Here is a 54333-nt window from a genome sequence, read left to right on the forward strand (position 1 = left end):
GAGCCCATCAGCGCCCGGTTGGCGTCGTCGTGCTCCAGGAACGGGATCATCGCGGTCGCGACCGAGGTCATCTGGCGCGCCGAGACGTCCATGTAGTCGACCTCGTCGGGCCGGATGGCCTCGATCTCGCCGCCCTTGCGGCGGACGAGCACGCGCTGCTCGGCGAAGGTGCCGTCGGGGCCGATCGGCGTGTTGGCCTGCGCGATGACGTAGCGGTCCTCCACGTCGGCCGTCAGGTAGTCGATCTCGTCGGTCACGCGACCTTCGACGACTTTGCGGTAGGGCGTCTCGATGAAGCCGAACGGGTTGACGCGGGCGTAGGACGACAGGGACCCCATCAGGCCGATGTTCGGGCCTTCGGGCGTCTCGATCGGACACATCCGCCCGTAGTGCGACGGGTGGACGTCACGGACCTCCATGCTCGCCCGCTCACGCGACAGACCGCCCGGACCGAGCGCGTTCAGGCGGCGCTTGTGGGTGAGGCCGGCCAGGGGGTTGGTCTGGTCCATGAACTGCGACAGCTGGCTGGTGCCGAAGAACTCCTTGATGGAGGCCACCACCGGCCGGATGTTGATCAACGTCTGCGGCGTGATCGCCTCGACGTCCTGCGTCGTCATCCGCTCCCGGACCACCCGCTCCATACGGGCCAGCCCCACGCGCACCTGGTTCTGGATCAGCTCCCCCACCGTGCGCAGCCGCCGGTTGCCGAAGTGGTCGATGTCATCGACCTCGATCGGCACCGCCACACTGCCCAGGGTCGCCTCCTCCTCACCCGCGTGAAGACGCACCAGATACTCGATCGTGGCGACGATGTCGTCCTCGGTCAACGTCCCCTGGTTCATGTCCAGGTCCAGACCGAGCTTCTTGTTGATCTTGTAACGGCCGACCTTCGCCACGTCGTACCGCTTGGGATTGAAGTACAGATTCTCCAGCAGCGTCTGCGCCGACTCACGCGTCGGCGGCTCACCCGGACGCAGCTTGCGATAGATGTCCAGCAGCGCGTCATCCTGCCCGGACGTGTGATCCTTCTCCAGCGTCACATTGATCGACTCATACGAGCCGAACCGCTCCCGGATCCGCGCCTCGTCCCACCCCAGCGCCTTCAGCAGCACCGTCACCGGCTGCTTGCGCTTGCGGTCGATGCGCACGCCCACGTTGTCGCGCTTGTCGATCTCGAACTCAAGCCAGGCACCCCGACTCGGGATCACCCGGCACCCGTAGATGTCCTTGTCCGACGCCTTGTCCAGCGCCCGGTCGAAGTACACCCCCGGCGAACGCGTGAGCTGGGACGTCACCACCCGTTCCGTGCCGTTGGCGATGAACGTCCCCTTGGGGCTCATCAGCGGGAAGTCGCCCATGAACACCGTCTGGCTCTTGATCTCACCGGTGGTGTTGTTGATGAACTCCGCCGTGACGAACAACGGGGCGGAGTAGGTCATGTCCTTCTCCTTGCACTCCTCCACGGAGTACTTCGGAGGCTCGAACCGGTGGTCCCGGAACGACAGGGACATGGTCCCGGAGAAGTCCTCGATCGGACTGATCTCCTCGAAGATCTCCTCCAGCCCCGACTGCGTGGGAACGTCCCTGCGCCCGGCCTGGCGAGCCGCCTCGACCCGGGCCTTCCAGCGCTCGTTGCCGACCAGCCAGTCGAACGAGTTGGTCTGCAGGGCAAGGAGGTCCGGAACCTCGAGGGGCTCGTGGATGCGTGAAAAGGAGACGCGGCGGGGACCGGCGGGTACGGCGGAAGCGGTGCGCGAGGCTGCCAACAGGTGTGTCCTTCCGAGGGCTCGCGGCGGACTGGCGGCGCGCACGCCGGACGACTTCACGGCCGATACGGGAGGAGGGGACGTCGAGGCGAGCGCGGAAGGGCAGCATAGAGCAGAATGCAGACAGATGTCCACACCTACTTCAATTGTCAACCTCGATCCCGGGACCAGGATGACACGCTTCCCTCTCCCCCGTCAAGCCGCGCACCCGGAGAAGACCCATGAAAGGAACGTTCGGGTAGTTCGCGGTCAGAAGTACGCCTGCCACGCGGATGAAATTCCCGATGGGAGCCGGTCCGTCCACGGTACGGGCGGGCACCGACTTTGGTCGGTGTCGGCGCGCGGCCCCTGCCGCTAGCCTCGGCCCGTGAGCGAGACGTTCCACCAGGCGGGGCACGGCGCGCGGCGCCTGCTGTGGTCCGCGGCCTGCGTCGCCGCGGCGGCGGGCGCGCTGGGCGCGCTGACGCTGTGGGGCCGTTTCAGCGCGGACGCGACCGGCGCCGTCCTGACCCTCGACATCGCGGTCGCCCTGGCGAGCTGGCTGCTGTCACCGCTTCTGCTCTGGCGGCCGGTGGGCGTCGCCATGGCGCTGACCGTGCTCGCGGCGCTGTCCCCCACCGCCACCCCGGCGGCCAGCATCGGCGTGCTGCAGGTCGCGCAGCGGCGCCCGTTCCGGGTCGCGACGCTGGTCGGCGCGGCGGGAGTCGCGGCGCACGTCGCGCAGGGGCTGTGGCAGCCGAACCGGGGCATCTCCTTCGGCTGGTGGCTGCTCCTCATCGCCCTCGGCTACGGCGCGCTGGTCGGCTGGGGCGCGCTGGCGCGGGCGCGCCGGGAGCTGCTGGTGTCACTGCGCGAGCGGGCCCGGCGCGCCGAGGCCGAGCAGGGCCGGCGGGTCGCCGAGGCGCGCATGGCCGAGCGGACCCGGATCGCCCGGGAGATGCACGACGTGCTCGCCCACCGGCTGTCGCTGCTGGCGACCTACGCGGGCGCGCTGGAGTACCGGCCGGACGCCCCGCCGGAGAAGCTGTCGCACGCGGCCGGGGTGGTCCGCGCCGGGGTGCACCAGGCGCTCGACGAGCTGCGCGAGGTCATCCTGCTGCTGCGCGCCGAGGACGCCGACGAGGAGGACCGGCCCCAGCCCGTCCTGCGGGACGTGCCCCGGCTGGTGGAGGAGTCCCGCGACGCGGGCGGGCGGGTGGAGCTGCGCGACGAGACGGTCGGCGCGTCCGCCCTTCCGGCGGCGGCCGGGCGCACCGCGTACCGGATCGTGCAGGAGGGGCTGACCAACGCCCGCAAGCACGCCGCGGGACGTCCCGTCCGGGTGGTGCTGGAGGGGCGGCCCGGGGCCCGGCTCGTGGTCGACATCCGCAACCCGCTGCCCGAGGACGGCGCGGCGCCGCTCGCGCCCGGCAGCGGGACGGGCCTGGTGGGACTGACCGAGCGGGTGCGCCTGGCGGGCGGGCGGCTCGACCACCAGGCCGCCGAGGGCGAGTTCCGGCTGCGCGCCTGGCTACCATGGCCCGCGTGACCCGTCCCCTGCGCGTCCTGATCGTGGACGACGACGCCCTCGTCCGCGCCGGTCTGTCGATGATGCTGGACGGGACGGGCGGCATCGCCGTGGCGGGCGAGGCCGCCGACGGCGACGAGGTGCCTGCGGCCACCGACGCGCACGCCCCCGACGTCGTGCTGATGGACCTGCGGATGCCGCGCGTGGACGGCATCACCGCGACCCGCAGGCTGCGGGCCCGCCCGAGCCCCCCGGAGGTCATCGTGCTGACGACCTTCGACTCCGACGAGAACATCCTGCACGCGCTGCGCGCGGGCGCCAGCGGGTTCCTGCTGAAGGACACCCCGCCGGACCAGATCGTCCACGCCGTGCGGCAGGTCGCCGCCGGCAACCCGATCCTGTCGCCGCGCGTCACCCGGCGCCTCATGGACCGCGCCGCGGTCGAGGCCGGCGCCTACCAGCGCGCCCGCGCGGCGCTCGCCCGGCTGAGCCCCCGCGAGAACGACGTGGTCCTGGCGATCGCCCGCGGTCGCTCCAACGCCGACATCGCCGCCGAGCTGTTCATGAGCGTGGCCACGGTCAAGGCGCACGTCTCCAGCGTCCTGACCAAGCTCGACCTGGACAACCGCACCCAGATCGCTCTGCTGGCCCACGACGCCGGCCTCGCCTGACCGGCTCGTCCGCTCACCTTCGCACCGTCCCCCTTGCGCGCCGCCGTAGCCGCATGCCAATCTTGGAACGATCATTCCAAGTTGGGGAGGCGGACCGGTGCCGGACGTCAAGCACTTCGATCCCGACGCCGTCCTGGACCGGGCGGTGCGGCTGTTCTGGCGGCGCGGCGCCGCCGCGACGGGCATCGCCGAGGTGGTGGCCGAGACCGGCGTCAACCGGTCGAGCCTGTATGCGACGTTCGGCCGCAAGCGGGACCTGTACGTGGCGGCGCTGCGCCGCTACACCGAGCGGCAGTCGCGCCCGGTGTTCGACCGGCTCGCCGCCGACGGGCGGGGCCTGCCGGGCATCGCCGCGTTCTTCGACGGGCTCGTCGCCGCGCGGTGCTCCGGCGAGCACGCCCGCTGGGGCTGCATGGTCTCCAACGCCCACGCCGCGCAGGACGGGGACGACCCCGACGAGCGGGAGGTGCTCGACGCCCACCATGAGGCACTGTGCACCGCCATGCGCTCCGCCCTTCTCGCAGCCCGCGAGCACGGGCAGCTGCGCGACGACGTGGACGTGGGATCCGCCGCGCAGATGCTGGCGCTGCTGGCCTACGGGGTGAACCTGCGCTCTCGCGCCGGGGCCGGCCCCGGCGAGCTGGCGGACACCGTGGACGCCGCCCTGCGCTCCCTCTCCCCCGCACCTGACCAGCCGTGAAGGAGACGACGATGGCCGAGTTCACCGTCTACGACGAGACCGACGCTCCCGCCGACGCCCGCCCGCAACTGGAGGCCGCCAAGAAGCGGATGGGGTTCGTCACCACGCTCAACGGGGTGATGGCCGAGTCGCCGGAGCTGCTCGCCGGCTACAACGCCCTGTCGGAGCAGTTCATGAAGTCGTCGCTGCCGGGCCACGCCAAGCACACCGTGCTGATCACCGCCAGCGTGCTGAACGGCTGCGAGTACTGCGTGGCCGCGCACTCCACGGTGGCGCTGCGGGCCCGCGTCCCCGCCGAGGTGGTGGAGGCGCTGCGTGCGGGGCGGGCCCTGGACGATCCCGCGCTGGAGGCCGTCCGCCGCCTCACCGGCGCCATGGTCACACGGCGCGGCTGGGTGGACGACGCGGACGTCGAGGCGTTCCTGGCCGCCGGCCACACCCGCCGCCACGTCCTGGACGTCGTCCTCGGCGTCGGCATGAAGACCCTGTCCAACTACACCAACCACATCGCCCACACGCCGCTCGACCCGGCCTGGAAGGAGCAGGAGTGGACGGCTCCCTCCTGACGGAGCCGCTCACACCGCGGCGGTCCGGGCCCCGGCTTCCCCGGACGCCGTCTCCGCGGCCGGCGCGGGCTTCGCGACCGCGCCGCTGCGGGCCGACGCCGCCACGAGCACGGCGAGCACGACGAAGATCGCGGCGGCGATGGCGCCGGTGAGGTGCAGGCCGGCGGTGAACGCGGCGCGGGCGCCGTCCAGCAGCTCCTCGGCCCGCGCGGGCGGCAGGTGGCCGCCGGCGGCGACGGCGCCGGCCAGGGTGCGGGCCGCGGCCCCGCCGACGTGGTCCATCCGGGCCTGGTAGACGGAGGCGCCGATCACGCCGATGACCGCCAGGCCCAGCGATCCGCCGAGGTAGTTGCCGGTCTCCGACATCGACGCCGCCGAGCCCGCGCGTTCGGGCGGGACGGACCCCACCACCAGGCCGGTGCCCAGCGCGAACAGCGGGCCGGTGCCGAGGGCCAGGACGGTGATGCCGGCGACGACGGCCGCGGCCCCGTCCGACACCGTCAGCGGGAGGCAGCCCACCGCCGACACCGCCAGTCCGGAGGCGATCGCGGTGGCCGGGCGGATCCGCCTGGCCAGTGCGGGCGCCGCCATCGTCCCCACCGCGACGCCCAGCCCCATCGGCGCGAACAGCACGGCCGAGGCCAGCGGCGAACGGCCCAGCACGTCCTGCAGGTACTGGGTCACCATCAGGCCCGTCCCCGCCATGGCGACGCCCGCGAGCACCAGCGATACCAGGACGGCGCTGAGCGGGCGGCTGCGCAGCAGCCGCAGGTCCAGCAGGGGGTGTTCGAGCCGGAGCTGGCGCCGGACGAACACGGCGCCGGCGACCGCTCCGCCGGCGAGCGCGGCGGCGGGGACGGCGCCGCGGCCGTCGGCGAGCGTCAGCTGCTTCAACCCGTAGACCATCGGCAGGACGGCGGCCAGGGAGAGCCCGACGCTGAGCGGGTCGACGCGCCGTCCGGCCGACCGGTCCCGGAACTCCGGCAGCAGGAACGGCCCGGCCGCCAGCAGCAGCGCCATGACCGGGACCGCGACCAGGAACACCGATCCCCACCAGAAGCGCTGGAGCAGCAGCCCGGCCAGCACCGGGCCGAAGGCCCCGCCCGCGAACTGGCAGGTGGCCCAGATCGCGATGGCCTTCCCGCGCTCGCGCTCGTCGCGGAAGATGTTGGTGATCAGCGCCAGCGTCGAGGGCATCAGCGTCGCGCCCGCCACGCCCAGCAGCGCCCGGGCGGCGATCAGCGTGCCCGGGCTGGGGGCGTAGGCGGCGACGGCCGACAGGACGGCGAACGCGGCGGCGCCGGCGAACAGCAGGCGGCGGCGTCCGATCCGGTCGCCCAGGGTCCCCATGGTGATGACGAAGCCGGCGACCATGAAGCCGTAGGCGTCGCTGATCCACAGCTGCTCGGTGCCGCCGGCCCCCAGGTCGGTGCTCAGCTGCGGCAGCGCCAGCAGCAGCGCCGTCATGTCCATCGCCATCACCAGGGACGGCAGCGCGAGGACGGCCAGCGCGAGCCACCGGCGCGTCCCGGCGTCCTGCCCGTTGTGCTCCATGTCGTTCTTCCTCTTCGGAGTGGGATCACGTGTCACGGGGTGATCGGAGCGGGCGCGCGGTTCTCGACATCGGTCCGCGGGAAAAACTGGGAAGGTGTGTCGAAGGCGGCTGAACGGCTCCGACGTCTCCCCTGCGAGGCGCCGCCGGGGCGCCGGGGCGGAGGGGAGACCACCGTGAAGTACATGCTCATGCTGTACGCGTCGCAGCGGGCCTACGACGAGATGGCGGGCAACGTGCCCGAGGGCGAGGCCGTCTGGTCCGCCGAGGAACTGGCCGGGATGCACGCGTTCATGGAGAGGTTCAACCAGGACCTGGTCGAGTCCGGGGAGTTCGTGGACGCCCAGGGGCTGGCCGCGCCCGTCCACACCCGCCGCTTCCACATGAAGGACGGGGCGCCGGCCGTGACCGACGGCCCCTACCCCGAGACCGCCGAGGTCCTCGCCGGATACACCGTCATCGAGTGCGACGGTTTCGACCGCGCCTCGCAGATCGCCGCACGGCTCGCGCAGTGCCCCGGCCCGCGGGCGGCACGGGAGCGGGCGTACGTGGACCTGCGGCCGATCGTCGACGGGCGCGCCGACCTGGAGCCGTGACCGCGCCGCCGGAGGAGGCCTGGGACCTGCTGCGCCCGCTGGCGCCGCAGGTCCTCGGCGCGCTGGTGCGCCGGTACGGGCACTTCGACGCCGCCGAGGACGCCGTCCAGGAGGCGCTGGCCGCCGCCGCCTCGCAGTGGCCGGAACAGGGGCTTCCCGTCGACCCGCGCGCCTGGCTGATCACGGTGGCGTCGCGCCGGCTGACCGACCTGCTGCGCGCCGAGCGGGCCCGCCGGCGCCGGGAGGACGCCCTGGCCGCGTGGACGCCGCCGGACGCCTGGCTCGCTCCCGGCGCCGACCGTCCGCCGCAGGACGGCGACGACACCTTGATCCTGCTGTTCATGTGCTGCCATCCGGTACTGGCGCCGGACCTGCAGATCGCGCTCACGCTCCGCTCGGTCGGCGGGCTGACGACGGCCGAGATCGCCCGCGCGTTCTTCGTCCCCGAGGCGACCATGGGGCAGCGCATCAGCCGCGCGAAGCGGCGCGTCCGCGACAGCCGCGTCCCCTTCCGGATGCCCGGCGCGGACGAGCGGCCGGCCCGGGTCGCCGCCGTCCTGCGCGTCCTCTACCTGGTCTTCACCGAGGGGTACGCCAGCACGGCCGGGCCGCACCTGTACCGGGGCGAGCTGGCGACCGAGGCGATCCGGCTGGCCAGGATCGTGCACCGGCTGCTGCCCGGCGACGCCGAGGCGACCGGTCTGCTCGCGCTCATGCTGCTCACCGACGCGCGCCGTCCCGCTCGGACGGGTCCGGGCGGGGTCCTGGTCCCGCTCGCCGAGCAGGACCGGAGCGCGTGGAACGCCGAGTACATCGCCGAGGGGGTGGAGCTGCTGTCGGCGGCGCTGCCGCACGGGCCCGCCGGCCCCTACCAGGTGCAGGCCGCGATCGCCGCGCTCCACGACGAGGCCGCCACCGCGCGGGACACCGACTGGCCGCAGATCGCCGCCCTCTACGGGGTGCTGATGGAGCTGTCGCCCAACCCGATGGCGGCGCTCAACCACGCCGTGGCGGTCGCGATGGCTCGCGGGCCGGCCGCCGGGCTCGCCCTGCTGGAGGGGCTGCGGGACGACGCGCGGATCGCCGGGCACCACCGCCTGCACGCCGTCCGCGCCCACCTGCTGGAGATGTCCGGCGACGCCGCCGCCGCGCGGGCGTGCTACCTGGCGGCGGCCGAGCGCACCCACAGCCTTCCCGAGCAGCGCTACCTCCATGGCCGCGCCGCCCGCCTGGCGCGGACGGCCGCGGCGCCCGAGCGTCCGGCGGGCCGCTAGCCGCGCAGGCGGGTGACCGCCTGCGGGGTCAGGTGCCGCGCGAGCTCTTCGAGCAGGCCGACGATCTCCGCGACCCGGTACGGGTCGTCGGTGTCCAGGGCCGCCGCGAGGGCGGCGTCGACGGTGCTGGACCGGACCTCCTCCACCCTGGCGGAGGGCTTCGGGGCGGGGCGGACGCGGACCCGGCGGCGGTCGTCGGGATCGGGCTCGGTGACGACGGCGCCCGTGTCGCGAAGCCGGGCGACCGCCGCCGACACCGCGCTCTGCGGAAGGCCGGTCCGGTCGGCGATCTCTCCGACGGCGCTGCCGGGGTGCGCGCGCACGTCGCTCACGACGATCAGGACGGTCCGGACGCTGGTGGAGTGCCGGCCGATGCCCTCGGTGGGCAGGGCCTCCTCGCCGATCTTCATCAGGGTCCGTCCCAGCAGGAAAAGCTCGACTCCGTCCATGCCGCCAACTTACATCAGATTTGATGCATCAGACTTGATGTATCAATTTTGATGCTTTACGGTCGTCTCGGAGCCGAACGGCCCCCCGACCGAGAGGACCTTGCGATGGACACCGCCACGACCCCGACGACCGCGGGCATGCTCCGGACCGACGGCGCCGAGCTCTACTACGAGGTGCGCGGCACCGGTCCGATGCTGCTGATCTCCCAGAGCGGCGAGGGGGACGCCGGGCGCAGCACGGACCTGGTCGACCGGCTCGTCGCCGACCACACCGTGGTGACCTACGACCGCCGCGGCCTGTCCCGCAGCGTGCCGGACGACCCCGCCGCCGGGGTGAGCCTGGCCGCCCACGCCGACGACGTCCACCGCCTGCTGGCCGAACTGTCGGACGAGCCGGTGCTCATGCTGGGGTGCAGCCTCGGCGCCTCCATCGGGCTCCACCTGGCCGCCGACCACCCCGGCCAGATCAGCGTGCTCGTCGCCCACGAGCCGGTCACCCCGCGGCTGCTGCCCGCCGACCAGCGCGCCCGCCACGAGCGGGAACTGGCCCACATCCAGCGCGTCCACCGGCGCGACGGGCTCGCCGCCACGTTCGCGGCGATCGCCGGCGTGCTGGGCATCGACCCCGCCAGCCCCGACGTCGAGCCCGGCCTCACCCGGCACCCCATGACGCCCCAGCGAGCGCGCAACTTCGACTTCTTCGTCGAGCACGACTTCACCGCCGTCATCAACGACACCCTCGACGTCGCCGCGCTCACCGGGGCCCCGACCCGGATCGTTCCGGCCTTCGGGCGGACCACCCCGCGCACGGTCTTCGACAGCAGGTGTGCCTTCGCGCTGGCCGACCTCGTCGGCACAGCGCCCCGGGAGTTCCCGGGCGGCCACAACGGCAACACCACCCACCCCCGCGCCTACGCCGCCGCTCTGCGCACCGCCCTCAGCGCCCCTTGATCTCCCGCTTCGGCCCGGCCGCGGTCACGGGCTCGGCGCGGCCGTGAGGGCGCCGGCGCGGGCGGCGGCGTCCGCGGACGCGGCGGCCCGGTCGGCCGTCCGCTCGTCGACCGGCTCTCCGGTGATGAACAGCCGGTAGTAGAGGGGGGCGACGGCGAGCCGGACGACCTCGACCGCGTCCGTGCCCGCGGGGACCTCGCCGCGCTCGACGGCGCGCCGGACGATGACGGCGGACTGCTCATGGCGCCGGGCGAAGAACGCGTGCAGGGATCGGGCGGCGTCGCCGCTCTGGGCCGCGGCCAGCACGAAGGCGCGCGCGACGGGGCCCTCGACGGGATCGGCGAAGCCGGCCGCGACGAGCCGGGCGAGGGCGCGCAGGTCGCCCGCGAGGGTGCCGGTGTCGGGGATCGGCCACGGTTCGGCGGAGGCGATCCCGAGAGCGTCGGCGATGAGGCCGTCGGCGTTCTTCCACCGCCGGTAGACGGTGGTCTTGTGGACCCCGGAGCGGGCCGCCGCCGCTTCGACGGTGAGCCCCTGGTAGCCGTGCTCGGACAGCACGGCGAGGGTCGCCTCCCGGACGGCGTCGCGCACCCGCGCGGTGCGGCCGCCGGGGCGGACGGTCCCGGGCCCGGCGGCGGTCACCGCGCGGTCCTGCGGTTCCTGCTGTTGTCCATGCAATCGATGTTAACGCAACAATGATTGCGTTAACTTTGTCCTCGGGCGGAAACAGCAGTGGAGGGACGAGGGGGGACGAGATCCATGACAGAGGGTTCGCACGCCACGATCGAGGAGTTCAGGGTGTCCGGCCCGGACGCGGGGCCTTACAGCGTCGCCGCCGGGCCGGACGGGGCGTTGTGGTGCACGCTCGTCCACGAGGGCCGGATCGCGCGGCTGGCGCCGGACGGGGGCCTGACCGTGCACGGGCCCGTCCCCGCCGGACCGATGATCATCACGGCGGGCCCGGACGGCGCGCTGTGGTTCACCGCGTTCCACGGCGACGCGATCGGCCGGATCACCCCCGAGGGCGAGGTCGCGCGGTTCGCCCTGCCCGCGGGGTCGGGGCCGTGCGGGATCGCGGCCGGTCCGGACGGCGCGCTGTGGTTCACCCGCATGCACGCCGGCGACGTCGGCCGGATCACCGTGGACGGCCAGGTCAGCGCCTTTCCGGTGCCGGGAGAGGGCGCGATGCCCTCGATGATCGCGGCGGGTCCCGACGAGGCCCTGTGGTTCACCCTCAACCAGGGCAACGCCGTCGGGCGGATCGCGCCGGACGGGGAGGTCGCCGTCCATCCCCTGCCCACCGAGGGCTCCGCGCCGGTCGGCATCACCGCCGGGCCGGACGGCGCGCTGTGGTTCACCGGCATCGGCGCCGGGCACATCGGGCGGATCACCACCGACGGGAAGGTGACCGAGTTCCCGCTGCCCGACCGGGAAGCCCGCCCGCACGCCATCGTCGCCGGGCCCGGCGGGGACCTGTGGTTCACCGAGTGGGCCACCGCCCACGTCGGCCGCATCAGCCCCGACGGCCGCATCGACGAGCACCCGCTGCCGACGCCCGGATGCGAGCCGCACGGCATCGCGGTCGGACCGGACGGCGCCCTGTGGGTGGCGCTGGAGATCGGCGCGCTCGCCCGCGTCGCCGTCGCCTGACCCGCCCCCGCGGGCCGGACGGTTCGATCCCCGCCGAAGCGTCCGGGAGCGACCGTGGGCGGCATGGGTTCCCCAACGCACGCCACCGAGCCCCCCGCCGCCCCGCCGACCGGCCCCGCGTCCCGGCGCGGGGCGGTGCTCGCGATCCTGTGCGCCGGGATGTTCCTAGTGCTGCTGGACGTGACGATCGTCAACGTCGCGCTCCCCGGCATCGGCCGGGCGCTCGGCACCGGCCTGGCCGGCCTGCAGGGCGTCGTGGACGGCTACGCGGTCGCGATCGCGGGGCTGCTGCTGGGCGGTGGCGCCCTCGGCGACCGGGTCGGGCACCGCCGGACGACGCTCACCGGGTTCGCGCTGTTCGGGCTGGCGTCGCTGGCCTGCGGGGCCGCACCCGGCGCCGGCCCGCTCATCGCCGCGCGCGTCGCGCAGGGGGCGGGCGCCGCGCTGCTGCTGCCCGGCGGCCTCGCCCTGATCACCGCCCACTATCCCGGACGGGCCGAGCAGGCGCGGGCCCTCGGGATGTGGGCCGGGATCTCCTCCACGGCGCTGCCGGCCGGGCCGCTGCTGGGCGGGCTGCTGGTCGACACGATCGGCTGGCGCTGGATCTTCCTGCTGAACGCGCCGATCGCCGCGGCGGCGATCGGCGGGGTCCGCGCGCTGGTGCGCGAGCCCCGCCGTGCCCGGCCGGGCGCGGCGCCGGACCGGGCGGGGATGGTGCTCGCGCCGCTCACCCTCGGCGGCCTGGTCTGGACGGTCATCGCCGCGGGCCACGGCCACCGGGACGGCGCCGCCGCCACCGCCGTCCTCACGCTGGCCGCCGGGACGGCGTTCGTCCTGGCCGAGCGGGGCGCGGCCGCGCCGATGGTCCCGGGCGGGCTGCTGCGGGCCCCGGCGTTCCTCGGCGCCGGCGCCATCGCGCTCATCATGAACCTGGTCACCAACGGGGTGCTGTTCGTGGCGACGCTGCGGCTCCAGCAGGCCGGGGACCGCTCCGCGCTGGTCGCCGGGGCGATGCTGCTGCCGATGGCCGTGCCGCTGGCGGTGCTGGCCCCGGTGAGCGGGCGCCTCACCGCCCGGTTCGGACCGCGGGTGCCGCTCGCCGCGGGCGCCGCCGTGGCCGCGGCCGGATCCCTGTCGCTGCTCGGCGCCGGTCCCGGCGGAGGCTACGCGGCGCTGCTCCCGGCGCTGCTCGGCATCGGGATCGGGGACGGCCTGATCGTCACCGCGGTGGTCGCCGCCGCGATGCGCGCCGTCCCCCCGGCGCACGCCGGGCTGGCCGGCGGGTTCAACAACACCGCCCGGCAGGTCGGGACGGCGCTCGGCGTGGCCGTCTACGGGGCGGTCGCCGGTCCGGCGCTCCACCCGGATTTCGCCGCCGGCCTGCACGTGCTGGCCTGGGCGAGCGTGGCGCTGTGGCTGTCCGCGCTGGCCCTCGTCCGCGTCGTCCCGGCCCGCGGGCGGACGGAAAACCGGTTGGCAGGACCGGCGGTCCGGCCCTAGAACGGTCGCATGCTGCGCAAGTACCCCCGGACCCGGCACATCGCGGGCTCCCGGCTCCAACCGGGCGACCACGACCTGGCCGCCGTGCCGTTCCGGGCGATCGCCGGGCGGTACCTGGTGGTGGAGGAGAAGCTCGACGGCGCCAACGCAGGCATCAGCTTCTCCTCCGGCGGCGAGCTGCGGCTGCAGAGCCGCGGCCACTACCTGACGGGCGGCCCGCGCGAGCGCCAGTTCGGGCCGCTGAAGGCGTGGGCGGCGTCGGTCCAGCACGTCCTCCGCGAGCGCCTGCAGGACCGGTACGTCCTGTACGGGGAATGGCTGTACGCCAAGCACACGGTCTTCTACGACGCGCTCCCCCACTACTTCTGCGAGTTCGACGTCCTCGACCAGACCGACGGGACGTTCCTGTCGACCGAGCGGCGCCGCGAGCTGCTCGCCGGGACGCCGGTGGTGTCGGTGCCCGTCCTGCACGAGGGCCCGCTGCCGGACGTGGCCGCGCTGACGAAACTGGCCGGCCCCTCCACCTGCCGCACCCCGCAGTGGCGGGACGCGTTGCGCGCGGCGGCCGAGGCCGGCGGCGCCGACCCCGCCCGCGTCGTCGAGGAGACCGACGCCTCCGAGGAGATGGAGGGCCTCTACATCAAGGTGGAGGAGGACGGGAAGACGGTGGACCGCTACAAGTGGGTCCGGCCGAGCTTCCTGACCGCGATCCTCGATTCGGGCACCCACTGGCAGGAGCGGCCGATCGTCGCCAACGGCCTGGCCGACCCGGAGGTGCTGTATGCGGGTGTTTGAGGAACTGTGCCCGGCACCGCCGCACTGGACCGTCCCGTGGGAGCGGATCCGGGACGCCTTCGGCTGGGTGCGCGACATGGCGGGCGTTCCCCAGGACGCCGTCTACCACGGTGAAGGCGACGTCGAGACCCACACCCGGATGGCGTGCGAAGCGCTGGCGGCGCTGCCGCAGTGGCGCGCCCGCCCGGCGCGGGAGCGGGTCCGCCTGTTCACCGCCGTGCTGATGCACGACATCGCCAAGCCGCACTGCACCGCCCTGGACGACGACGGGCGCATCACCGCGCGGGGCCACTCGCGCCGCGGCGACCTGATGGTGCGGCGCATCCTGTGGGAACTGGGCGCGCCGGTCGCCTGGCGCGAGCACGTGGCGGCGCTGATCCGCCACCACCAGGTGCCGTTCTGGGCCCTGGAGCGCCCCGACCTGCGGCAGATCGCGTTCCGCGTCAGCCTGCTGGCCCGCAACGACGACCTGGTCCTGCTGGCGTCCGCCGACATCCTCGGCCGGATCTGCCCCGACACCGAGGAGCTCCTGGAGAACGTCGCCCTGTACGGGGAGTACTGCGCCGAGCAGGACTGCCTGGACGGGCCGCGCGCGTTCCCCTCCGACCACGCGCGGTTCTGGTTCTTCCGCAAGCCCGACCGCGACCCCGGCTACGCCGCCTACGACGACACGCGCTGCACCGTGACCGTCCTGTCGGGGCTGCCGGGCGTCGGCAAGGACCACTGGATCGCCGCGCACCGGCCGGATGTGCCCGTGGTCAGCCTCGACCGGCTCCGCGCCGAGATGGGCGTCGACCCGGCAGGCGACCAGCGTGCCGTGGCGTCCGCCGCCCATGAGCAGGCCCGCGACCACCTGCGCGCCGGGCGGTCGTTCGTGTGGAACGCCACCAACGTGTCCCGCCAGCAGCGCGAGCTGTGCACCGGCCTCGTCGCCGGGTACCGGGGCCGGGTCGAGATCGTCGCGCTGGAGGCGCCGCCGCGGGTCCTGCGGGGCCGCAACCGGGAGCGTCCCTCGCCCGTCCCGGACGCGGTGATCGACCGGCTCGTGCGGCGGTGGGAGACCCCCGACCCGACCGAGGCGCACCGGGTCGACTGGCTCAGCACGGCCTGAGCCGCCCGGCGGAGCCGTCCGGCCCGCCCGGGCCCCGCCCGGTCACCGCGTGTCGGGCTACCGCCACGTTTAGCCCATGCGCACGGGGAACGCCCTTTTCCAGGTTTCGAAACATGGAGGGGGCCTGGAGGCATGAGCATCGTGCGGCAGCAACACGGCGACGGCCAGGCCGGGACGACGGGCGTGCACCGGCAGGACGTCGGGCGCGCACCGGAGTTCCGGGCCGACCACCACGAGGCGGGCACGGGCGAGCTGGTCCGGCAGGCCGCCCAGCAGGTCTCGGACCTGATGCGGGCCGAGATGCGCCTGGCCGTGGCCGAACTGAAGGACAAGGGCCGCCACGCCGGCACCGGAGCCGGCCTGTTCGGCGGCGCCGGGCTGGTGGCGCTCTACGGGGTGGCGGTCCTGCTCGCGGCGGTCGTGGCCGCGATCGCGGTGGCGCTGCCGGTGTGGGCGGCCGCCCTGATCGTCGGCGCGGTGCTGCTGGCGGTGGCGGGCGTCCTGGCGCTGATGGGCCGGGCGCAGACCAGGCGGGCCACCCCGGCCAAGCCCGAGCAGGCCATGGACGAGGCCAAGCTGGCCGTGGCCGAACTGAAGGAGAGGGCGACGCACCGATGACGATGCAGGGCAAGCACGGCGCCGAGGCGGGCACCGAGGAACTGCGTCAGGAGGTCGACCGGGCCCGGCACGAGCTCGGTGAGACGGTGGAGCAGCTCGCGGCCAAGGCCGACGTGAAGGCCATGGCGCGGGAGAAGGTCGGGCAGGCCCGCGAGAGGGCGCGCGACACGGCGGCGTCCGCGTGGGAGGCCGCGAGTTCGGAGGAGGGCAAGGCGAGGGCGCGCCAGGGCGGCGTCGTCATCGCGTCGGCCGGGGCGGTCGCGCTGGGCGCGGTCTGGCTGCGCCGCCGCCGCACCTCGCGGAGCAGGCCCCAGCTGCGGCTGGGACGCGGTCGCAAGGCGCCGGTGCAGGTGCGGATGCGCACCGGCCAGAAGCGCGCCGTCACGGTACACCGCACCCGCCGGTGAGGACGCACATGAGCAAACGGCCCGAAGCGCCCACCGACCTGCCCGCGCGGTCGTGGTGGCAGACGCTCAAGCGCACCCTCGGCGAGTTCCAGAAGGACAACCTCTCGGACTGGGCCGCCGCGCTCACCTACTACTCCATCCTGTCGATCTTCCCGGCGATCCTGGTGGTGGTGTCGCTGGTGGGCCTGGCCGGCCAGTCGGCCACCGACAGCCTGGTCCAGAACGTCGGGAGCCTGGCGCCGGGCGCCGTCCGGGACCTGCTCGTCAACTCGATCAGGCAGCTGGAGGGGGGCGCCGGAGGAGCGGGCGTCGTCGCGGTGCTGAGCCTCGCGGCCGCCGTGTGGTCGGCGTCGGGCTACGTCGGGGCGTTCATGCGCGCCTCCAACGCCGTCTACGACGTCCCCGAGGGCCGCCCGTTCTGGAAGACGGTGCCGCTGCGCATCGGGGTCACGTTGCTGACGCTGGTGCTGCTGTCGGCGTCGGTGATCGCGGTGGTGGTGTCCGGGCCGCTGGCCCGCAAGGCCGGCGACATGCTCGGGGTCGGCTCGCAGGCGGTCACCGTCTGGGGCATCGCCAAGTGGCCGATCCTGGTGGTGGTGGTCGGCTTCCTGTTCTCGCTGCTGTACTGGGCCTCCCCGAACGCCAAGCGTGGTTTCCGCTGGGTCACGCCGGGCAGCGCGCTGGCGATCCTGCTGTGGCTGGTGGCCTCGGGGCTGTTCGCGCTGTACGTGGCGAACTTCGCCTCCTACAACAAGACCTACGGCAGCCTCGCCGCGATCATCATCTTCCTGGTGTGGCTGTGGATCACGAACCTGGCGATCCTGCTGGGCGCCGAGCTGGACGCCGAACTCGAACGCAGCCGCGCCATCGCCGGCGGGCAGCCCCCCAAGGAGGAGCCGTACGTCGAGTTCCGCGACACCCGCGCGTTCGACGAGGAGGAGCGCCGCGAGAACGGCGTCGAGGACGGTGCCGAGGGCGGCGCCGAGAACGAAGCCGACGACCGGCACGGGGCGCACCGGCTGTAGGCCGCGGGACGGCGGGACGGGCGTGCGCTACCGGGGAATTACGGGTCGCACAAGACCGAACCCCCTGAATAGGATCATCGCATGCTCCGTCCCGCCTACCCGATCGAGACAGAGCGGCTGACCCTGCGGCCGTTCCGCGAAACCGACCTGGAGGGCCTGTACGCCTACCAGTCCCTGCCCGAGGTCGCGCGCTTCCTGTACTGGGAACCCCGCTCCCTGGAGGAGTCGCGGTCGTTCCTGAAGCAGAAGATGAGCGCCTCCACCGTGGAGAAGGAAGGCGACTGGCTGGTCCTGGCGGTGGAGTGGCGCGAGACGGGCGAGCTGATCGGCGAGGTCAACCTCCAGTGGCGCAGCCGCGAGCATCGGCAGGGCGAGATCGGCTACATCTTCAACCCCGCCTACCACGGCAAGGGGTTCGCCACCGAGGCCGCCGAGGTGGTGCTGCGGCTGGGCTTCGAGGGGCTCGACCTGCACCGCGTCTGCGGGCGGCTGGACGGCCGCAACGCCGCGTCCGCCCGCGTTCTGGAGCGCCTCGGGATGCGCCGTGAGGCGCACCTGGTGCAGAACGAGATCGTGAAGGGCGAGTGGAGCGACGAGGTCGTCTACGCGATGCTCCGCCGCGAGTGGGACGCCCGCGCCGGCAGGTCCTGACCGGCCCCCGCCGGGGCGGCGGTCACCGCCCGGCCTGCTCTTCCAGGGACCGGGCCAGGTCGCGGACATGGCCGCGCAGTTCCTCGGGCCGCCGGATGACGAACGGAAAGCCGAGCCCCGCCAGCATGCGCGCCATCCCGTCCAGGCGTTCGGCGCGCGTGGTCATCACCACTCCCCCGGCGGCCTCGGTCAGCGTCGCCGTCGTGGCGGGGATCCGGCGCCGCGCCTCGCCGAGGGTCGTCTCCAGCAGCACCTCGACCTCGTGGGCGTAGGGCACGCGCGCCAGTGACCGGGTGACGTGCTGGACCGGGTCGAGGTCGTCGGGGGGCTCGAAGCGGGCGGTGCCGGGCTCGGCGGCGGCGACGCGGTCGACGCGGAACGTGCGGATCTCCCCGCTGCGGTGGTCGTGGCCGGTGACGTACCAGCGTCCGGAGTGGAAGACCAGGCCGTAGGGGTCGAGGTCGCGCTCGGTCTCGGCGCCCTGCCAGGACCGGTAGCGCATGCGGACCCGGCGCTTCTCCCGCGCCGCCGCCGCGAGCGTCAGGACGGCGCCGGTGTCGGGCGCGGCGGAGTCCCGGGCGGCGAGGGTGAACCCGAGCGTGTCCCGCAGCGCCTGGACGCGGTCGCGCAGGGTCGCGGGCAGGACGCGCTGCACCTTGGCGAGCGCGCTCTCGGTGGCCTGGCCGGGCAGCCCCACCCGCCGTCCGGCCAGCAGCCCCAGCACCACGGCGGTGGCCTCGTCGTCGGTGAGCATGAGCGGCGGCAGCTTGTAGCCGGGCATGAGCCGGTAGCCGCCGTACCGGCCGCGCTCGGCGACGACCGGGACGCCGAGATCGTCCAGGCGGGCGGCGTAGCGGCGGACGGTCCGCTCGTCCACGCCGAGCCGCCGCGCCAGTTCCGTCCCGCTCATGCGGGGGTTGGCCTGCAGCAGCTCCAGCATGGCCAGGACGCGGGTCGTCGGATGGGACGGCGCGGGGTGTGGCACGGGTCACTCACTCAATCCGGGCGGTTCTTGTCCGGTATCGACCCTAGCGTGGGATCACATCCACCGAGAGGACGGCTGAACATGGCAGCTGGCAAGGCGACGTTCGTACTGGTCCCGGGGCACTGGCTCGGCGCCTGGGCGTGGGACGAGGTGGCGGCGGACCTGCGGGCCGCGGGCCACGAGGTGCGCGCGGTGACGCCGGCCGGGCAGGCCGAGCGGGCCGCCGAAGCCGCGCCCGGGACCGACGTCGGCGGGCAGGTCGACGACCTGGTGCGGCTCATCGAGGACGACGACCTGACCGGGGTCGTGCTCGTCGCGCACAGCGGCGCGAACATGGCGGTCACCGGCACGGCCGACCGGATCCCCGAGCGCATCGCCCGGGTCGTCTACGTCGACACCGGCCCCATGCCGTCCGGCCTGGCCGGCATCGACTTCCACGACCCCGCCTCGCGCGCGGAACTGGAGAAGGCCGTCGCCGAGCGCGGCGACGGCTGGAAGCTCCCGGTGCCGGCGTTCGACCCGGAGCAGGATCCGGCCAACCTCGCGGGCCTGACCGGCGAGCACCTGGCCGCGATGCGCGAGCGCGGGACGCCCCAGCCGTTCGGCACCGTGACGCAGGCGCTCACCCGCCCCGACCCGGTGCCGGCCACGCCCCGCACGCTCATCGCCTCCACGATCCCGCTGGCCGCGGTCAAGCAGATGGGCGAGGGCGGCCACCCGGTCTTCTCGATGATGACCGGGCCCGGCTGGACCTACCACGAGCTGCCGACCGGGCACTGGCCGATGTTCTCCCGGCCCCGCGATCTGGCCGCGCTGCTGGCCGGGGCCGCCGCCGACGGGGCCTGAATCACTCACTTCTCCACAGCCGCGCCGGGAAATCTTGTAACCCGCCCGCGTAGATCATTTCGGCCGGGGCGAGGACACTCTGCGGAAGTCGCGCGGCCGCGGGGGTCGGGCCTGATCCGCGAGGTGAGCCTTGCACACGACACCGACCGTCCGCCGCCGACCGCACCGGGTGGCCTGGCGGCGCTCGCTGGCCTCCGGGGCGATCACGGTCGTCCTGGCGGCCGGCCTCGGCGCGGTCGGCGCCGGCCCCGCCCAGGCGCTCGCGGGGCCCGTCCGGGCGGACGACGGGGCGCGCATCACCGCGGAGAAGAAGATCGCCTCCCGCGAGGTCGACGTCGCCATCGACTCCCCCGCCCTCGGCAGGGCGGTCAAGACCCGCATCCTGCTGCCGAAGAACTGGACGCGGAACTCGACGGCGACGTGGCCGGTGCTGTACGCCTACCACGGCGGCCAGGACGACTACACCTCCTGGACGCGCAACACCGACATCGAGGCGTGGGCGGCCAAGTACGACGTCATCGTCGTCATGCCGGAGGGCGACAACGGCTCGTACACCGACTGGTACAACTACGGCAAGGGCGGGACGCCCAAGTGGGAGACGTTCCACACCGCCGAGGTGCGCCAGCTGATGGAGCGCAACTACCACGCGGGCGCGCTGCGCGCGGTGATCGGCAACTCCTCCGGCGGCGCCGGGGCGATGTCCTACGCGGCGCGGCACCCGGGGATGTTCAAGTACGCGGCGTCGCTGAGCGGGATCCTGTCGATGCGCTCGATCGGGATGCCGGCGCTGCTGATGTTCACCAACGCGGGCAACGGCCAGGACCCGTTCGCGATCTGGGGCGTCCCGTGGTCCGACGACGCCAACTGGGCGGCGCACGACCCGTACTCGCTGGCGCCCAAGCTGCGCGGCACCGGCCTGTTCTTCTCCGCGGGCACGACCGGGCGCCCCGGCCCCGGCGACCCCGACGTGGCGCCGTGGGACATCGGCCTGCTCAGCGAGATCGCGGTCGGCGCGAACAACCGGGACTTCCAGAAGCGCCTGGACCAGCTGAACATCCCCTACACCGCCCACATCTACGGCGACGGCCGGCACAACTGGCCGGCGTGGGTGCGGGAGGCGAGCGCGGTGTGGCCGACGCTGATGAAGTCGATCGGCGCGCGCAAGGTGTGACGCGGGCGCCCCTTGGAACGAACCCGGCCCGGTTCCGGTGCGGCTGCGGCTGCCGCCTCGGAACCGGGCCGCCGCGCGTGCGGCCCGGTCCGGGGGTCAGTAGCCCAGGCCGTGCCCGAACGGGTAGAGGGCGGTGCCGGGTTCGTCGCGGGCGGGGACGGCGACGGGCAGCCGCCCGCGCGGGTCGAGCTCGCCGAACAGGACCTTGGCGGCCGACCGCAGCGCCTCGGCGGTGTAGGAGTAGGTCGCCAGGTAGGTCGTGGCCTGGGGGAACCAGGCGATGTCGTAGGGGTCGCGGACGGCGACGACGACGACCGGCCTGCCGGTGGCGAGGAGCGCCTTGACGAGGTCGCTCTGCCCGGGCCCGTTGTGGCCGGGCTCCTGTTTGACGTCCCAGGCGCGGTTGGTGACGGCGACGACCAGGTCCTGGTCCCGGGCGGCGGCCACGGCCTCGTCGATCTGGGCCTGGCCGGGGCTGAGGCCGGTCTGCCGGATGGTGGTGACGGCGCCGCGGCGGGCGATCTCGGTGCCGAGGGACGCGGTGGTGGACACGCCCCATCCGGTGACCAGGACCTTGCGTCCGCCGGGGCGCAGGGGCAGGATGCCGGCGCCGTTCTTGACCAGGGTGGTGGTGCGGTCGGCGGCGCGCTGCGCGGCGGCCAGGTGCTCGGGGGTCCCGACGACCTGGCCGATCCTCGACTCGTCGGCGTAGGGGTCGCGGAACAGGCCGCGCCGCCGCTTGAGCTCCAGCACCCGGTAGACCGACTCGTCGATGCGCTTCTCGGTCAGCTCGCCGGACTTGACGGCGTTGACGACGGCGGCGAGCTGGCGGGGGAACACGCCGTTGCCCTGCGCGTCGGCGGGCGGCTTCAGCAGGACGTCCACGCCGGCCTTCAGGGCCAGGACGGGGATGTTCTCGTCGCCGTACTTGTCGCGGACGCCCTGCATGTCCAGGGCGTCGGTCACGACCACGCCGCGGTAGTGGAGGCGGTCGCGCAGGATGCCGGTGAGGATGGGCCGCGAGAGGGTGGCGGGGTCGCCGGAGGGGTCCAGCGACGGCACGACGATGTGCGCGGTCATGATGGAGTCGACGCGCTGCTTGATCGCGGCGCGGAACGGGGGCAGGTCGAGCCGCTCCCATTCGGCGCGCGTGTGGTCGATGTGCGGGACGCCGGTGTGGCTGTCGGTGGTGGTGTCGCCGTGCCCGGGGAAGTGCTTGACGGTCGGGGTGACTCCGCCGGCCCGGTAGCCGCCGATCTGCGCGGTCACCATGTCCGACACCAGGGCGGGGTCGGAGCCGAAGGACCGGACGCCGATGACGGGGTTGGCCGGGTTGACGTTGACGTCGGCGTCGGGCGCGTAGTCCTGGTTGACACCGACGGCGCGCAGTTCGCTCCCGGTGATGCGGGCGAGCGCGCGGGCGTCGCCGGTGCTGCGCCCGGCGGCCAGGGCCATGCTGCCGGGCGACTGCGTCGCGGGCGGCTGGACGCGCGCGACGATGCCGCCCTCCTGGTCGATGGCGATCGTGGCGGGGACGCGCAGCGGCTGCGCCGCGGCGGCGCGCTGGATGCCGTTGGAGAACGCGGCGAGCTGCTTCGGGTCGGTGACGTTGTCGCCGTAGTAGATGAAGCCGCCGGGGTGGTAGCGGGCGACGACCTGCGCGGCGTTGTCGACCCCGTACAGCCTGCGGTTGGCGGCGACGTCGGCGGGTTCCGCCGTGGTGGCGCTCTTGCCGTAGACCTGCAGGACGAACAGCTGCGCGGCCTTGTCCTGCAGCGACATCGACCGCAGGATCCGCATCAGCCGCGGATCCTTGCCGGCGTGCGGCGCGGCCTGCGCGGCGGACGCGTCCACGCCGCCGAGGCCGGTCACCGCGACGGCTCCGGCCGCGAGGCCGGCGAGCCACCGGCGGCGGCGCGTGCGGGGACGGTACATGACGGCTCCCTCCCGCCCCCGAGCTGGCTGATGATCAAGGTTCCTCCCGGCACGGTAACCGCGGCGGGCGGCTCCCGTCCACGGCAATGCTCGACGATCCGTCCAGGACGCGGCCCCGATCCGGTAAAGCGTCAGCGCCGCAGCCACCGCCACCAGCGGCCGGGGGGCGCGTCCGGCTTGGTCAGGGGGTGCTCCTCCACCTCGTAGCGGCGCACGTACGCGCCGGCGAACGCCTGGAGGCTGGCGCCGAACGGGATCGCCAGCAGCACCCCGATGGGCCCGCCGACGGCGGCGCCGGCCAGGATGAGCCCGAACGCCACCGCCGGGTGCATGTCGAGGGTCCGGGCGGTGATGCGCGGCTGCAGCAGGTAGTTCTCGAACTGCTGGTAGGCGATGATGAACAGCAGGAGCCACAGGGCCGTGCTGGGCGACTTGGTCAGGGCGATGAGCACCGGCACGGCGCCGGCGAGGTAGGTGCCGACGGCGGGGATGAACTGCGAGACCACGCCCACCCACAGCGCCAGGGCCGCCGCGTACGGGACGCCCAGCCCGGCCATGGCGGCGTAGTGGGCGATGCCGGAGATGAGGGCGAGCAGTCCCCGGGAGTAGATGTAGCCGCCGGTCTTGTCGACGGCGATCTCCCAGGCGCGCAGGACCTCGCGCTGGCGTCGCGGAGGCAGCAGGGAGCAGACCGTCCGGCGGAACCGGGGGCCCTCGGCGGACAGGTAGAAGGTGAACAGCAGGACGCCGAGGGCGTTGAAGACGACGCCGACCGCGGTCGTGCCGAAGCCCCACACGTTCGCGGCGAGGTCCGACAGGTGCCGCGACAGCGCGTCGGTGACTGTGGGGAGCCGCTGGAAGACGGTGCGCTGGGACAGGTGGGTGCCGAAGGTGGCGTTCACCCATCCGACGAACCGGCGGACGTAGCCGGGGAATCCGCTGATCAGATGGTTGGCCTGGGCCGCCAGCAGCGATCCGATGCCGCCGAGGAACCCGGCCAGCAGCAGCCCCACGACCGCGAACATCGCCGCCGTGGCCACGCCGCGGCGCCATCCGCGCGCGGCGAGCCAGTTCACCGCCGGCTCGATCGCGAAGGCCAGGAACAGCGAGATCAGCAGGAGCAGCAGCAGTCCGCGCAGCCGCTCCAGCAGCCACAGGCCCGCCAGGAACGCCAGCACGCTCCCGCCGGCGAGCGCGAACGCCCGGGGCAGCCACGGCGGCATCTGGCGCGACCGCTGCGCGGCGGGCTCGGCGTCGTGGTCGGCGGCGGGGTCGTGGGGAGGGTCGGCGGCCGGTTCGTGGGCGGGCGTGGCGCCGGGCGGCTCGCCGGGCGTCTGCGGCATTCCTGCACGTTAACGGCGTCCGGGCGGGCATTCCGGGCGTCCCGCACCGCGGCATGGGCAAGCTTTGCCGGGATTTCAGCCCCGGCGCGCCCAGGCCCCCGCTCATGCCGGCGCGCCGTCATTTCTCGGTGACCGCGGTCAGTTCGGTGAGGAGTTCGCTGGCCTGGACGGCGTCGAGGGCGCCGGTCACGTGGACGCCGATCGTGACGATCTGGTCGGGGTCCCGGTGGCCGATCGCGACCGCGGGCTCGAAGCCGAGCCAGGCGGTGGCTCCGCCGGGCAGCGTGCGCGACATCCCGCAGACGATGCCCGCGTCGGCGGGCATCTCGTGCTCCCAGCCGTCGTGCTCCAGGCGCAGCAGCCGCCCGAGCGGGACCTCGGCGCCGTCGAAGCGGGCCAGGTGCCCGGTCCGGCGGTCGTCCTCGGTGAGGGCGTGCAGGGGGCGGTCCAGCTGCGGGAACGGCTGGGCGATCTCGTAGTCGGCGAACACCTGCGCCCAGGCGGCCAGGTCACGCGCGGGCAGGTCGAGGCGGTGCGCGACGCGGACGTGGGCGGCGTCGTCCAGGACGAGGACGTCGTCGGCGCAGTCGGCGAGCGTTCCGTCCTCGGCGACCCGGAAGGCCGTGCCGTCGCCGGTGAGCCACACCAGCCGCCGGACGATGTGGCGCAGCAGCGGGTGGCCGGCCAGGAGCCGCTGGAAGTCGGGCGCGGTCCACTCACGCCGCTGGACCATGGCGGTCTCCAGCCTGCGCACCTGCCCGGCCGCCACGGCGCGCACGTCCTTGCGCAGCGCCGCGAACCGCTTGTAGGCGGCGGGCGCCAGGTCAGGGTCGTCCTTGGCGCCTGGCTTGGGCAGGGTCTTGCGTGGTCTGCCCGTGTCGTCCAGGACGTAGGGCCGGAGCAGCTCGTCGAAGCCGACGGTGAAGCGCCGGGGCCCGTAGTCCAGGACGAGGGCGCTCGCGGAGTCGAGCCCGAGGTCGGGCACGAGGCGGTCGGCGAGTTCGTCCTGGGTGAGCCCGAGCCCGTCGGCGATCTGGTCGATCTTCTGGCGGGCGCGTTCCCTGAGGGTCTTGAACCGCAGTTTCTGGGAGATGCCGTGCAGGTGCATGAGGGCGACGTCGGTGCCGATCTCGGCGAGGACGTCCAGGCCGGCGGCGGCGTTCTTGTGGCGGCTCCGGCCGGGCCACTCGCGGATCAGCGGGGTGAGGCGGCGGGCGGCCTCGTCGCCGCCGAGCAGGCCGAGCTGGGTGAGGGCCCAGCCGTCCCTGGCCGGGTGCCCGGCCGCCTCCCACCGTTCGAACACCGCCCAGGAGAAGGCGGCGAGCGACTCGGGGTCGCAGGCGCTCCGCACCTCGGCGAGGTCGGGGCGCCCGCCGCCGGGGACCTCCAGCGCGAGCGTGAGCAGCAGCGCGCGCGTCGCGGCGGCCGGAAGCGCCCGGTCGCGCCGGACGGTCAGGATCTGCGGCAGCAGCGCCGGGTCGGCCCAGCCGCCGATCGTCGGGGGGCGCGGCGGGACGAGGTCGAGCGGGTCGGCGGTCATCAGGTCGGCGATCGCGGCGGCGGCGTGGTCGCCGTGGACGCGGGCGGCCTCGACGACCGCGTCCGCACCCTCGTTTCCGGCGATGTGCAGGAGCGCGAGCCGGGCCGCGCCGCGCTTCCGTCCGGCCGGGCCCAGCGCGGCGGGGACGAGGAGCAGCGCGGCGGCGGTCCGGTGGCGGGCGAACCAGGCGTGCGCGACGGGCCGCGCCGACTTCAGCCGCAGCGCCCAGTCTGCCATGAGCGCGGCGACGGCCGGGGTGAGGAAGGGCAGCAGGACTTCGCCGTCGGAGGCGGGCGCATCCGCGGCGGTCTTGATCAGCAGTGGGACGGCGTCCAGTTCGTAGCGGGCCGCGATCTGCTTCTTGTGCCAGGTGAGGGGCGGGTCGCCGGCGGCCCACTCGGCGAACAGGGGCCGCACCAGTTCCTCGGGGCCCTCGGAGAACAGCTCCAGCGTCTGCCAGTAGGCGAGCCGCCCCGCCTTGTGGTCCAGGATCCTGGCGGCCCAGTCGTCCTGGTTCCGCCGCATGCCGGAGGCGGACCACGACTCGCGTTCGCCGCGCGCCCAGCGGACGGCGTCGACGTCGGGCGGCACCAGACCCTCGATCACCACGGTGCGGTCTTCGCGGGGGCGGCGGCTCCAGGGCGGGTCGGCCAAGCATGCGGGCAGTTCCCGCGCCGGCGCGTCGGGGACGCGCGCCCGGCGTGCTTTCCCCCCGCGGGTGAGCAGGCGTTCCTCCAGAAGTTCGGCGGCGACCTTGGCGGGTTTGCCGGCGCCCGCCGCCGCGCCGCTCAGCAGCCGCGCCGCCCGCGCGGGGAACCGTTCCGCCGCAGCCGCCAGCGCGGGCCTGACGCGGTCTTGGTCGGCGCGCTCCACCAGGGCCTGGAACGCCTCGTCGGTGGGCAGGACCGCCAGCGCCTCGGCGGTGTTCCTGCGGACCTTCGCGCTGGACACGGTGTCGTAGGCGTGCACCAGCAGCGGCGCGAGGGCCGCGCCCACGCCGTCAACGGCGGTGGTCACCAGCTCGGCGTTCCCCGCCTGCCAGCCCAGGTCGCCGAGGCGGGCCAGCTGAGCCGGGGAGGCGACGGAGCACCACAACATCCAGGAGTACATGTGGGCCGGGAGGGCGCCGAGTTCGGCCAGAGACTCCTCGACCCAGTCTTGGCGGGTGGGCGCGAGGTAGGCGGTGACGGAGCGGAGCAGGGCGTTGTCGCGGCAATCCCCCATGCGCGCGACGGCTCGCTCGTACTCGGCGTCATCCGCGGCTGCGAGAACGGCCCGCATCCGGAGCAGCGCACCGCGCGTCACCCACCAATGGCCGTACTGCTCCTGCGGATCCCGCAGCCGGATCCACGCCTCGCTCCGCTCACCGTTCTCGATCCACCGCCACGTGGGCTCGGCCTTGATGAGACCGGTGACGGCGGCGGCGGCGAACGCGGCCCCGCGCTCGGCGCACCACGCGTCCACGAGCCAGGTGTGGGGATCCTTCTTCCAGGGCTCCTTGCGGACGGCGATCTGCCCGACGACCGCGGCGCCGAGCGGGTCGTCACCGCCGCTCAGATACCGCCGGGCCGCCGCGACGAGTGCGGGTTCGCTCTGAGGAGTGCGGAGCACGTCGTCGATGTCGGCCGACTGCGCGCGGATCTTCCCGGCGAGCGCGTCGTCCGCCGCCGGGTCGAGCCTGAGCGCGGTGCCGGGCGTGCCGCCCCGGCGTGGATGCAGCCTGCGCCGCCACGCCGCCGGAATGACCAACGTCTCCTCGTCCATGGCGTCTCACCGTAGGACCCGGCTCCGACAGGCCCGGGCGCCCATCGCCGCTCCGACGCCGATCAGGGGGCGAAGGCGCGGAGGGCGGCGTCGACGAGCGCGTCGGCGTACTCGGGGGTGAGCGGCCCCGACCGGTGCAGCCAGCGCTGGGTGAGCGGGGCGTACAGCACCTCCAGCACCAGGTCGAGGTCGGCGTCCGCGCGCAGCTGGCCCGCCCGCTGGGCACTGCGCAGCCGTTCCTTCTTGGCCCGGTCGAGGGGGTCGGCCAGCTTCTCGCGGTACAGGGCGGCCAGCTCGGGGTCCTCGATGATCTGCGTGTTCAGCGCGCGGAGAGGCGCCTCGAACCGCGGGTCGGCGAACTCGGCGACCGTCGCGCGCATGACGGTCTTCAGATCGGCCTCGACGTCGCCGGTGTCGGGCAGCCGGACGCCCTCCTCCCCCTCACTCAGCGCGAGGAACCCCTCGAAGACCACCGCGCCCTTGGACGGCCACCAGCGGTAGATGGTCTGCTTGCCGACGCCCGCCCGCGCGGCGATGGCCTCGATCGTCACCTTGGGGTACCCGACTTCGGAGACCAGTTCGCGCGCGGCGGCCAGGACGGCCTGCCGGGACCGCTCGCTGCGCCGTGCGGGATCGGGTGTTCTGGTACTGGACACGGGCGGGAGTATACCCCTAACGAGACGAGACGGTCCGTCTTGACAACGAGGCGGTCCGCCCCCATACTCGCTACGACGAGACGAACCGTCTCGTCTCTTGTGATCGAGGAGGGGTGCATGACGACCGCCCGCGTATGGTTCATCACCGGTGCGTCGAGAGGCCTGGGCCGGGCCTTCACCGAGGCGGCGCTCTCCGCCGGGGACCGCGTCGTGGCGGCCGCGCGCGACCTCTCCCCTCTCGACGGCCTGGCCGCCGGCCATCCGGACCGCCTCGTCCTGCTGCCGCTGGACGTCCGCGACCGCGCCGCCGTGCGGACGGTGGTGGATCGGGCGGCGGCGGCCTTCGGGCGGCTGGACGTCGTGGTGAACAACGCCGGCGCCATGCTGTTCGGCATGGTGGAGGAGGCCACCGAGGAGCAGATCCGCGACCAGTTCGACGTCAACTTCTTCGGCGCGGTCTGGGTGGCCCAGGCCGTGGTGCCGCACCTGCGCAGGCAGGGATCCGGCCACATCCTGCAGGTCACCACGATGGGGACGGGCGGCGGGATCGCGTCCGCCGGGTTCTACGCGGGGAGCAAGAGCGCGCTCGACTCGCTGAGCCAGGCCCTGGCGATGGAGGTGGCGCCCTTCGGGATCAAGGTGACGATCGTGCAGCCCGGCGGGTACGGCACGGAGCTGTTCACGCGGGGCACCACCGCCACGCGGCCGCTCCCTGAGTACGAGCCGCTGCGCGTCACGTTGGCCGAGATGTGGGGCGAGGACGCCGGACCCGACCCGAGCACCGCGGCCCCGGTGGTCATGGAGGTCGCCGGTCTGGACGAACCGCCGCTGCGGCTGATCGTCGGCTCCGCCTCCTACGACATGGTCCAGCAGATGGACCGGGAACGCACCGAGCAGTACCGGGCCTGGGAGCACCTCAGCCGCAAGGCCCCAGGCTGACTCCCGCTCCCCGCCCGCACCGACCGGAAGGAGGTGGCGCTCTGCGCGCCCCTGCCCAACTCTCCCTCGACCAGATCACCAAACGCTACGGGACCCGCGCCGTCCTGGACCGCGTCTCGCTCACCGTCAGGCCCGGCGAGCGGCTCGGCGTCATCGGCGACAACGGGTCCGGCAAGTCCACGCTGCTCAAGCTCATGGCGGGCGTCGAGCGTCCGGACGGCGGCGAGGTCGTGGCCGTCGCGCCCGGCGGGATCGGATACCTGCCGCAGTCGCTCGCGCTTCCGCCGGAGGCCACCGTCGCCGACGCCGTCGACCTGGCGCTGGCCGGCCTGCGCCATCTCGAAGCCCGGATGCGCGCCGCCGAACGCTCGCTCGGCGCACCGGGCTCGCCCGAGCGGGCGAGCCTGGACGCCTACGCGGAACTGGTGGCGGAGTTCGAGGCGCGGGACGGCTACGAGGCCGACGTCCGCGTGGACCTCGCGCTGCACGGTCTCGGGCTGCCCGGACTCGACCGGGGCCGCCCGCTCGGCACGCTGTCCGGCGGCGAGCGCTCCAGGCTCGCCCTCGCCGCCACGCTGGCGTCCTCCCCCGAGCTGCTGCTGCTCGACGAGCCGACCAACGACCTGGACGACCAGGCCACGGCCTGGCTCGAACGGCGCCTGCGCGCCCACCGGGGCACGGTCGTGGCGATCACGCACGACCGCATGTTCCTGGAGCGGGTGACCACCGCCGTCGTGGAGGTCGACGGAGGGCGGGCGCGCCGCTACGGCGACGGGTACGCCGGCTTCCTCGCCGCCAAGGCCGCCGAACGCGCCGCGCAGGCGCGGGCCCACGAGGAATGGAGGACGGAGCTGGACCGGCATGCCGCGCTGGTGACCGCCAACGCGGGCCGGCTCGCCGAGATCCCGCGCAGGACGGCCAAGGCGGGCATGGGCACCGGCGCCTGGCGGGCGCGCTCGCGCACCCACGGCGCCGCCGGGCGCATCCGGCAGTCCCGGCAGCGGCTGCGGTGGCTCGCCGACCACCCCGCGGCACCCCCGCCCGAGCCGCTGCGCTTCACCACCGTCCCCGCCGCCCCGAGCGCGGCCGGGGGCGAGGTGGTCGCGCTCGACGGCGTGGTGGTGCCGGGGCGGCTCCGCCTGGACTCCCTGACCGTCCGCGCCGGTGAGCGGCTTCTCGTCACCGGCCCGAACGGAGCGGGCAAGACCACCCTGATGCGGGTCATCGCCGGAGAACTGCGCCCGGACGCGGGCGAGGTGCGCCGGACCGGACGGGTCGGGTTCCTCCGGCAGGACGGGCCGGTCGGCGCAGGGCACCGGACCGTGCTCCAGGCCTACGCGCACGGACGTCCGGGCACTCCCGACGAGTACGCGGACGCCCTTCTCGCCCTGGGCCTGTTCCGGTCGTCGGACCTGGGCCTTCGCCTCGGGGAGCTGTCCCATGGGCAGCGGCGCCGGGTCGAGCTGGCGCGGCTGGTGAGCGAGCCCCGGGACCTGCTGCTGCTCGACGAGCCGACCAACCACCTGTCGCCCATGCTCACGGAGCAGCTGGAGGAGGCGCTGGCCTCCTACCGGGGAGCGCTCGTGGTGGTCACGCACGACCGGCGCCTGCGCGCCGCGTTCACCGGCGCCCGTCTCGAACTGGCCGAAGGACGCCTGGCCTCACCGGTCGGCTAGGCCCTGCCGGACGAGCGGTCCGGCTCAGTTCGCGGGAGCCGACCCCGCTCCGATCTCGTCCAGCTCGGCCAGGTCCTCGGGAGAGAGGGAGAGTCCCGCGCCGGCGACGTTCTCGCGCAGGTGCGCCGTCGATGACGTGCCGGGGATGAGCAGGAGGTTCGGTGATCGCCGCAGCAGCCAGGCCAGTGCGACGGACATCGGCGCCGTCTCCAGCCGGGCGGCGACCGCCGAGAGCGCCGAGGACTGAAGCGGGGTGAAGCCTCCGAGGGGGAAGAAGGGCACGTACGCGACACCATCGGCGGCGAGCCGGTCGATGAGCGCGTCGTCGTGGCGGTGGGCGAGGTTGTACATGTTCTGCACGCACACGATCGGCGCGACGCCCCGCGCCTCGGTCACCTGCTCCTCGGTGGCGTTGCTGACGCCGAGATGGCGGATCAGGCCCTCCCGCTGGAGTTCGGCGAGCGCGCCGAACGCCTCGGCGAGCGAGCCGGGCCGGGGGCCGGCCTGGGCGCAGACGCACATGACCCAGGTCCTCGAGAACCGCGAGGTCTACGACACCCGTCCCTCCTGACCGCCCGCTGTTTGCCGGAACCGCAAGGTTTCGGGCCGAGTCGCGGCGCCCCTGCCGAGACTGGCGGCGGGCCCACCGCGGGCCCGCCGCCCCGGCGAAGAAGGAGATCACCGTGCCCAGCACCACGCGCCGCGCCCGCCGCCGCGACACCCCGCCGCCCCGCACCGGAGGCGGCGAGGCCGAGACCCTGCGCGGATTCCTCGACTACCTGCGGGCCTCGGTCGCCGCGAAGGTCGAGGGCGCGCCCGAGCCGCGGGTGCGGGCGGCCGCGGTGCCCTCGGGCACGAACCTGCTGGGCCTGCTCAACCACCTGACCTTCGTCGAACGGTCGATGTTCCTCGGGGAGGAGGTCGCCGACTGGCAGGCGACGTTCCGGGCCGCGGCCTCGGACGGCGTGGACGAGATCGTGGCCCGCTACCGGGAGGCCGTCGAACGCGCCAACGAGGTGCTCGACGGGTGCGCCGACCTCGGCGCGCCCGTTCCCCGGCCGGGACGTCCCGCCCCCAGCGTCCGCTGGGCGCTGGTCCACATGATCGAGGAGACCGGCCGGCACGCGGGCCACGCCGACATCCTCCGCGAGCAGATCGACGGCGCGACCGGGCGCTGACGCCCCGCCGGCGCCGTCGCACCGCGGCTCACAGCGCCAGGATCGCGAACAGCACCCCGCCGATGACGTGCGCGGCGACGGTCACCACCAGCGCGACGATGAGCAGGTTCTTGGCCACGGGGTGATCGAACTGGGAGCCGCGCGGGCCGCGCCGGTCGGAGTTCCTCAGGGCCTGCTGCTCCAGCTCGTCGATGGAGGGCAGGAAGGACGGTCGCTTGATGGCCATCGGCCTCTCCTTCAGTGCGCCAGGATGGCGAACAGGACGCCGCCGATGACGTGACCGGCGACGGTCAGCGCCAGCAGGGCGATGAACAGGTACCGCGCGGTGGGGTGCCCGAGCTGTCCGCGCTCGCGCACCGGCGCGAGCTCGGCCTGACGCTGGGCGATGCGCTCTTCCAGCGGGGCTCGGCGGAACACGACACCTCCATTGCCTACCAACAGTTGGTACACAAACCATTGCTGTACTCTTTATAACTGGCAGGTGCCCCCGAAGACATCCCTCTGGAGGACTCGTGGCCAGTGATCTGCGCGACATCGCCAACCCGCTGGCACTGGAGAACCAGGTGTGCTTCGCCCTGGTGGTGGCCTCGCGCACCGTGCTGGCGCACTACCGGCCGATCCTGGAGCCGATGGGGCTGACCCATCCGCAGTACCTGGTGATGCTGGCGCTGTGGGAGCACCGGCAGCTGTCGGTCAAGGAACTCGGCGCCCTGCTCCAGCTCGACCCCGGCACCCTGTCGCCCCTGCTCAAGCGGCTGGAGGCCGCCGACCTCATCCGCCGCGAGCGCGACAGCCGCGACGAGCGCCTGCTGGCGGTCACGGTCACCCCCGCCGGGCAGGCCCTGCGGGAGCGGGCCGAGAAGATCCCCGCCACCATCATGGAGCGCCTGGGCATGAGCATGGACGAGTTGCGGGACCTCCACGGCACCCTGACCCGCGTCATCGCCGCCGCCGGCGAGCAGGACTAGAGCCGCACACCGCGGGCTGTGCGCGGCCGCGGCGGATCCGTCAGGTCAGTCCCCCGGCGGGCACCGGCCGATCCGGGCTCACTCAGCCGTGATCTGCCCCCTGAAGGACCGCCACTCTTTCCAGCAATCCTCAGGCGAGATGTCGGGGTACCCCCGGGACCGGTCAAGGCCGTGCGCGACGCTGAGCGGGACGGTCATGCATACCGCGTTGTCGCGGACGGCGAGCACCTCCGCTTCCGTCAGCGGCGCGTTCTTCTCCTGCTCAGCCGCACGCAGCACCGCCACCAGAGCCGGCATGAAGACGGCGCGCAGCGGTTCGTCGTGGGACATCCGTTCTCCAGACTGGTCAGCTCGCACCTCAGGGTCGGAATATCGGTTCATCCGACCGTCCCCAATTCAAGCAGCTGACCCGACGTCCCGCCGGTGGCATCGGTTCAGGTGGTGCCGTCGGGCGCGCGGCCCGAGGACGGGTAGCCGTGCCGGTCGAAGGCGTCGACCAGCCGCCGGCGGTCCAGGTCGCAGTCGTGGCGTGCGAGCTCCTGCCCGTCCCGGTCGAGCAGGATGAGCTTCCCGCCGGCCAGGAGCACCTGGCCGATCTCCTCCGACGCGAACTCCTGTCGCTCGTCTTTGCTGGTCAGGATCACGCGCTCGTCCGACACGGTCACCGTCAGGGCCTCGTGGCAGGCGATGGCGCCCACCACGAATCCGGCCGCCGCGCCCGCGGCGGCCGCGACGACGGCGGACCAGGGACCGGGGAGCAAGGCCAGGAGTTTGATCGGCCCTATTCGCGGCAGCCAGGTATGGGCCGCGGTCCATTCCCAGACCAGTTCGACCAGCCCCGCGATGACCGTCCCGCCGACGATGCACACCAGCATGACGACCAGCGGGGAATCGGCGACCACACTGACATCGGTCGTGGGAGACGTCGGGCGTTGACGGGAGTCCATACCGGCAAGCCTGCCGTTGTCCGCGGCGCCGCGGAGCCTCCGATGGTCGACTCCCCCGCGACCAAAGTCGCGGCCGATCCGACCGGTCAGCGGCCCTCCGGCAGCGCTTCGGCCGACAGGGGATCATGGATTTTTCACATACGGCGTTGTATGCGGATACGGTGATGTATCTTGGCGGCATGGCACGGGAGACGCGCGCCGAGCGCCGGCAGCGCACGCGCGGGGAGCTGGTGGAGTCGGCGATGCGGCTGTTCGCCGAGCGCGGCGTCGCCTCGACCTCGGTCGAGGCGATCGCGGAGGCGGCCGGGTACAGCCGGGGCGCCTACCACAGCAACTTCGAGACCAGGGACGAGATCCTCGACGCCGTCGTCGCCCACGTGGTCGGGAGCGTGGGGCCGGAGCTGGTCGCTGTGCTGCGCGGCCAGGGCGGTGTCCTGGACCGGCTCGCGGCCTATGTCCGCGGCTTCCTTCTGTACTGCGCGCGGCGGCCGGTGGAGACGCGCGCCCTGGTCGCGGTCGTGGCGCACCGCACCGCGACGGCGGCCGGGGGCTACGAGGAGCTCGTGGCGGCGTCGCTCTCCGACGTCGTCGCGCTGCTGGAGGAAGGGCAGCGCAGCGGCGAGCTGCGCCGCTTCGACCTGGTGATGATGGCCTCGATGCTGCGCCGCACCCTCGATGCCGAAGGACTGCGGGTGGCCCACGGCGCTCCCGTCGACGCCGTCGGCGACGAGCTGATCGCCACATTCGTCCGAGCGACGCGCTCGGCCCCCTGATCGAGAGGCTGAAGTCATGCCCGTGCGGACCTTCCGCGAAATGGTGCTCCGTGAACGCCCGACGGGCGGGATCACCCCGGGCACGTTCGCTGAGCGGCGCAGCCCCATGCCGGTACTCGACGACGGCGAGGCCCTGGTCGAGGTCGTCTGGCTGGGCATCGACGCCACTCAGCGCACGTGGCTCAACCCCGGCGCCACCTACACGGCGCCGGTCGGCATCGGCGAGGTGATGCGCGGCAGCGGTGTCGGGCGTGTGGTGGCCTCACGGAACCCGGCGCTGCCGGAGGGGCAGTGGGTCTACGGCGACCTCGGCTGGCGGGAGTACGTCGTGGCGCGCGAGGGCGGCCTGTTCGGGGTCAACCCGGTGCCGGAGGGGATCGATCCGCGTCACATGCTCACCGTCTTCGGCGTCAGCGGGCTGACGGCGTTCGTCGGCATGTCCGCCGTCCTGGACGTCACCGACGCGGACACGGTGCTGGTCACGGGCGCGGCGGGCAGCGTCGGCTCCCTGGCCGGGCAGATCGCGCGGCTTCTGGGCGCCCGGGTGATCGGCACCGCCGGCTCGGCCGAGAAGGTCGCCTGGGTGAGGGAGGTCGCGAAGTTCGACGCCTGTGTGGACTACCGCGCCGAGAGCGTGCCGGACGCGTTGCGCGAGTTCGCGCCCGACGGGCTCACCGCCGTCTTCGACAACGTGGGCGGCGCGCTGCTGGAGAACGCGCTGGATCGGCTCGCTCTCCGGGCGCGCATCGCGCTGTGCGGGTCGATCTCGTCCGGCTACACGGCCGCGGGATACGGCGCGGGCCCCGCCAACTACATGCAGCTCGCGTTCCGGCGCGCCCGCATGGAGGGTTTCGTGTTCTACGATCATCAGTCCGTGTTCCCTGAGGCGCTCTCCCGTCTGGCCGGCTGGGTCTCGGCGGGCGACCTGCGCTGGGCCGAGGACGTCATCGACGGCCTCCCCCACGCCCCGGCCGCGTTGCAGCGTCTCTTCGACGGCGCCAACCTCGGCAAGCAGTTGGTCAGGGTGAACGCCGCCGAAACGAAGGTGGACTGAATGACCGAGGTCAAGCAGGTGCTCCAACAGCAGCTCGACACCGCTTGGGCGCTCCTCGACTACCACGTGCGGCAGTGGCACGACGACGACCTGTTCTGGGAACCGGCGCCGTCGCACTGGACCATGCACCGGGTCGAGGGCGGTTGGGCCCCCGACTTCGCCGACGTCGAGCCCACTCCCGTCCCGGCCCCGACGATCGCCTGGCTGACCTGGCACATCGGCTGGTGGTGGTCCACGGCACTCGCTCATCTGAAGCAGACCGGCGTCCCCGCACGCGAAGACATCGCCTGGCCGGGCACGTGCGCCTCGATCACCGAATGGCTGGGAGAGATCCACGAGGCGTGGCGGACGGCGCTGTCGGCCACCGACCGCCTCGACGACCCGTCGGCGTTCCCCTGGCCCGAAGAGGCGGGCCGCACCGTCGCCGACATGTGCGCGTGGGTGAACATCGAGCTCACGAAGAACGCCGCCGAGATCGGCCAGCTACTGATCATTCGCAACGCACGACGCTGACCGGCGCACCGTTCACTGCGGAGCTGCCGTGTCGTCGGACCGCCGGCAGACGGCGTCCCGGAAATCTCTTCGAGGAATTCCGGGACGCGGTGTCGGATCGGGGCGGAGGTGTTCGTAGCAGGAGTGAGGCCGCCCGCGAGGGGCGGCGCCGAGGCGAGGAACAACGAACATGAAGCTGACGACCATCACCCAGGTCACCGTCGACGGAGTGGTGCAGGGAAACGGCGGCGCGTCGGACGAGGACCGCAGGAACGGATTCGAGCGCGGCGGCTGGGCCCTGGGGAAGGGCGACGCCGAGACCCACGCGCTCATCAACCGGACCTACCGGCGCGCCGAGGCGTTCCTGTTCGGGCGGCGGACCTACGAGCTGTTCGCCGGCTCGTGGGGGAAGCTCACGGTCCAGGACGCCCCCGCCTGGGCGTCCGTCGTGGAGGCCCTGAACACACGGCCCAAGTACGTGGCGTCGACCGGGCTCACCGACCCGGCGTGGTCGGACACGACCGTCCTGTCCGGAGACGTCGCTGCGGCCGTCCGGGAGCTGAAGGCCAGGCCGGGCGGTGAGCTGCAGGTGCACGGCAGCGGCACCCTGACCCGGTGGCTGCTGGAGAACGACCTGGTCGACGAGATGACCCTGATCACCGTCCCGGTTGTCGTCGGCCAGGGCGCGCGGCTGTTCCCGGCCGCGGGGCGCGACCTCGCCCTCGACCTGGTCGAGTCGCGGGTCGACTCGAAGGGCGTGACGATCCAGGTCTACCGGCCGGCCGGGCGCCCGCAGTACGCCGCGGCCTGAAGTCCCCGCCCATCGAACGGCGCCGTCACGGCGCCACAGGAGATGATCTTCACATGCGGTATCTGGTCTCTGTGATCGATGACAAGAGCAATCCCGGCAGCACCGACAGGCAGCCCGCCATCAGCGCGTTCAACGAACGGCTGATCGCCGAGGGCCACTGGGTCTTCGCGGGCGGACTCGCGGACACCGACGCGGCCACGGTCGTCGACAACCGGGGCGAGGAGGCGGTGTTCAGCGACGGGCCCTTCGTGGAGTCGAAGGAGTACCTCGCCGGCGTCTGGGTGTGGGAGGCGCCCGATCTGGACGTGGCTCTCAGGCTCGCCGCCGAGGCGTCGAGGGTCTGCGACCGGAAGATCGAAGTGCGGCCGTTCCAGTGAGCGACGTCCAGGAGGCGATCACCCGCGCCCACCGCGCGGAGTGGGCGCGGGTGGTCGCCGCCCTGACCAGGCGCTTCGGCGACCTCGACATCGCCGAGGAGGCGGCGGCCGAGGCGTTCGCGACCGCCGTGCAGCGGTGGCCGTCCGACGGCGTGCCTCCCAACCCCGGCGGCTGGCTGACCACCACCGCCAACCGCAGGGCCATCGACCGGATCCGGCGCGAGAACAAGCGCGACGACAAGCACGAGGAGGCTCAGAGGGTGTACGACGACGACCCGCCCGAGCCCGTCGGCGCCATCGACGACGACCGCCTCCGGCTGATCTTCACCTGCTGCCACCCGGCGCTGGCGATGCAGACGCGCGTGGCGCTGACGCTGCGCATGGTCGGCGGCCTGACCGTGCCGGAGATCGCCCGCGCCTTCCTGGTCGCCGACACCGCCCTGGAGCGGCGGATCACGCGCGCGAAGGCCAAGATCAAGGCGGCTCGCATCCCCTACAGGGTGCCGTCCGCCGAGGACCTCCCGGCGCGCCTGACGGGCGTGCTCGCCGTCCTGTACCTGGTGTTCAACGAGGGCTACCTGGCGACCGGCCCCGGCGCCGGTCCGGTGCGCCACGACCTGACCGCCGAGGCGATCCGGCTCACCCGCCTGCTCCGCGCCCTGATGCCGGACGACGGCGAGGTGGCCGGGCTGCTGGCGCTGATGCTGCTCACCGAGGCGCGCCGCACCGCCCGGGTCTCGGCCGGCGGCGAGCTGGTCCCCCTGGCCGAGCAGGACCGCGGGGCCTGGGACGCGGCGCTGATCGCCGAGGGGCACCGGCTGGTGCGCGAGCGCCTCGCCGCTGCCGCCGCCGGGACGGCTCCGGGCCGCTACCAGATCCTCGCCGCGATCAACGCTGTGCACACCTCCGCCCGCGACGTCCGCGACACCGACTGGACGCAGGTCCTCGCCCTCTACGACCAGCTCGTCCGCCTCGATCCGTCCCCGGTCGTCGCCCTCAACCGGGCCATCGCGGTCGCCGAACTCGACGGCCCGCAGGTGGCGCTGGCAGCCGTCGACCGTCTCGAGAGCAGGCTGGCCGGCTACCACGCCTACCACGCCACCCGCGCCGACCTGCTGCGCCGGCTGCACCGCGGCAGTGAGGCACGCGCGGCCTACGACAGGGCCATCGAGCTGGCGGGCAACACCGCCGAGACCGCCTACCTGACCCGCCGCCGCGACCAACTGCAGTAGCCCCCGCCGATCCCGAACACCACCCGCGCGTGCGGCGGTGTCGGCCAGCGTCCCCGCTGGTCCTCCTGATGCCACGCAGGGCCCGGGAGCCTTCATAGTCGCGGGGTGGCCGTCCGGGAGCGGAGGGCCGCGATGAGGTGGGCGACGTGCTCGTTGAGGGTGGCCTGGTCGGGCGCCTCGACGAGTAAGGCGCCGTGGAGTTCGGAGGGCCAGGGCACCAGGGCCCACCAGCGGCCGGTCGCCCTGCCGTACCAGGTGACGACGCGGGGACTGCGCGGTGCGGGCAGGGCACTCCCCCGGTGACCGTAGGTCATGCCCGTCCGCTCGCGAGGCCCGGTCGCCGTGTTCATGGCGTGACCGTCCGCAGGACGTGGACGATGCGGTCGGCCACTCCGACGACGTCGTCGGCCGGTCCGGCTTCCTGGCCCCACGTCCACCAGAAGGCGCGCCCGTCGCAGGTGATGGCGTCGGTGAGGCGGGGCGCGTCAGGGTTGGTGACCGTGAGGGTCCCGGCGCGCAGGGCCGTCCGCCATCCGCGCGCGTCGAGTTCGGCGGCAAGCCCCCGAAGTGCGTTCGTCGTCTCCATGAACACAGAAAGTAAGACAGCGTGCACACTGTGCGTTCACTGGCGTGAACGGGAACGCCATTCACAGGAGTGAACTCGTGGCGAGCGGCCCGGCTCTGGTCCGTGACGGGTCAGTGGGGCAGGCCCATGCGGGCGGCCATGCCGCGCAGTTCGCGGCCGCCGGCGTCGGTGCGGGCCTGGCTGAGCAGGACGGCGACCGATTCCCGCACCGGTGTGTTGTTGCGGATCCACTGGGGGGCGGTGTTCTCGGCGCGGCGGAGCCAGCGGATCGCCTCGTCCTTGGTTTTGCGGTCGCGGGCCAGGCCGCGTCCGACATCGGCGAGGAAGGCGGCGTGCCTGCCCTTCCTGCCGGTGAGCCTGGTCTCGTCCACATCGCGGGCGAGGTCGAGGACGGCGCCGCCTCGCTCGCCGCATTCGACGTTGACCGCGACGTTCCATACGCCGACGTTGCTGGCCGAGAAGCTCATCCAGTTCTGGTCGGGGGCGTCGGGCATCGTGCGGGCGAGGCGGGCGGCCTCGGCCGTCCAGTCGGTGGCGCGTGCGGCGTCGTGGGTGACCGCCGCCGCGAGGGCGGCGGACAGGGTGAGCATGCCGAGCACCTGGGCGCCGAGTTCACTTCCGGCGTGCGGCTCCAGTCGGTCCGCGGAGCGTTCGGTGGCGCGGAGGGTCCGGTCCCAGGAGCCCGCGCGGGGCATGGTGTGGATGCGCAGGAAGTCGGACTGGCCGCGCCGGACGGGGTCGTCCAGGATGGTCGCCGCCTGCTCGGCGCGGACGGCCGCCAGGTGGGCCAGGTCGGGGTAGCCGAGGTCCTTGGCGGTGAAGGTCGCCGCGACGCAGGCGTCGACGAGGGTCTCCAGGGCGGTGCGGTGGGCCGCTTCGTCGGCGGGGTCGGCGGCGTGCAGGTGCAACTCGTCCAGCAGGTCGGGCAGCATGTGGCCGACGCGCACGTAGTCGCAGGCCTGGTGGTGGGGCTCGACGCGGGCCATCTCGGCGACCAGTTCCGGCAGAGGGCGGGCGCGCTCGACGGCGGGGTCGTTCAGGTCGTTGGTCTGCAGGGCGAGCCTGATCGGGGGGATCACGGCGTGGGGGTCGGACTGCCCGTGGTCGGGGCCGAGGTGGGGGCCGCCGACGAGTTCGGTTTCGGAGACGCGGAGGGCGTCGGCGAGGGCGGCGATGTGGGAGCGGCGGTCGAGGCTGCGCTGCCCGCGTTCGGCCATGGACAGGAAGGATTTGGATAAGCCTGCCTGTCCGGCGAGTTGGTCGAGGGTCATGCCGCGCCAGCGGCGCAGGGCGCGCAGTCGGGCGCCGATGGTGGTCTCCTGGTGCATCGCCCGCACCTCCTCGTGAGGCTCCCGCCCTCCAGGCTACGGCCCGGCGCCGGGGTGCGGCGGGCATTCAGGGGCGGGCGTCGGCGAGGAGCCGTTTGCGTTCGGGGGTGTAGTGCCACCAGGGGCGGGCGGGCTTTCCTTCGGCCTGGTCGACGGCGGACATGACGGTGTCGAGCAGGCAGGGGTCGAGGCGGCGGCCGTGGGCGGCCGACATCCGCTCGTACAGTTCGACGGGGTCCCGGCCCGGCAGTTGGGCGACGGTGGTGATGCCGATGCGGTCGAAGTAGGCGGCGACGGCCGGTCCCACGTTGGCCAGTTCGGACAGTTCGCTGCTCATAGGGCCAACGTAGGCGCGGCGGGGCGGGGCGGTCTTGTAGGAATCGGTCAGGGGACGGCGAGGTCGAGGGCGGTTAGGCGGGCGGGGTCGGCGATCATCTCGTAGCCGGTGACGCGGCCGTCGTGGACGGTGACGGCCAGGGCGAGCAGGAGGCGGCCGTGCGGGGCGACGACGGCGCCGATCGTGCCGTCGACGAGGGCGGGCGCGGCGTACCTGGCGCGGCGGCCGAAGATCTGCATCTCGCGGGCGACGGGGCCGGCGCCGTGCAGGACGGCGGGGCGGCCGGGGGTGAGGGCGGCGTGGTCGGCGCGGCGGACGACGTCGGGGGCCAGCACGGCGAGGAGGGCGTCGAGGTCGCCGCTACGGGCGGCGGCGAGGAACGCCTCGACGACGCGGCGCTGTTCGGCGCGTTCGGGAGGCGGCGGGGAGGCGGCACCGCGGACGCGGTGGCGGGCGCGGCTTGCGAGTTTCTTGGCGGCGGCCGGGGTCCGCTCGACGATGGGCGCGATCTGGTCGAAGGGGACGGCGAACACGTCGTGCAGGACGAACGCGACGCGTTCGGCGGGGCCGAGGGTATCCAGGACGACGAGCATGGCGCGGCCGACCGATTCGATGAGGACGGTCTCGGTCTCGGGGTCGCCGTCCTCGGGCTGGACGGGTGAGTGCCATCCGTAGGGTTCCTCGCGCCGGGAGGTGCGGGCGCGGAGCATGTCGAGGCAGATGCGGGCCACGACGGTGCGCAGCCATGCCTCCAGGTCGTCGATTCCGGCGGGGCCGTGGCGGGTGAGCCGCAGCCACGCCTCCTGGACGGCGTCGTCGGTCTCGCCGGGGTTGCCGAGCATCCGGTAGGCGACGGCGCGCAGGGTGGCGCGGTGCGCCTCGAAGCGTTCGGCGAGTTGGTCGTGCATCGGTCACCTTTCCGTTCCGTGGTGCGTCTGCTTCGTGGCATCCGAGAGACGACGACGGTGGGGAGACAGATGCTCCGACACGACGAGGGTAGCGAGCCGGGAGGGCAGCCGCTGCTGCGGCCGGTGGCGCTGGGGGATCTGGAGCTGCCGAACCGGGTGGTGATGGCCCCGTTGACGCGGTCGCGCGCGTCCGGTCCCGGCCTGGAGCCGACGGACCTGCACGCCGTCTACTACGGGCAGCGCGCCACGGCCGGGCTGATCGTCGCCGAGGCGGCGTGGGTGGGTGAGCGCGCGATCGGGTTCCCCGGCGTCCCCGGCATCTACGGGGAGGCGCAGGTGGAGGCGTGGCGGCGCGTGACCGGTCTCGTCCACGCGCTGGGCGGACGGATCGTGCTGCAGTTGTGGCACACCGGCGCCCATGCCCATCCCGACCACCGGGGCGGGGCGCGGCCCGTGGGGCCGTCGGCGGTCGATCCGGGCGAGGTGTGCTGGACGGCGGCGGGCCCGAGGGCGACGGTCACACCCCGGGAGATGACGCTCGCGGAGATCGAGGAGACGGTCGCCGCGTACGGCGCGGCGTCCGAGCGGGCGCGGCGGGCGGGGTTCGACGGGGTGGAGGTCGCCGCGAACGGCACGTTCCTGCTCGCGCAGTTCCTGAACCCGCGCCTGAACCGCCGCGCCGACGCCTACGGCGCGGACCGGGGCCGCCTGCTGCTGGAGGTCGTGGACGCGGTGACGGCGGCGTGGGAGGGGCGGCGCGCCGGGGTCCGGCTGTCGCCGTGGTGGAGCGCGCACGACACCTCGGCCCAGGCGCGCCGCGCCGACTACCCCTACACGGCGGGCGAGGCGACGCTCGCCGCCTACGACGCCCTGGTGGCGGAGTTGAGCACCCGTCCCCTGGCCTATCTGCATCTGCGCGGTCGGGCCCTGCCCGGGCCGGGCGCGGTGCCGGACCTGGACGAGTTCGCCCGCTACCGCAAGCTGTTCGACGGGGCGCTGGTCGCCAATCACGGGTTCGGGCGGGAGTCGGGGAACGCGGTGGTCGAGGCGGGGATCGCCGACGCGGTGTCGTTCGGGCGGGCGTTCATCGCCAACCCGGATCTGGTCGCCCGGTTCGCGCTGGGCCTCGCCGTGGCGGGCGGCGACGAGGCCACCCACTACGGCGGAGGCGCGCGGGGGTATGTCGACTATCCGGTGTGGGCGGGGTCCTAGGCGCCGGCCGCGGGGGGCGTGACGAACTCGGGCTGGTCCAGGACGCGCAGCCAGCTGCCGTCGGGCTGGCGCCGGACGACCTGCGCGCGTGCGCCGGCGCCGTCCTTGGGCGGGGTGGAGGTGAGGGCGAGGTCGCCGCTGATCAGGGTGGGCAGCGGCTCCTCGGGCGTGAAGCGGGGGCGCGCGGCCAGGACCTTCTCCCACAGTTCGCGGATGGCCTGGCGTCCCACGGTCTGGGAGCCGGGCGGGTAGGCCATCACCGCGTCCTCCTCGTAGAGGGCGGCGACGCCGGCCGCGTCGCCGGCGTTGGAGCGTTCGACGAACAGGCGGGTGATGTCCTCCGGCCGCATGGCCTTCTCGTACTGCGTCATGGCTTCCCCCAGGTCGTTGGTGCTTTCACCTCTCATCGTGGTCGCCCCAGGCCGAGAAGTCCAAGAGATGGTTCTTCTGGTTTGCAGAAGCGATGCTTATGCGGGTTGGAAGAGTTCGACGAGGTTCCCGGCGGGGTCGGCGATCAGGATCTGGCGGCCGCCGGGGCCGGTGACGAGGTCGCTGCGGAAGGTCAGGCCCGCGCCGCGCAGCCGCGAGATCTCGGCGTCCAGGTCGTCGACGGTCAGGTGGATGCGGTTGCCTCCGGCGACGGCGGCGTCCGCGGGGGTGGCGCGGGCGCCGGAGCTGGCGGGCCCCGACAGCAGGAGGCGCAGGGGACCGCGCACGACGTCGGCGAACGCGGGCGCCGCGTCGAGGTTGAGGGTGAAGCCGAGGTGGGCGGTGTAGAACTCGACGGCGGCCTGGACGTCGTCGACGAGGTAGCGGACGCCTGCGTGCGTGTCGTGTCCGGTCATGGGTGTTCCTCCGTCTTAGGCATGGGCTGTGGTGTGTGGGCGAGGAGCGGCAGCAGGTAGCGCACGCGCGCGTCGAGGTCGGCCGCCACCTGGTGGAAGGCCGCGGGCGCGTCCGGCGCCGCGGCCGGGTCGGGGGTGCTCCAGTGGGCGTGCCGGGCGTGGTCGCCGAAGTCGGGGCAGGCTTCGCGGGCCTTGTCGCACAGGGTGATGACGCGGTCGAAGCGGCGGTGCGGGGCGTCCAGGCGGCGGGGGCGCTGCGCGGAGATGTCGATGCCGTACCGCTCGCGCAGAATTTGGACGGCGCGGGGGTGCATCTCGGCTTTGGGGCGGGTGCCGGCGCTGGCGGCGGTGACGCGGCCGCCGCCGTGGTGGCGCAGGAGGGCTTCGGCGATCGGCGAGCGCGCGCTGTTGCCCGTGCACACGAACAGCACGGCCGGGGCGGCCCCATCGTGCGGGCCGTCGGGGAGGCGCGGGGACGCGGGGGCGGACCGCAGCGCCGGGTGCAGGGCGGTACCGGCTTCGGCGAGGGCGTGGGCGCAGCGGTCCAGGTCCAGGCGGTAGTAGCTGTCGCGGCCGTCGTGGCTGCTGCGGGCGGCGGTGACGAGGCCGCCGTCGCGCAGCAGCCGCAGGTGGTAGGAGACGAGGTTCTGCGGCGCGGCGGCCAGGTCGGTGAGTTCGCGGACGCGCAGGTCGCCGTCGGCGAGGGCGGTCAGCAGCCGCCAGCGCAGCGGGTGGGCGGCCAGCCGCACGAACGCCGGGGCGGCTTGACTCGGTGACGCCATGCCCGGACGATACATCAAATGAGTTTGATGGAGTAGGCGGGCGAGGGGGTGGGCGATGGCGTTCCGGCGCCGGAACCGGGGCGGGCCTTCGGCGACCGCCTCCGAAGCGGCCGGGGCCGAAGCGGCCGGGTCTGGGACGGCGGCGTCCGGGGCGGCGGGGGCCGAGTCGGGCGCGGGGCCCGCCGGAGGTGAGCGGCTGGCGCGGCGGCTGGGCACCGGGGACGCGGTGCTGATCGGGCTCGGGTCGATGGTCGGGGCGGGGGTGTTCGCCGTGTTCGGGCCCGCTGCGCGGGTGGCGGGCACGGGGCTGCTGGTGGGGCTGGTGGTCGCGGCGGTGGTCGCGTACTGCAACGCGGTCGCCTCGGCGCAGCTGGCGGCGGCATATCCGACGTCCGGCGGCACCTACGTGTATGGCCGCGAGCGGCTGGGCCCGTGGTGGGGGTTCGCGGCGGGCTGGGGTTTCGTGGTGGGCAAGACGGCCTCGTGCGCGGCGATGGCGCTGACCTTCGCCTCCTACGCGGTGCCGGGTCCGGGGTGGGCGCGCCGCGCGGTCGCGGCGGCGGCCGTGGCCGCGCTGGCGTCGCTGAACTACCGGGGCGTGACCAGGACGGCGCTGCTGACGCGGGTGCTGGTGGTCGCGAGCCTGGCGGCGCTGGCGGTGGTGGTGGCGGGGATCGCCGTGGGCGGGCGGGCGAGCGCGGCGCACCTGGGCGGGTGGGCGGCGGTGGGCGAGGGCGGCTTGTACGGCGTCCTGCAGGCGGCGGGGCTGCTGTTCTTCGCCTTCGCGGGCTATGCCCGCATCGCGACGATGGGTGAGGAGGTGCGCGACCCGTCCCGCACGATCCCCCGGGCGATCCCGGTCGCGCTGTTCATCGCGGTGGCGGTGTACCTGGTGGTGGGGGCGGCAGCGCTGCTGGCGGCGGGTCCGCGGGTGCTGGCGGACGCGGCCGCGCCGCTGGCGGCGGCGGTCGAGGCGGCGGGGGCGGGGGCTTTGGCGCCGGTGGTGCGGGTGGGCGCGGCGCTGGCGTCGCTGGGCGCGCTGCTGGCGCTGATCGCCGGGATCGGCCGCACGGCGCTGGCCATGGCGCGGCACCGGGATCTGCCGGGGTGGCTGGCGGCGGTGCATCCCCGGCACCGGGTGCCGCACCACGCCGAGGTCGCCGTGGCGGTGGCGGTGTGCGCGCTGGTGGCGGCCGCGGACCTGCGGGGGGTGATCGGGTTCTCCTCATTCGGCGTCCTGGTGTACTACGCGGTCGCCAACGCGAGCGCCTTCACTCAGGCGGCGGCCGACCGCCGCTGGCCGCGGGCGCTCAACGTGCTCGGCGGCGCGGGGTGCGTGGTGCTGGCGGCGACGTTGCCGTGGACGTCGGTGCTGGCGGGGGCGGTGATGTTCGCCGTGGGGCTGGGCGGCCGGTGGCTGGTGCTGCGGCGGCGGGGCGCGTCCGGCGGCGTACCCGACGGCGGGTGAGGGTGAGGGAGACGCCGCCGCAGGTGAGGTCGGTTCGGGAGCCTTACCTGGACGGAGTGGCGGGACAGGCGGCCGGCGCCTCGTCAGGTCTGCAATCGCCTTGACGATGTCTCGAGCATCGCGCGTTATCCCGGATTTGGAATCGGGGTTTCGGCCTGACGCGCCCGGCACAGTTCCCGCGGTTCTGATTCAACCGGGCGCCGCGCCCCGGGGGCAACCCCTTTTCTCAAGGGGGGCGCCCCGAGAGCGGGCGGTCAGCGGGCGAACAGGGACGCGTAGACGGTGCGGTCGCCGTCGGTGACGATCTGCCCGGCCAGGTGGGCGCCGGTGACGGTGGACAGCCGCAGGTCGAGGTAGCGCTCCTCCTCGCGGAGTTCGACGGGGCCGGTGGGGAGGTCGGCGAGCCAGCCGCCGATCTCGGTGAGGCGGGCGGAGCGGTCGCGGTCCAGGGCGGCGCGCAGCCCGGCGAGCCCCGCCGCCCCGTGCTGGTCCGACTGGCGCTGGTCCGCCCCGTGCTGGACGCCGTCGTAGGGGGCGGCGGCGCCGGGGCCGGGCGGGGCGGGTTCGGCGTGCCAGGCGGCGACGCCGTAGGCGAAGCAGACCAGCGCAGTCCACATCTCGGCGAAGTAGCGGGGGTCGGGTGCGATCTCCAGGCCTGCGAAGCGGCCGGAGAGGAAGAACAGGGCGCCGAGCTGGCCGGGCTGCGGTTCCAGGCGGGACTGGAACTGGGTCAGCACGGCGCGCTTGCGGGACAGGATCTGCTCCAGATGGCCGCGGCGGGGCAGGCCGTGGCGGGCGTTGAGGGCGGCGATGTCGTCCCACAGCTTGCTGTAGCCGGTGACGCCGCGCAGGTCCAGGGCGCGGGCGCGCAGTTCCAGCGGCAGGACGAAGAACCACTGGTCGCGTTCGCTGAGGTAGCCGCCCTGGCTCTGCTGGACGCAGCAGGCGTCGTCGAAGCGGACGGTCTGCCCGGCGGCCAGGAACGCCGAGCGGCACAGGGCGTGGTTCTGGGCGCGGTCCTGGATGTAGCCGATGTGCAGGGGGACGATGGCGACGCCGGAGTCGGCGCGGTTGGCGAGTTCGACCTGCCCGTAGCCGGCGACGCGGGTCAGTTTGAGGCCGGTGCGGGGCGGCGCGAAGCCGGGGAGGGCGGGCCCGGCGATGGGGACCATGGTGAGCGCGCCGGCCTGCTGGGGGGTGCCCAGGCGGTGTCCGGCGAGGCTGAGGGGGCCGGGGACGAGGGTGTCGAGCGCCGTCATGCTGGTCATGCGGTGCTCCCTTCGGGTCTGGGCGTGCGCGGATGTGGGCGTGCGCGGGCGCGGGCGCGTGGCGGGCGCGCGGGGTGCGCGCGGAGGGCCGGTTCGGGCGGCGGTTCAGGCGGCGATGCGGGCGGTGAGGGTGTCGGCCTGCCGGTCGAGGGCGTCCAGGCGGTCGTGGAGGGCGGCGCGCAGCCAGGGGGCGCCGGCGGCGCAGTGCCCGAACATCCAGGGCAGAAGTTCGGCGAAGTCGTCCTGGTGCCAGAAGCCGCGCTGCGGCAGGGAGGGGGCGGGGCGGCGCAGGGTCAGGTCGTCGCTGCCGGTGAACTGGGAGTGGCAGAACACCACGGGGGTGGTGATGCCGGCGTGCGGCAGGCTCGCCACGACCCTGGCCAGGTCGCCGGGGTAGACGTTCTCGTAGCCGTCGGAGACGACGGCGACCAGGTCGGGTTCGGCGCCCAGGGCGTCCAGGACGCCGGTGGCCAGGTCGGTGGCGCCGCGCGGGGCGCGCTCGTCGCCGCCGGTCTCGATGACCTCCAGGCGGGCGCACACCTGCGACAGCACCATGCGCAGCGCGGCGGCCTGGGAGAGGGCGGCCCATTCGCGGTCGCCGTAGCCGCGCATGGACGCCGAGGCGTCCATGACCAGGGCGAGGGTGCCGGTGAAGCGGGGGAACTCGGCGGCGGCGGCGCCGACCTGGCGGCCGAGGGCGGCGTAGAGGTCCTCGGCGGGCCCGCCCCGGTACAGGTGGACGAGGGTTGCGGCGATGTCGCCGCGGTTGGTGGCGGTGATGGTGGCGGGCCGCTGTCGGACGGTGTCGACGGACAGGACGGGCCGGTCGACCGCGGCGGGGTCGCCCGCGGTGGGCCGGGTCGCCGGGTCGTCGGCGTGGTAGAGGGCCTGGACGCGGTCGGGCGCGGCGGCGGGGTCGGTGAGGAAGCGCAGCAGGCGCCGCTGGAGGTAGTCGGAGGCGGTGTCGCCGCCGGCGATGCGGCCGGCGCAGCCGCGGGCGGTGGCGGTGCCGAGGGCGTGCTCGAAGCAGTCGCGCAGGGCGGGGCGGCGCGCGGCGATGAGGGCGTCGGCGGCGGGGTGCTCCAGGACGAACCGCAGCGCGGCGCGGGTGGTGTGCTTGTGGTTGGCGCGCAGCCGCCGCAGGGCGAGCAGGACGGTGATGACGTGGGCGGGCGGCAGGCCCAGGGTCAGGACGCGGGCGACGCGGGCCTGCACGGCGCGGGCGCGGTCGTCCAGGCCGGCCTGGGAGGCGGCGAGGACCTGCAGCAGCACGCGGGCGCGCTGCCAGGGCCGCACGCCGGGGGCCACGCCGAGCAGGGCGTAGCCCTCGGGGTCGCCGGTGTGCGCGGCGCGGTGCAGGTCCGCGTCGTCCCAGCGCAGGTGCGCGCCCCGGGGCAGGGTCAGGGCGGTGTCGTGGTGGTGCAGGTGGGCAAGGAGCGTGGGGGTGTCCATGGTTGTCGGCCTCCGCAACCCTGGAGTCTAGGAATGATCTGCGGTGGGTCGACACTCATTTTCCGGTGGCCGGGGCTTGGCCGGCGGTGCCGGGAGGCTCGGCGAGGGGCTCGGCGGCGGGCGGGGCGGCGGGTGCGGCGGCGTAGCGGCCGAGGCCGTGTTCGAGCAGGTCGAAGGCGCGGGCCGCGGCGGCGTAGACGTCCTCGGCCATCTCCTGGAGGGTCTCCCCCGCGCTCTTGCGGTCGGCGATCTGCTCGACGAGCGTGTTCTGCACGGCGAAGATCATGGCGGCGGCGGCGCGGGGGGCGATGTCGTCGGGGCCGGCGCCGGTGGCCTCGGCGAGCAGGTCGGCGAGGCGGTCCTGGGCGAGGCGGCCGATCTCGCGCTGGCGGGCCATGAGGGCGGGGCTGGCGCGCACGGTGCGGGTCCAGACCTCCGAGCCCTCATGGAAGGCGGTCTGGTAGGCGCGGGCGTCCAGGCCTTCGAAGAAGCGGCGGCGGAACAGGGCCACGGCGCCCTCGCCGGGGCGGCGGTCGCGGAAGTCGCGCCCGGCGGCCTCGATGATCTCGTCCTGCCGGTCGAAGAACAGGTCTTCCTTGGTCCTGAAGTAGTTGAAGACGGTGTTGACCGACACGTCGGCGGTGCGGGCGACGTCGGCGATGGTGACGTTGTCGAACCCGCGGGTCATGAACAGGCCGGTGGCGATGTCGGCGATGCGGCGCCGCGTCTCGCGCTTCTTGCGCTCCCGCAGTCCCAGTTCCGGTTCGACGCCGGGGACGTGGTCCTCACCCATGCACGGAAATATACCTTCCCTGGTGTCACTGAAAACTTGGAGTGACTGCAAAATTGGGGTTACGCTAGCGGCCGTCGTTCTCAAGGAGGTCATCGTGATCGAGGCTCGCGGGCTCGCCCGCACCTTCACCGGCGGGCACGGGACGGTCGAGGCCGTCCGCGGGGTGGACCTGTCGGTCGCGCCCGGCGAGGTCGTCGGGTTCCTCGGCCCCAACGGGGCCGGCAAGACCACCACGCTGCGGATGCTGACGACGCTGCTGGCGCCGACCGCGGGCACCGCGACCGTCGCCGGCCACGACCTGCGCGCCGATCCGGCGGCGGTGCGGCGCCGCATCGGCTATGTCGCGCAGGGCGGCGGCACCGACCCGGGCGTCCCGGTGGCCGAGGAGCTGGACCTGCAGGCCCGCCTGTACGGGGTGCGCGACCGGTCCGCGCGGATCGCCGAGCTGTGCGCGCGCCTGGACCTGGAGGGCCTCGGGCCGCGTCCGGCGGGGTCGCTGTCGGGCGGGCAGCGCCGCCGCCTGGACATCGCGCTCGGGCTGGTGCACCGTCCGCCGCTGCTCTTCCTGGACGAGCCCACCACGGGCCTGGACCCGCAGAGCCGCGGCAACCTGTGGGACCACATCCGCGCCATGCGCGACCGGGAGGGCGCGACGGTGTTCCTGACGACGCACTACCTGGACGAGGCCGACGCGCTGTGCGACCGGCTGCTGATCATCGACCGGGGCCGCATCGTCGCCGAGGGCACGCCCGCCGAGCTCAAGCGCCGCGTCGCCGGGGACGTGGTCACGGTGGAGCTGGCCGAGGCCGCCGGCGTCGAGGGCGCCCGCAAGGCGCTGGCGGCGCATCCGGCCGTCCGCGAGGCCGCCGTGTCCGGCGGGACGCTGCGGCTGACCGTCGAGGACGGCGAGACGGCGCTGATGTCCCTGATCCGCGCGCTGGACGGCGCGGGGGTGGAGCTGGCGTCGCTGAACCTGGCCCGCCCCACGCTGGACGACGTGTTCTTCACCGTCACCGGCCGCTCGCTGCGCGACGCGGCCTGAACCGAGGAGTCTCCCCCCATGTCTGGTGAACAGAGCGCTTCCGTCGAAGCGACCGAAACGACCGGAGCGACCGCGGCGACCGGTCGGGCGGCCGCTGCCGCACGGGTCGCGTCCGACACCCGCCTGATCTTCCTGCGGTACATGCGGCAGACGCTGCGCAGCAAGGTCGCGGTGGTGTTCGGCGCGGTGCAGCCGCTGCTGTACCTGGTGCTGTTCGGGCCGCTGCTGACGGATCTGGTGGACGTGCGCGGGTTCGGCGCGGGCAGCGCCTGGCAGGTGTTCGTGCCCGGGGTGCTGATCCAGCTGGCGCTGTTCGGCGCCGGGTTCGCGGGGTTCGGGCTGATCGCGGATCTGCGGTCGGGGGTGGTGGACCGGCTGCGGGTCACCCCGGCCAGCCGCACCGCGCTGCTGCTGGGGCGGGTCCTGCGCGACACCGCCGTGGTGGCGCTCCAGGGCGCGGTGGTGGTGGCGGTCGGGCTGGCGCTGGGGCTGCGTGCCCCGGTGGGCGGGATCGCCGTCGGGCTGGCGCTGGCGGTGGCGCTGGCAGTGAGCGTGGCGTCCCTGTCCTACGTGGTGGCGCTGCGCACGCGCAGCGAGGACGCGTTCGCGCCGATCCTGACGTCGGTGACGCTGCCGCTGATGCTGCTGTCGGGGATCCTGCTGCCGATGAGCCTGGCGCCGGGGTGGCTGGACGCGGTGTCGCGGTTCACCCCGTTCCGGTACATGGTGGACGCGGCGCGGGCGGCGTTCCTCGGCGACTTCGCGACGGCGGCGGTCGCGGAGGGGGCGCTGGTGGCGGTCGCGCTGGTGGCGGCGTCGGTGGCGCTGGGCGCCCGCCGGTTCCGCCGCGAGAACGCCTGACCGGGGCCGGTCAGGGGCGCAGGGAGGCGGGGCTGGGCCGCGGGCCCGTCCCGCCTTCCTGCGCGGAGTCGCGTGCACCGCCCTTCGCGGCGCCGTCCTGCGGGCGGTCCGCGGGGGCGGGGGCGGTGACGTGCAGGACCTCGGGGTGGGTGACGGTGGCGCGCTGGGCGATGTAGGCGCCGGCCAGCACGATCGCGCCGCCGGTCATCTGCGCGGCGGTGAGGCGCTCCCCGAGGACAGCCCAGGCGATGAGGGCGGCGGCGACGGCCTCGGTGTAGCAGATGGCGCCGCCGACCTGCGCCGACAGGCGCTGCAGCCCGGCGACGCCGGTGAGGTAGGCCAGGACGGTGCTGACCAGGCCGATCCAGGCGACCAGCGCCCAGCCGGGCGCGGCGTGCCCGGCGACGGCCACCGGGGCGGGCAGCACCTGCCAGGGCAGCGTCCACGGCGCGGCCAGAGCGGTGAGGGCGAGGGCGGCGACGACACCGCCGGCGGAGGTGATGACGAGGGCGTCGACCTCGCCGGCCAGCCGGTCGACGATGAGGAAGTAGCTCGCCTGGCAGGCGGCGGCGCCGAGCCCGGCGGCCAGGCCGACCGGGTTCAGCGACAGCCCCGTCCACACCTGCACCACCAGGGCGAGGCCGGCCATGGCGATCGCGACGCCGGCGGCGGCGCTGCGGTGCACGGGCGCGCGGCGCACCAGCCGCAGCCACGCCAGCACGATGACCGGGCCGCTGAACTCCAGCAGGATCGCCACCCCGACCGGCAGGCGCGAGGCGGCCACGAAGTAGAAGGCCTGGCAGCCGGCGACGCCGGTCAGGCCGTAGAGGGCCAGGGCGGGCAGGTGGGGGCGCAGGCCGCGGGCGGCGGCCCGCCCGCGCAGCAGGAACGGCAGCGGCGCCAGGACCAGCGCGGCGACCGTGATGCGCAGCCACACCGCCTGCAGCGGGCCGATTCCGGCCTCGATGAGGGCCTTGCCGAGCGGCCCGGACGCGCCGAAGCACACCGAGGACAGCACCGCCAGGCCCAGTCCCCCGGCGCGGGTCCGCGCGGCGCCGTCCATCCTCACCCCCCGGGTCGTGCGGTGTGCCGCAGAGCCCGCTCCCGGCGGACTAATGAGCATCCTGCCATAACACTCCTTACACGTCGATGGCGGGATACCGGCCTTTAATGCGGGCGATGCCGGACGCGACACCCGCGGCCACTACTATTCGCCGGATGAGCTGGCAGTCGGCCGGGGCGGGGCCCGGTGGAACCGGAGGGGGCCCGAGCGGCGACCTGTTCGCCTCGGTCGAGGGCAACGTGCGCGAGCTGGTGGCCTCACCGTGGTGGCAGAGCGCCCAGCCGGCCGACCGGGCGGCGCAGATCGCCGCGCGGATGCTGTGGGGCGCCGGCGAGTGGTGGCTGTACGGCGCGTGGGGACGCTGGTACCGGTGCGGCCTGGACGGCACCTGGCACCCCTGCCCGCCCCCCGCGCAGTTCGAGGACCGCCGCGTCGCCGTCCCCGCGCCCCAGGGCGCCGGGACGCCGCCCGTCCCGCCGCAGCTGTTCCCCACTGGCCCGGACCTGTCGGCCGGGCGCGTGGCGCCGCTGGGGTTCCTCGGGCCCGTCCCCGACACCGCCGTCGTCGCCCGCATCTCCCAGGCGCTGACCACCGCGCTGGCGGTGAACCCGCAGCAGTTCGCCCAGCGCGACCCGATGTTCCAGCCCGGCACGCCCAGCACCGTCGCCGCCGCGTGGGGCGCGCTGCTGTGGTGCGCCGGGTCCCCGGTGGTGCTGACCGAGCACCCGCTGATCGAGTCGTTCATCCCGTTCCTGACGACCTCGGCCGACCAGCTGCACTGGATGATGCCGCCGGACTTCGCCACCCTGGCCGGCTACTACGTCCACCGGCTCGGCGCCGGCGACGGCGGCGGCGCCGCGCACATCGCCCGCGTCATGTACGAGGTCGCCGCCGGGCTGCAGGCCGACCCCCGGTTCCGGCCCGGCGCCGACGCGCTGGCCGCGGTGATCGCGGCGTCCCTGCGCATGGTCAACCAGGACATGGCCACCGTCCGGTACGGGCCGGAGGCGATCCTGCAGGAGTGGCGGCGCCGCTGCCCCGCCGAGTTCGCCACCCCGATGGTCCGCGACACCGCGCCCGGCGAGTACCTGCGCCTGGCCCTGTACGACCTGCAGGAGATCGTCGCGGAGCTGACCGGGCCGCGCCCGGCCGCGGCGGGCCGCAGCCACGACGAGGTCCGCCGCGCCGGGATCGCGGTGCTGGCCGCCGACCTGCAGGCCGCGCCGGGCGCGCTGCCGGCGCTGCAGCACTGGCTGGACGCCGACAGCGCCCGCACGCTGCAGGCGGTGCTGACCGATCCGGCCAACCCGCTGCGGTCGCTGTGGCCGCGCGACGGGCGGCTGCCCGACGCGCTGCGCAGCGACGACTCCGACGCCCTGGCCGCGCTGCTGGCCACCAGCTACACCCTCGGGCTGACCTGGTGCCGGCTGGCGCAGGTGCCGCCTCCGGCGACGGGGTTCGCGGTGCCGCAGGCGGTCGCGGCGGAGCTGACGTCCCCGGCCATGCACACCCCGCCCTCCACCGACGAGCTGTCGGCGTGGGACATCATCAAGGCGGCCCGCGCCCATATGGCCGCCGAGCGCGCCGCCACGGGCGCCGACCAGCCGGTCGCGCCGGTGCCCGAGCCCGCGCAGGAGGCCCCGGGCCCGCCGCCCGCGGTGGCGCCCGCGCCGCCCCCGGCCGCGCCGCCGGTCCCGCCGCCCGCCGCGCCCGAGCCGCCCGGCCCGTCCTCGCTGGAACCGCCCTTCCAGTACGTGCCGCCGCCCCCGCCCGGGTCGGCGCCGGAGCAGGGCTCCCACAACGAGCACGGCCTGCCCGAGCAGCCCCACGGCGAGCAGCGCGTCCACGAGTCCGCCCCGCCGCCGCCCGCCCCGGACCCGTTCGGGTCGGACCCGTTCGGGTCGGACGCGCC

57 protein-coding genes and 1 pseudogene (1 of these 58 only partly in view) are annotated in these 54333 nt (G+C 74.2%); 32 read left to right on the plus strand and 26 right to left on the minus strand.

Annotation, left to right across the window (positions count from 1 at the left end; all coding sequences use genetic code 11):
• Positions 1-1766: pseudogene (locus AB0C87_RS35585) on the minus strand (DNA-directed RNA polymerase subunit beta); the annotation flags it as partial.
• 367 nt (positions 1767-2133) lie between these two features.
• Between AB0C87_RS35585 and AB0C87_RS35590 the strand changes: the two are divergent.
• From AB0C87_RS35590 to AB0C87_RS35605, 4 genes are all read left to right on the plus strand, one after another.
• Positions 2134-3294, plus strand: a complete 1161-nt coding sequence (locus AB0C87_RS35590) for a histidine kinase (protein ID WP_360581411.1) — start codon at positions 2134-2136, stop codon at positions 3292-3294.
• Positions 3282-3944: a response regulator transcription factor gene (locus AB0C87_RS35595; RefSeq protein WP_345185171.1), complete on the plus strand. Its 663-nt coding sequence runs from the start codon at positions 3282-3284 to the stop codon at positions 3942-3944. The genes AB0C87_RS35590 and AB0C87_RS35595 overlap by 13 nt, the downstream gene beginning before the upstream one ends.
• A gap of 97 nt (positions 3945-4041) precedes the next feature.
• Positions 4042-4644, plus strand: a complete 603-nt coding sequence (locus tag AB0C87_RS35600) for a TetR/AcrR family transcriptional regulator (RefSeq protein ID WP_360581412.1) — start codon at positions 4042-4044, stop codon at positions 4642-4644.
• 11 nt (positions 4645-4655) lie between these two features.
• Complete coding sequence (locus AB0C87_RS35605; protein ID WP_360581413.1) at positions 4656-5210, plus strand: carboxymuconolactone decarboxylase family protein; 555 nt, start codon at positions 4656-4658, stop codon at positions 5208-5210.
• 9 nt (positions 5211-5219) lie between these two features.
• Here AB0C87_RS35605 and AB0C87_RS35610 read toward each other — a convergent pair whose 3' ends face one another.
• Positions 5220-6764, minus strand: a complete 1545-nt coding sequence (locus tag AB0C87_RS35610; RefSeq protein ID WP_360581414.1) for an MFS transporter — start codon at positions 6762-6764, stop codon at positions 5220-5222.
• Between the two features lie 183 nt (positions 6765-6947).
• Here AB0C87_RS35610 and AB0C87_RS35615 point away from each other — a divergent pair, with 183 nt between their 5' ends.
• Positions 6948-7358: a YciI family protein gene (locus AB0C87_RS35615; RefSeq protein ID WP_345185322.1), complete on the plus strand. Its 411-nt coding sequence runs from the start codon at positions 6948-6950 to the stop codon at positions 7356-7358.
• Entirely contained in the window at positions 7355-8632 is a 1278-nt protein-coding gene (locus AB0C87_RS35620) for a DUF6596 domain-containing protein (protein ID WP_360581415.1), read from the plus strand. Before AB0C87_RS35615 ends, AB0C87_RS35620 begins: the two co-directional genes overlap by 4 nt.
• On the opposite strand, the gene AB0C87_RS35625 is transcribed toward AB0C87_RS35620, so the two are convergent.
• Positions 8629-9081, minus strand: coding sequence for a helix-turn-helix domain-containing protein (locus tag AB0C87_RS35625; protein ID WP_345185184.1), 453 nt, complete (start codon positions 9079-9081; stop codon positions 8629-8631). The genes AB0C87_RS35620 and AB0C87_RS35625 overlap by 4 nt on opposite strands.
• A gap of 105 nt (positions 9082-9186) precedes the next feature.
• On the opposite strand from AB0C87_RS35625, the gene AB0C87_RS35630 reads away from it, so the two are divergent.
• Complete coding sequence (locus tag AB0C87_RS35630) at positions 9187-10032, plus strand: alpha/beta hydrolase (protein WP_360581416.1); 846 nt, start codon at positions 9187-9189, stop codon at positions 10030-10032.
• 24 nt (positions 10033-10056) lie between these two features.
• On the opposite strand, the gene AB0C87_RS35635 is transcribed toward AB0C87_RS35630, so the two are convergent.
• On the minus strand, positions 10057-10674 hold the full coding sequence (locus tag AB0C87_RS35635) for a TetR/AcrR family transcriptional regulator (protein WP_345185189.1): 618 nt from the start codon (positions 10672-10674) through the stop codon (positions 10057-10059).
• Positions 10675-10791: 117 nt separating this feature from the next.
• Here AB0C87_RS35635 and AB0C87_RS35640 point away from each other — a divergent pair, with 117 nt between their 5' ends.
• The 8 genes from AB0C87_RS35640 to AB0C87_RS35675 all read left to right on the plus strand — a co-directional run bounded on the left by AB0C87_RS35640 (position 10792) and on the right by AB0C87_RS35675 (position 17789).
• Positions 10792-11682 (plus strand): virginiamycin B lyase, encoded by an 891-nt coding sequence (locus AB0C87_RS35640; protein WP_345185192.1) that lies wholly within the window; start codon positions 10792-10794, stop codon positions 11680-11682.
• 63 nt (positions 11683-11745) lie between these two features.
• On the plus strand, positions 11746-13182 hold the full coding sequence (locus tag AB0C87_RS35645) for an MFS transporter (RefSeq protein ID WP_360581417.1): 1437 nt from the start codon (positions 11746-11748) through the stop codon (positions 13180-13182).
• A gap of 9 nt (positions 13183-13191) precedes the next feature.
• Positions 13192-13977, plus strand: a complete 786-nt coding sequence (locus AB0C87_RS35650) for an RNA ligase family protein (protein WP_360581418.1) — start codon at positions 13192-13194, stop codon at positions 13975-13977.
• A complete protein-coding gene (locus AB0C87_RS35655; protein ID WP_345185200.1) occupies positions 13964-15088 on the plus strand; it encodes an AAA family ATPase in 1125 nt (374 codons plus the stop codon). Before AB0C87_RS35650 ends, AB0C87_RS35655 begins: the two co-directional genes overlap by 14 nt.
• A gap of 132 nt (positions 15089-15220) precedes the next feature.
• Positions 15221-15706, plus strand: coding sequence for a phage holin family protein (locus AB0C87_RS35660; RefSeq protein ID WP_360581419.1), 486 nt, complete (start codon positions 15221-15223; stop codon positions 15704-15706).
• Positions 15703-16113 carry a DUF3618 domain-containing protein gene (locus tag AB0C87_RS35665; protein ID WP_345185204.1) on the plus strand — a complete coding sequence of 137 codons (411 nt, stop codon included), beginning with the start codon at positions 15703-15705 and terminating at the stop codon, positions 16111-16113. The genes AB0C87_RS35660 and AB0C87_RS35665 overlap by 4 nt, the downstream gene beginning before the upstream one ends.
• 8 nt (positions 16114-16121) lie before the next feature.
• Positions 16122-17138: a YihY/virulence factor BrkB family protein gene (locus tag AB0C87_RS35670; RefSeq protein WP_345185208.1), complete on the plus strand. Its 1017-nt coding sequence runs from the start codon at positions 16122-16124 to the stop codon at positions 17136-17138.
• A gap of 81 nt (positions 17139-17219) precedes the next feature.
• Positions 17220-17789: a GNAT family N-acetyltransferase gene (locus AB0C87_RS35675; RefSeq protein ID WP_345185210.1), complete on the plus strand. Its 570-nt coding sequence runs from the start codon at positions 17220-17222 to the stop codon at positions 17787-17789.
• A 22-nt stretch (positions 17790-17811) separates the two neighbouring features.
• Here AB0C87_RS35675 and AB0C87_RS35680 read toward each other — a convergent pair whose 3' ends face one another.
• Positions 17812-18774 (minus strand): YafY family protein, encoded by a 963-nt coding sequence (locus tag AB0C87_RS35680; RefSeq protein WP_345185212.1) that lies wholly within the window; start codon positions 18772-18774, stop codon positions 17812-17814.
• Between the two features lie 81 nt (positions 18775-18855).
• Between AB0C87_RS35680 and AB0C87_RS35685 the strand changes: the two genes are divergently transcribed.
• Both AB0C87_RS35685 and AB0C87_RS35690 read left to right on the plus strand, forming a co-directional pair.
• Entirely contained in the window at positions 18856-19620 is a 765-nt protein-coding gene (locus tag AB0C87_RS35685; RefSeq protein ID WP_360581420.1) for an alpha/beta fold hydrolase, read from the plus strand.
• Positions 19621-19750: 130 nt separating this feature from the next.
• Positions 19751-20791 (plus strand): alpha/beta hydrolase-fold protein, encoded by a 1041-nt coding sequence (locus AB0C87_RS35690; RefSeq protein WP_360581421.1) that lies wholly within the window; start codon positions 19751-19753, stop codon positions 20789-20791.
• Positions 20792-20887: 96 nt separating this feature from the next.
• Here the strand turns inward: AB0C87_RS35690 and AB0C87_RS35695 are convergent, their stop codons facing one another.
• From AB0C87_RS35695 to AB0C87_RS35710, 4 genes are all read right to left on the minus strand, one after another.
• A complete protein-coding gene (locus tag AB0C87_RS35695) occupies positions 20888-22726 on the minus strand; it encodes a glycoside hydrolase family 3 protein (protein WP_360581422.1) in 1839 nt (612 codons plus the stop codon).
• A 131-nt stretch (positions 22727-22857) separates the two neighbouring features.
• Positions 22858-24069 carry an AI-2E family transporter gene (locus AB0C87_RS35700; protein ID WP_345185226.1) on the minus strand — a complete coding sequence of 404 codons (1212 nt, stop codon included), beginning with the start codon at positions 24067-24069 and terminating at the stop codon, positions 22858-22860.
• 118 nt (positions 24070-24187) lie between these two features.
• Positions 24188-27373: a DUF4132 domain-containing protein gene (locus AB0C87_RS35705; RefSeq protein ID WP_360581423.1), complete on the minus strand. Its 3186-nt coding sequence runs from the start codon at positions 27371-27373 to the stop codon at positions 24188-24190.
• A 62-nt stretch (positions 27374-27435) separates the two neighbouring features.
• Complete coding sequence (locus tag AB0C87_RS35710; protein WP_345185231.1) at positions 27436-28029, minus strand: TetR/AcrR family transcriptional regulator; 594 nt, start codon at positions 28027-28029, stop codon at positions 27436-27438.
• Between the two features lie 117 nt (positions 28030-28146).
• On the opposite strand from AB0C87_RS35710, the gene AB0C87_RS35715 reads away from it, so the two are divergent.
• Entirely contained in the window at positions 28147-28968 is an 822-nt protein-coding gene (locus tag AB0C87_RS35715) for an SDR family NAD(P)-dependent oxidoreductase (RefSeq protein WP_360581424.1), read from the plus strand.
• 41 nt (positions 28969-29009) lie between these two features.
• On the plus strand, positions 29010-30644 hold the full coding sequence (abc-f, locus tag AB0C87_RS35720; protein WP_360581475.1) for a ribosomal protection-like ABC-F family protein: 1635 nt from the start codon (positions 29010-29012) through the stop codon (positions 30642-30644).
• Between the two features lie 24 nt (positions 30645-30668).
• Here abc-f and AB0C87_RS35725 read toward each other — a convergent pair whose 3' ends face one another.
• A complete protein-coding gene (locus tag AB0C87_RS35725) occupies positions 30669-31166 on the minus strand; it encodes an aldo/keto reductase (protein ID WP_360581425.1) in 498 nt (165 codons plus the stop codon).
• A gap of 161 nt (positions 31167-31327) precedes the next feature.
• On the opposite strand from AB0C87_RS35725, the gene AB0C87_RS35730 reads away from it, so the two are divergent.
• Positions 31328-31822 carry a DinB family protein gene (locus AB0C87_RS35730; RefSeq protein WP_345185242.1) on the plus strand — a complete coding sequence of 165 codons (495 nt, stop codon included), beginning with the start codon at positions 31328-31330 and terminating at the stop codon, positions 31820-31822.
• Between the two features lie 28 nt (positions 31823-31850).
• On the opposite strand, the gene AB0C87_RS35735 is transcribed toward AB0C87_RS35730, so the two are convergent.
• Together AB0C87_RS35735 and AB0C87_RS35740 are read right to left on the minus strand one after the other, a co-directional pair.
• Positions 31851-32048 carry a hypothetical protein gene (locus AB0C87_RS35735; protein ID WP_345185244.1) on the minus strand — a complete coding sequence of 66 codons (198 nt, stop codon included), beginning with the start codon at positions 32046-32048 and terminating at the stop codon, positions 31851-31853.
• Between the two features lie 11 nt (positions 32049-32059).
• Positions 32060-32239, minus strand: a complete 180-nt coding sequence (locus AB0C87_RS35740) for a hypothetical protein (protein ID WP_345185247.1) — start codon at positions 32237-32239, stop codon at positions 32060-32062.
• Positions 32240-32334: 95 nt separating this feature from the next.
• Here AB0C87_RS35740 and AB0C87_RS35745 point away from each other — a divergent pair, with 95 nt between their 5' ends.
• The gene (locus tag AB0C87_RS35745) at positions 32335-32790 is read left to right on the plus strand and encodes a MarR family transcriptional regulator (RefSeq protein WP_345185250.1); all 456 of its coding nucleotides are present in this window, start codon (positions 32335-32337) and stop codon (positions 32788-32790) included.
• Positions 32791-32868: 78 nt separating this feature from the next.
• Here AB0C87_RS35745 and AB0C87_RS35750 read toward each other — a convergent pair whose 3' ends face one another.
• Both AB0C87_RS35750 and AB0C87_RS35755 read right to left on the minus strand, forming a co-directional pair.
• Positions 32869-33120, minus strand: a complete 252-nt coding sequence (locus AB0C87_RS35750; protein WP_360581426.1) for a hypothetical protein — start codon at positions 33118-33120, stop codon at positions 32869-32871.
• A gap of 104 nt (positions 33121-33224) precedes the next feature.
• Positions 33225-33692 (minus strand): hypothetical protein, encoded by a 468-nt coding sequence (locus AB0C87_RS35755; RefSeq protein WP_360581427.1) that lies wholly within the window; start codon positions 33690-33692, stop codon positions 33225-33227.
• 224 nt (positions 33693-33916) lie between these two features.
• Here AB0C87_RS35755 and AB0C87_RS35760 point away from each other — a divergent pair, with 224 nt between their 5' ends.
• The 6 genes from AB0C87_RS35760 (at position 33917) to AB0C87_RS35785 (ending at position 38476) form a co-directional block, all read left to right on the plus strand.
• The gene (locus AB0C87_RS35760; RefSeq protein WP_345185260.1) at positions 33917-34510 is read left to right on the plus strand and encodes a TetR family transcriptional regulator; all 594 of its coding nucleotides are present in this window, start codon (positions 33917-33919) and stop codon (positions 34508-34510) included.
• A gap of 16 nt (positions 34511-34526) precedes the next feature.
• A complete protein-coding gene (locus AB0C87_RS35765; protein ID WP_353833521.1) occupies positions 34527-35564 on the plus strand; it encodes a zinc-binding dehydrogenase in 1038 nt (345 codons plus the stop codon).
• On the plus strand, positions 35565-36077 hold the full coding sequence (locus tag AB0C87_RS35770; protein ID WP_360581428.1) for a DinB family protein: 513 nt from the start codon (positions 35565-35567) through the stop codon (positions 36075-36077).
• A 169-nt stretch (positions 36078-36246) separates the two neighbouring features.
• The gene (locus AB0C87_RS35775) at positions 36247-36867 is read left to right on the plus strand and encodes a dihydrofolate reductase family protein (protein WP_360581429.1); all 621 of its coding nucleotides are present in this window, start codon (positions 36247-36249) and stop codon (positions 36865-36867) included.
• A 53-nt stretch (positions 36868-36920) separates the two neighbouring features.
• On the plus strand, positions 36921-37244 hold the full coding sequence (locus AB0C87_RS35780; RefSeq protein WP_345185270.1) for a YciI family protein: 324 nt from the start codon (positions 36921-36923) through the stop codon (positions 37242-37244).
• A complete protein-coding gene (locus AB0C87_RS35785; RefSeq protein ID WP_345185271.1) occupies positions 37241-38476 on the plus strand; it encodes a DUF6596 domain-containing protein in 1236 nt (411 codons plus the stop codon). Before AB0C87_RS35780 ends, AB0C87_RS35785 begins: the two co-directional genes overlap by 4 nt.
• Positions 38477-38568: 92 nt before the next feature.
• Here AB0C87_RS35785 and AB0C87_RS35790 read toward each other — a convergent pair whose 3' ends face one another.
• From AB0C87_RS35790 to AB0C87_RS35810, 5 genes are all read right to left on the minus strand, one after another.
• Positions 38569-38826 (minus strand): hypothetical protein, encoded by a 258-nt coding sequence (locus tag AB0C87_RS35790; protein ID WP_345185273.1) that lies wholly within the window; start codon positions 38824-38826, stop codon positions 38569-38571.
• Complete coding sequence (locus AB0C87_RS35795; RefSeq protein ID WP_345185276.1) at positions 38823-39062, minus strand: hypothetical protein; 240 nt, start codon at positions 39060-39062, stop codon at positions 38823-38825. Before AB0C87_RS35795 ends, AB0C87_RS35790 begins: the two co-directional genes overlap by 4 nt.
• A 110-nt stretch (positions 39063-39172) precedes the next feature.
• Entirely contained in the window at positions 39173-40390 is a 1218-nt protein-coding gene (locus AB0C87_RS35800; protein ID WP_360581430.1) for a helix-turn-helix transcriptional regulator, read from the minus strand.
• Positions 40391-40457: 67 nt separating this feature from the next.
• Positions 40458-40727: a helix-hairpin-helix domain-containing protein gene (locus tag AB0C87_RS35805; protein WP_353833515.1), complete on the minus strand. Its 270-nt coding sequence runs from the start codon at positions 40725-40727 to the stop codon at positions 40458-40460.
• A 47-nt stretch (positions 40728-40774) separates the two neighbouring features.
• The gene (locus AB0C87_RS35810) at positions 40775-41635 is read right to left on the minus strand and encodes a sigma-70 family RNA polymerase sigma factor (RefSeq protein WP_345185289.1); all 861 of its coding nucleotides are present in this window, start codon (positions 41633-41635) and stop codon (positions 40775-40777) included.
• 69 nt (positions 41636-41704) lie between these two features.
• Here AB0C87_RS35810 and AB0C87_RS35815 point away from each other — a divergent pair, with 69 nt between their 5' ends.
• Complete coding sequence (locus AB0C87_RS35815) at positions 41705-42847, plus strand: alkene reductase (RefSeq protein ID WP_360581431.1); 1143 nt, start codon at positions 41705-41707, stop codon at positions 42845-42847.
• Here AB0C87_RS35815 and AB0C87_RS35820 read toward each other — a convergent pair.
• From AB0C87_RS35820 to AB0C87_RS35830, 3 genes are all read right to left on the minus strand, one after another.
• Positions 42844-43218: a nuclear transport factor 2 family protein gene (locus tag AB0C87_RS35820; RefSeq protein ID WP_345185295.1), complete on the minus strand. Its 375-nt coding sequence runs from the start codon at positions 43216-43218 to the stop codon at positions 42844-42846. The genes AB0C87_RS35815 and AB0C87_RS35820 overlap by 4 nt on opposite strands.
• A 96-nt stretch (positions 43219-43314) precedes the next feature.
• Positions 43315-43692, minus strand: coding sequence for a VOC family protein (locus tag AB0C87_RS35825; protein ID WP_345185298.1), 378 nt, complete (start codon positions 43690-43692; stop codon positions 43315-43317).
• The gene (locus AB0C87_RS35830; RefSeq protein ID WP_360581432.1) at positions 43689-44474 is read right to left on the minus strand and encodes an ArsR family transcriptional regulator; all 786 of its coding nucleotides are present in this window, start codon (positions 44472-44474) and stop codon (positions 43689-43691) included. Before AB0C87_RS35830 ends, AB0C87_RS35825 begins: the two co-directional genes overlap by 4 nt.
• A gap of 55 nt (positions 44475-44529) precedes the next feature.
• Between AB0C87_RS35830 and AB0C87_RS35835 the strand changes: the two genes are divergently transcribed.
• Positions 44530-45942 (plus strand): APC family permease, encoded by a 1413-nt coding sequence (locus tag AB0C87_RS35835; protein ID WP_360581433.1) that lies wholly within the window; start codon positions 44530-44532, stop codon positions 45940-45942.
• A gap of 254 nt (positions 45943-46196) precedes the next feature.
• On the opposite strand, the gene AB0C87_RS35840 is transcribed toward AB0C87_RS35835, so the two are convergent.
• The 3 genes from AB0C87_RS35840 to AB0C87_RS35850 form a co-directional block, all read right to left on the minus strand.
• Entirely contained in the window at positions 46197-47210 is a 1014-nt protein-coding gene (locus AB0C87_RS35840; RefSeq protein ID WP_360581434.1) for a DUF6569 family protein, read from the minus strand.
• 105 nt (positions 47211-47315) lie between these two features.
• Positions 47316-48662: a hypothetical protein gene (locus tag AB0C87_RS35845; RefSeq protein ID WP_345185307.1), complete on the minus strand. Its 1347-nt coding sequence runs from the start codon at positions 48660-48662 to the stop codon at positions 47316-47318.
• Between the two features lie 55 nt (positions 48663-48717).
• Complete coding sequence (locus AB0C87_RS35850) at positions 48718-49455, minus strand: TetR/AcrR family transcriptional regulator (RefSeq protein ID WP_360581435.1); 738 nt, start codon at positions 49453-49455, stop codon at positions 48718-48720.
• A gap of 94 nt (positions 49456-49549) precedes the next feature.
• Here AB0C87_RS35850 and AB0C87_RS35855 point away from each other — a divergent pair, with 94 nt between their 5' ends.
• Both AB0C87_RS35855 and AB0C87_RS35860 read left to right on the plus strand, forming a co-directional pair.
• Positions 49550-50497 (plus strand): ATP-binding cassette domain-containing protein, encoded by a 948-nt coding sequence (locus AB0C87_RS35855; RefSeq protein WP_353833508.1) that lies wholly within the window; start codon positions 49550-49552, stop codon positions 50495-50497.
• 18 nt (positions 50498-50515) lie between these two features.
• The gene (locus AB0C87_RS35860; RefSeq protein WP_360581436.1) at positions 50516-51358 is read left to right on the plus strand and encodes an ABC transporter permease; all 843 of its coding nucleotides are present in this window, start codon (positions 50516-50518) and stop codon (positions 51356-51358) included.
• Between the two features lie 10 nt (positions 51359-51368).
• Here the strand turns inward: AB0C87_RS35860 and AB0C87_RS35865 are convergent, their stop codons facing one another.
• Entirely contained in the window at positions 51369-52421 is a 1053-nt protein-coding gene (locus AB0C87_RS35865) for a DMT family transporter (RefSeq protein ID WP_360581437.1), read from the minus strand.
• Between the two features lie 155 nt (positions 52422-52576).
• On the opposite strand from AB0C87_RS35865, the gene AB0C87_RS35870 reads away from it, so the two are divergent.
• A protein-coding gene (locus tag AB0C87_RS35870) for a hypothetical protein (protein ID WP_360581438.1) crosses the window boundary here: on the plus strand, positions 52577-54333 show its 5' portion. The gene runs 1111 nt beyond the window's last position; only the first 1757 of its 2868 coding nucleotides appear in the window; it begins with the start codon at positions 52577-52579; its stop codon lies beyond the right edge, outside the window.

Source organism: Actinomadura sp. NPDC048021 (genome assembly GCF_040653135.1).
GTDB classification, from domain to species: Bacteria; Actinomycetota; Actinomycetes; order Streptosporangiales; family Streptosporangiaceae; genus Spirillospora; species Spirillospora verrucosospora.

Excerpts from the sequence above, each read along its gene's own strand:
- AB0C87_RS35650 (WP_360581418.1), top strand. The coding sequence starts at position 13,192 with ATGCTGCGCAAGTACCCCCGGACCCGGCACATCGCGGGCTCCCGGCTC.
- AB0C87_RS35675 (WP_345185210.1), top strand. The coding sequence starts at position 17,220 with ATGCTCCGTCCCGCCTACCCGATCGAGACAGAGCGGCTGACCCTGCGG.
- AB0C87_RS35780 (WP_345185270.1), top strand. The coding sequence starts at position 36,921 with ATGCGGTATCTGGTCTCTGTGATCGATGACAAGAGCAATCCCGGCAGC.
- AB0C87_RS35800 (WP_360581430.1), bottom strand. The coding sequence starts at position 40,390 with ATGCACCAGGAGACCACCATCGGCGCCCGACTGCGCGCCCTGCGCCGC.
- AB0C87_RS35665 (WP_345185204.1), top strand. The coding sequence starts at position 15,703 with ATGACGATGCAGGGCAAGCACGGCGCCGAGGCGGGCACCGAGGAACTG.
- AB0C87_RS35860 (WP_360581436.1), top strand. The coding sequence starts at position 50,516 with ATGTCTGGTGAACAGAGCGCTTCCGTCGAAGCGACCGAAACGACCGGA.
- AB0C87_RS35850 (WP_360581435.1), bottom strand. The coding sequence starts at position 49,455 with ATGGGTGAGGACCACGTCCCCGGCGTCGAACCGGAACTGGGACTGCGG.
- AB0C87_RS35705 (WP_360581423.1), bottom strand. The coding sequence starts at position 27,373 with ATGGACGAGGAGACGTTGGTCATTCCGGCGGCGTGGCGGCGCAGGCTG.
- AB0C87_RS35625 (WP_345185184.1), bottom strand. The coding sequence starts at position 9,081 with ATGGACGGAGTCGAGCTTTTCCTGCTGGGACGGACCCTGATGAAGATC.
- AB0C87_RS35790 (WP_345185273.1), bottom strand. The coding sequence starts at position 38,826 with ATGAACACGGCGACCGGGCCTCGCGAGCGGACGGGCATGACCTACGGT.
- AB0C87_RS35795 (WP_345185276.1), bottom strand. The coding sequence starts at position 39,062 with ATGGAGACGACGAACGCACTTCGGGGGCTTGCCGCCGAACTCGACGCG.
- AB0C87_RS35605 (WP_360581413.1), top strand. The coding sequence starts at position 4,656 with ATGGCCGAGTTCACCGTCTACGACGAGACCGACGCTCCCGCCGACGCC.
- AB0C87_RS35735 (WP_345185244.1), bottom strand. The coding sequence starts at position 32,048 with ATGGCCATCAAGCGACCGTCCTTCCTGCCCTCCATCGACGAGCTGGAG.
- AB0C87_RS35805 (WP_353833515.1), bottom strand. The coding sequence starts at position 40,727 with ATGAGCAGCGAACTGTCCGAACTGGCCAACGTGGGACCGGCCGTCGCC.
- AB0C87_RS35695 (WP_360581422.1), bottom strand. The coding sequence starts at position 22,726 with ATGTACCGTCCCCGCACGCGCCGCCGCCGGTGGCTCGCCGGCCTCGCG.
- AB0C87_RS35770 (WP_360581428.1), top strand. The coding sequence starts at position 35,565 with ATGACCGAGGTCAAGCAGGTGCTCCAACAGCAGCTCGACACCGCTTGG.
- AB0C87_RS35655 (WP_345185200.1), top strand. The coding sequence starts at position 13,964 with ATGCGGGTGTTTGAGGAACTGTGCCCGGCACCGCCGCACTGGACCGTC.
- AB0C87_RS35685 (WP_360581420.1), top strand. The coding sequence starts at position 18,856 with ATGGCAGCTGGCAAGGCGACGTTCGTACTGGTCCCGGGGCACTGGCTC.
- AB0C87_RS35715 (WP_360581424.1), top strand. The coding sequence starts at position 28,147 with ATGACGACCGCCCGCGTATGGTTCATCACCGGTGCGTCGAGAGGCCTG.
- AB0C87_RS35845 (WP_345185307.1), bottom strand. The coding sequence starts at position 48,662 with ATGGACACCCCCACGCTCCTTGCCCACCTGCACCACCACGACACCGCC.
- AB0C87_RS35810 (WP_345185289.1), bottom strand. The coding sequence starts at position 41,635 with ATGCACGACCAACTCGCCGAACGCTTCGAGGCGCACCGCGCCACCCTG.
- AB0C87_RS35725 (WP_360581425.1), bottom strand. The coding sequence starts at position 31,166 with ATGTGCGTCTGCGCCCAGGCCGGCCCCCGGCCCGGCTCGCTCGCCGAG.
- AB0C87_RS35645 (WP_360581417.1), top strand. The coding sequence starts at position 11,746 with ATGGGTTCCCCAACGCACGCCACCGAGCCCCCCGCCGCCCCGCCGACC.
- AB0C87_RS35640 (WP_345185192.1), top strand. The coding sequence starts at position 10,792 with ATGACAGAGGGTTCGCACGCCACGATCGAGGAGTTCAGGGTGTCCGGC.
- AB0C87_RS35610 (WP_360581414.1), bottom strand. The coding sequence starts at position 6,764 with ATGGAGCACAACGGGCAGGACGCCGGGACGCGCCGGTGGCTCGCGCTG.
- AB0C87_RS35765 (WP_353833521.1), top strand. The coding sequence starts at position 34,527 with ATGCCCGTGCGGACCTTCCGCGAAATGGTGCTCCGTGAACGCCCGACG.
- AB0C87_RS35820 (WP_345185295.1), bottom strand. The coding sequence starts at position 43,218 with ATGACGCAGTACGAGAAGGCCATGCGGCCGGAGGACATCACCCGCCTG.
- AB0C87_RS35595 (WP_345185171.1), top strand. The coding sequence starts at position 3,282 with ATGGCCCGCGTGACCCGTCCCCTGCGCGTCCTGATCGTGGACGACGAC.
- AB0C87_RS35750 (WP_360581426.1), bottom strand. The coding sequence starts at position 33,120 with ATGTCCCACGACGAACCGCTGCGCGCCGTCTTCATGCCGGCTCTGGTG.
- AB0C87_RS35700 (WP_345185226.1), bottom strand. The coding sequence starts at position 24,069 with ATGCCGCAGACGCCCGGCGAGCCGCCCGGCGCCACGCCCGCCCACGAA.
- AB0C87_RS35615 (WP_345185322.1), top strand. The coding sequence starts at position 6,948 with ATGCTCATGCTGTACGCGTCGCAGCGGGCCTACGACGAGATGGCGGGC.
- AB0C87_RS35830 (WP_360581432.1), bottom strand. The coding sequence starts at position 44,474 with ATGGCGTCACCGAGTCAAGCCGCCCCGGCGTTCGTGCGGCTGGCCGCC.
- AB0C87_RS35670 (WP_345185208.1), top strand. The coding sequence starts at position 16,122 with ATGAGCAAACGGCCCGAAGCGCCCACCGACCTGCCCGCGCGGTCGTGG.
- AB0C87_RS35630 (WP_360581416.1), top strand. The coding sequence starts at position 9,187 with ATGGACACCGCCACGACCCCGACGACCGCGGGCATGCTCCGGACCGAC.
- AB0C87_RS35815 (WP_360581431.1), top strand. The coding sequence starts at position 41,705 with ATGCTCCGACACGACGAGGGTAGCGAGCCGGGAGGGCAGCCGCTGCTG.
- AB0C87_RS35775 (WP_360581429.1), top strand. The coding sequence starts at position 36,247 with ATGAAGCTGACGACCATCACCCAGGTCACCGTCGACGGAGTGGTGCAG.
- AB0C87_RS35865 (WP_360581437.1), bottom strand. The coding sequence starts at position 52,421 with ATGGACGGCGCCGCGCGGACCCGCGCCGGGGGACTGGGCCTGGCGGTG.
- AB0C87_RS35660 (WP_360581419.1), top strand. The coding sequence starts at position 15,221 with ATGAGCATCGTGCGGCAGCAACACGGCGACGGCCAGGCCGGGACGACG.
- AB0C87_RS35835 (WP_360581433.1), top strand. The coding sequence starts at position 44,530 with ATGGCGTTCCGGCGCCGGAACCGGGGCGGGCCTTCGGCGACCGCCTCC.
- AB0C87_RS35760 (WP_345185260.1), top strand. The coding sequence starts at position 33,917 with ATGGCACGGGAGACGCGCGCCGAGCGCCGGCAGCGCACGCGCGGGGAG.
- AB0C87_RS35825 (WP_345185298.1), bottom strand. The coding sequence starts at position 43,692 with ATGACCGGACACGACACGCACGCAGGCGTCCGCTACCTCGTCGACGAC.
- AB0C87_RS35840 (WP_360581434.1), bottom strand. The coding sequence starts at position 47,210 with ATGACCAGCATGACGGCGCTCGACACCCTCGTCCCCGGCCCCCTCAGC.